This window comes from Gemmatimonadota bacterium, assembly GCA_026387915.1.
Taxonomy (GTDB): Bacteria; Gemmatimonadota; Gemmatimonadetes; order Gemmatimonadales; family Gemmatimonadaceae; genus Fen-1231.
Map to the genome: position 1 here is coordinate 173,014 of JAPLKS010000022.1, position 57,671 is coordinate 230,684.

The 57,671-nt window shown below is 63.1% G+C and carries 39 protein-coding genes (2 of these 39 only partly in view); 6 read left to right on the forward strand and 33 right to left on the reverse strand.

Annotated features, from left to right (window positions below; translation table 11 throughout):
* The 9 genes from NTZ43_14680 to NTZ43_14720 form a co-directional block, all read right to left on the reverse strand.
* Positions 1-563, reverse strand: partial view of a hypothetical protein gene (locus NTZ43_14680; protein ID MCX5768462.1) — the 5' portion only. 13 nt of this gene lie to the left of the window's left edge; the window shows 563 of its 576 coding nt (coding positions 1-563); its start codon is at positions 561-563; its stop codon lies beyond the left edge, outside the window.
* Entirely contained in the window at positions 560-1,663 is a 1,104-nt protein-coding gene (locus tag NTZ43_14685) for an alpha/beta hydrolase family protein (protein MCX5768463.1), read from the reverse strand. The genes NTZ43_14680 and NTZ43_14685 overlap by 4 nt, the downstream gene beginning before the upstream one ends.
* A complete protein-coding gene (locus NTZ43_14690; protein ID MCX5768464.1) occupies positions 1,663-2,127 on the reverse strand; it encodes a RidA family protein in 465 nt (154 codons plus the stop codon). Before NTZ43_14690 ends, NTZ43_14685 begins: the two co-directional genes overlap by 1 nt.
* A gap of 55 nt (positions 2,128-2,182) precedes the next feature.
* Complete coding sequence (locus NTZ43_14695; GenBank protein MCX5768465.1) at positions 2,183-4,546, reverse strand: penicillin acylase family protein; 2,364 nt, start codon at positions 4,544-4,546, stop codon at positions 2,183-2,185.
* A 51-nt stretch (positions 4,547-4,597) separates the two neighbouring features.
* The gene (gene lepB / locus NTZ43_14700) at positions 4,598-5,392 is read right to left on the reverse strand and encodes a signal peptidase I (GenBank protein ID MCX5768466.1); all 795 of its coding nucleotides are present in this window, start codon (positions 5,390-5,392) and stop codon (positions 4,598-4,600) included.
* Positions 5,393-5,563: 171 nt separating this feature from the next.
* Positions 5,564-5,935, reverse strand: a complete 372-nt coding sequence (locus tag NTZ43_14705; protein ID MCX5768467.1) for an SWIB/MDM2 domain-containing protein — start codon at positions 5,933-5,935, stop codon at positions 5,564-5,566.
* 231 nt (positions 5,936-6,166) lie between these two features.
* Positions 6,167-7,072, reverse strand: a complete 906-nt coding sequence (locus NTZ43_14710) for a deoxyribonuclease IV (protein ID MCX5768468.1) — start codon at positions 7,070-7,072, stop codon at positions 6,167-6,169.
* Between the two features lie 69 nt (positions 7,073-7,141).
* On the reverse strand, positions 7,142-7,819 hold the full coding sequence (locus tag NTZ43_14715) for a response regulator (protein ID MCX5768469.1): 678 nt from the start codon (positions 7,817-7,819) through the stop codon (positions 7,142-7,144).
* Positions 7,820-7,869: 50 nt separating this feature from the next.
* A complete protein-coding gene (locus NTZ43_14720) occupies positions 7,870-8,685 on the reverse strand; it encodes a hypothetical protein (protein ID MCX5768470.1) in 816 nt (271 codons plus the stop codon).
* Positions 8,686-8,801: 116 nt separating this feature from the next.
* On the opposite strand from NTZ43_14720, the gene pruA reads away from it, so the two are divergent.
* Both pruA and NTZ43_14730 read left to right on the forward strand, forming a co-directional pair.
* A complete protein-coding gene (gene pruA / locus NTZ43_14725) occupies positions 8,802-10,439 on the forward strand; it encodes an L-glutamate gamma-semialdehyde dehydrogenase (protein MCX5768471.1) in 1,638 nt (545 codons plus the stop codon).
* A gap of 102 nt (positions 10,440-10,541) precedes the next feature.
* A complete protein-coding gene (locus tag NTZ43_14730; protein ID MCX5768472.1) occupies positions 10,542-11,456 on the forward strand; it encodes a PhzF family phenazine biosynthesis protein in 915 nt (304 codons plus the stop codon).
* 56 nt (positions 11,457-11,512) lie between these two features.
* On the opposite strand, the gene NTZ43_14735 is transcribed toward NTZ43_14730, so the two are convergent.
* Both NTZ43_14735 and NTZ43_14740 read right to left on the reverse strand, forming a co-directional pair.
* Positions 11,513-12,814, reverse strand: coding sequence for a GGDEF domain-containing protein (locus NTZ43_14735; GenBank protein ID MCX5768473.1), 1,302 nt, complete (start codon positions 12,812-12,814; stop codon positions 11,513-11,515).
* Between the two features lie 107 nt (positions 12,815-12,921).
* The gene (locus tag NTZ43_14740) at positions 12,922-15,414 is read right to left on the reverse strand and encodes a BamA/TamA family outer membrane protein (protein MCX5768474.1); all 2,493 of its coding nucleotides are present in this window, start codon (positions 15,412-15,414) and stop codon (positions 12,922-12,924) included.
* Positions 15,415-15,635: 221 nt separating this feature from the next.
* Between NTZ43_14740 and NTZ43_14745 the strand changes: the two genes are divergently transcribed.
* Positions 15,636-17,078, forward strand: a complete 1,443-nt coding sequence (locus tag NTZ43_14745) for a pyridoxal-dependent decarboxylase (protein ID MCX5768475.1) — start codon at positions 15,636-15,638, stop codon at positions 17,076-17,078.
* Positions 17,079-17,084: 6 nt separating this feature from the next.
* Here NTZ43_14745 and NTZ43_14750 read toward each other — a convergent pair whose 3' ends face one another.
* From NTZ43_14750 to NTZ43_14775, 6 genes are all read right to left on the reverse strand, one after another.
* Positions 17,085-18,425, reverse strand: a complete 1,341-nt coding sequence (locus NTZ43_14750; GenBank protein ID MCX5768476.1) for a hypothetical protein — start codon at positions 18,423-18,425, stop codon at positions 17,085-17,087.
* A gap of 23 nt (positions 18,426-18,448) precedes the next feature.
* Positions 18,449-18,964 carry a CHRD domain-containing protein gene (locus NTZ43_14755; protein ID MCX5768477.1) on the reverse strand — a complete coding sequence of 172 codons (516 nt, stop codon included), beginning with the start codon at positions 18,962-18,964 and terminating at the stop codon, positions 18,449-18,451.
* A gap of 130 nt (positions 18,965-19,094) precedes the next feature.
* A complete protein-coding gene (locus NTZ43_14760; protein ID MCX5768478.1) occupies positions 19,095-21,398 on the reverse strand; it encodes a M28 family peptidase in 2,304 nt (767 codons plus the stop codon).
* 72 nt (positions 21,399-21,470) lie between these two features.
* A complete protein-coding gene (locus NTZ43_14765) occupies positions 21,471-22,496 on the reverse strand; it encodes an alpha/beta hydrolase (GenBank protein MCX5768479.1) in 1,026 nt (341 codons plus the stop codon).
* Positions 22,497-22,544: 48 nt separating this feature from the next.
* Positions 22,545-24,101, reverse strand: coding sequence for a D-alanyl-D-alanine carboxypeptidase/D-alanyl-D-alanine-endopeptidase (dacB, locus tag NTZ43_14770; protein MCX5768480.1), 1,557 nt, complete (start codon positions 24,099-24,101; stop codon positions 22,545-22,547).
* Positions 24,102-24,154: 53 nt separating this feature from the next.
* Positions 24,155-26,605 carry a serine hydrolase gene (locus tag NTZ43_14775; GenBank protein MCX5768481.1) on the reverse strand — a complete coding sequence of 817 codons (2,451 nt, stop codon included), beginning with the start codon at positions 26,603-26,605 and terminating at the stop codon, positions 24,155-24,157.
* 354 nt (positions 26,606-26,959) lie between these two features.
* On the opposite strand from NTZ43_14775, the gene NTZ43_14780 reads away from it, so the two are divergent.
* From NTZ43_14780 to NTZ43_14790, 3 genes are all read left to right on the forward strand, one after another.
* Positions 26,960-29,971 (forward strand): SusC/RagA family TonB-linked outer membrane protein, encoded by a 3,012-nt coding sequence (locus NTZ43_14780; protein ID MCX5768482.1) that lies wholly within the window; start codon positions 26,960-26,962, stop codon positions 29,969-29,971.
* Between the two features lie 55 nt (positions 29,972-30,026).
* A complete protein-coding gene (locus tag NTZ43_14785) occupies positions 30,027-31,352 on the forward strand; it encodes a RagB/SusD family nutrient uptake outer membrane protein (GenBank protein MCX5768483.1) in 1,326 nt (441 codons plus the stop codon).
* A gap of 113 nt (positions 31,353-31,465) precedes the next feature.
* A complete protein-coding gene (locus tag NTZ43_14790; protein MCX5768484.1) occupies positions 31,466-32,788 on the forward strand; it encodes an amino acid permease in 1,323 nt (440 codons plus the stop codon).
* A gap of 67 nt (positions 32,789-32,855) precedes the next feature.
* On the opposite strand, the gene NTZ43_14795 is transcribed toward NTZ43_14790, so the two are convergent.
* The 16 genes from NTZ43_14795 to NTZ43_14870 form a co-directional block, all read right to left on the reverse strand.
* A complete protein-coding gene (locus NTZ43_14795; GenBank protein ID MCX5768485.1) occupies positions 32,856-34,478 on the reverse strand; it encodes an amidohydrolase family protein in 1,623 nt (540 codons plus the stop codon).
* A gap of 95 nt (positions 34,479-34,573) precedes the next feature.
* Positions 34,574-37,891, reverse strand: a complete 3,318-nt coding sequence (locus NTZ43_14800; protein MCX5768486.1) for an amidohydrolase family protein — start codon at positions 37,889-37,891, stop codon at positions 34,574-34,576.
* Between the two features lie 63 nt (positions 37,892-37,954).
* Positions 37,955-39,280, reverse strand: a complete 1,326-nt coding sequence (locus NTZ43_14805) for an amidohydrolase family protein (protein MCX5768487.1) — start codon at positions 39,278-39,280, stop codon at positions 37,955-37,957.
* A 50-nt stretch (positions 39,281-39,330) separates the two neighbouring features.
* The gene (locus NTZ43_14810; protein MCX5768488.1) at positions 39,331-40,503 is read right to left on the reverse strand and encodes an alpha/beta hydrolase-fold protein; all 1,173 of its coding nucleotides are present in this window, start codon (positions 40,501-40,503) and stop codon (positions 39,331-39,333) included.
* 134 nt (positions 40,504-40,637) lie between these two features.
* Positions 40,638-42,647 (reverse strand): S9 family peptidase, encoded by a 2,010-nt coding sequence (locus NTZ43_14815; protein ID MCX5768489.1) that lies wholly within the window; start codon positions 42,645-42,647, stop codon positions 40,638-40,640.
* A gap of 80 nt (positions 42,648-42,727) precedes the next feature.
* Positions 42,728-44,113, reverse strand: a complete 1,386-nt coding sequence (locus NTZ43_14820) for a serine hydrolase (protein ID MCX5768490.1) — start codon at positions 44,111-44,113, stop codon at positions 42,728-42,730.
* Between the two features lie 84 nt (positions 44,114-44,197).
* On the reverse strand, positions 44,198-45,547 hold the full coding sequence (locus NTZ43_14825; GenBank protein MCX5768491.1) for a hypothetical protein: 1,350 nt from the start codon (positions 45,545-45,547) through the stop codon (positions 44,198-44,200).
* Positions 45,548-45,558: 11 nt separating this feature from the next.
* Positions 45,559-48,588: a SusC/RagA family TonB-linked outer membrane protein gene (locus tag NTZ43_14830; protein ID MCX5768492.1), complete on the reverse strand. Its 3,030-nt coding sequence runs from the start codon at positions 48,586-48,588 to the stop codon at positions 45,559-45,561.
* 356 nt (positions 48,589-48,944) lie between these two features.
* On the reverse strand, positions 48,945-52,136 hold the full coding sequence (locus NTZ43_14835; GenBank protein MCX5768493.1) for an efflux RND transporter permease subunit: 3,192 nt from the start codon (positions 52,134-52,136) through the stop codon (positions 48,945-48,947).
* Positions 52,137-52,145: 9 nt separating this feature from the next.
* Positions 52,146-53,285 carry an efflux RND transporter periplasmic adaptor subunit gene (locus NTZ43_14840; protein MCX5768494.1) on the reverse strand — a complete coding sequence of 380 codons (1,140 nt, stop codon included), beginning with the start codon at positions 53,283-53,285 and terminating at the stop codon, positions 52,146-52,148.
* 44 nt (positions 53,286-53,329) lie between these two features.
* Complete coding sequence (locus tag NTZ43_14845; protein ID MCX5768495.1) at positions 53,330-54,829, reverse strand: TolC family protein; 1,500 nt, start codon at positions 54,827-54,829, stop codon at positions 53,330-53,332.
* Positions 54,830-54,879: 50 nt separating this feature from the next.
* On the reverse strand, positions 54,880-55,503 hold the full coding sequence (locus NTZ43_14850) for a helix-turn-helix domain containing protein (protein ID MCX5768496.1): 624 nt from the start codon (positions 55,501-55,503) through the stop codon (positions 54,880-54,882).
* Between the two features lie 218 nt (positions 55,504-55,721).
* Complete coding sequence (locus tag NTZ43_14855) at positions 55,722-56,234, reverse strand: hypothetical protein (GenBank protein MCX5768497.1); 513 nt, start codon at positions 56,232-56,234, stop codon at positions 55,722-55,724.
* A 23-nt stretch (positions 56,235-56,257) separates the two neighbouring features.
* The gene (locus NTZ43_14860; protein MCX5768498.1) at positions 56,258-56,680 is read right to left on the reverse strand and encodes a cbb3-type cytochrome c oxidase subunit I; all 423 of its coding nucleotides are present in this window, start codon (positions 56,678-56,680) and stop codon (positions 56,258-56,260) included.
* Between the two features lie 15 nt (positions 56,681-56,695).
* Positions 56,696-57,367 carry a hypothetical protein gene (locus NTZ43_14865; GenBank protein MCX5768499.1) on the reverse strand — a complete coding sequence of 224 codons (672 nt, stop codon included), beginning with the start codon at positions 57,365-57,367 and terminating at the stop codon, positions 56,696-56,698.
* Positions 57,364-57,671, reverse strand: the end of a protein-coding gene (locus NTZ43_14870; GenBank protein ID MCX5768500.1) for a cytochrome b N-terminal domain-containing protein. It continues 1,267 nt past the right edge of the window; only the last 308 of its 1,575 coding nucleotides appear in the window; its start codon lies beyond the right edge, outside the window — the gene reads right to left on this strand; it ends in the stop codon at positions 57,364-57,366. Before NTZ43_14870 ends, NTZ43_14865 begins: the two co-directional genes overlap by 4 nt.

Consider the following 57,671-nt stretch of genomic DNA (forward strand, 5'->3'; position numbering starts at 1 on the left):
TCTGGGGGCACGTCGGCAGGCGCCTCGAACGCCGCCGATGCCCGATGCACGGCGGCAACGGTGCTCGCGCGATGCTCGCCCGCGAGTAACAACCGCCGCACGATGGTCACGACCACCGCGAGCACCACCGTAAACAGGACAATCCCGAGCAATCGCCAGAACAAAATGCGCGTCGCTGTGGGCAGCCAATCCGACCACTCCGCCATTTCCGATCCGAGTGGCTCAAGGCCAAAGGCGGTGAGGGCGAGGCTCGTCACGATTTCTGATCCCGCCTCAAGCACGGCAAAAAGGGGCGCGTGCACCGCCCAACGCTTGACCGTGAAATTGCCGAGGTGAAGCGTGAGCATCAAAAACAGAAAAGTCATGCCGGCAAGGAAGGTGCCGCCCACCCAGAGCCAGCTGTCTGGCGTCCCGTGCGTGAGCACAAAGGACCGCCAGCTACGGAGCAGAATACCGGTGATGAGCGCCATCTGCGGCAGCGACACGGACAGCCGTCGCAACGCCGGCGGCTCCTCGAGCGACCATTTGACGCTTTGCCGCGGAAAGAATGGACGGCTCGTCACTTCGCGATGTGCTCCGCCACCCACGAGAGGCTTTGTGCCAGGTGATCGCGCCAGTAGGGCCAACTGTGTGCCCCGGGCCATTCGTGATACTCCAATGGCACGCCGCGCGCCGCGAGTGCATCACGGAACGCCCGCGACTGTTCGACGAGCGCATCATCCGTCCCACAATCGGCGAACAACGCTGGCAGTGGCGTGCCCGCCGCGCGCAACCGATCGAGCATATGGACCGGATCGCGCGCAAACCACGCGGTGCTGTCCGCGCCAAAGATGAGTCGCGCGCGTTCGCCACGCGGGCCGCGGCGGAGCTCGTCGATGGTCGCGCGCACCGAGTCGGTGTGCGGCAACACTTTCACAAACGCGTCTGGCGCGCGTTCGAGCGGCCAGAGCACGCCCGAGTGCGATGCGGCGGCACGAAACAACGTGGGGTATTGCAGGGCAAGCGCCACCGCGCCGTAGCCACCCATTGAGAGACCACCTAAGGCGCGATGCGCACGGTCCGCGCGAGTCCGATACCTGCCGTCCACGTGGCGCACGACGTCAAACGCGATGTAGTCGTCGTAATGCGGCCACGCCACGCAGTCGTGGTCGGGATTCATCCCCTCGGGGAGCATCTTCTTGCACGTCGCGAGGTCGATGAGCGTGTTGTACGTCGTGTAGTACGAGTCATCGGCGTCGGGCATAGCGATGATCATCTCTGGCATGCCCGCGGCCACCAGCGAGTCCATGACGGTGGCGAGCGCGACTTTCTCCACCCAGTTCCGCTCATTCCCGCCGGCCCCGTGCAGGTAGTACGCCACGGGGTATCGCCGCGTTTTGTTCTTTCCGTACGACGGCGGCAGGTACACCACGAGCGCTTTGCGAGCGCCGAGCGCTTGTGCCCAAAGCGTGTCGGTGCGCACGGTGCCGGCGGCGGTTCCACGAGCGGCGGAGCGGCGCGCGGATGAGCGAGGCGTCGCCGTGCGCGGCGGAGCGACGCTCGGAGCGACGCTCGGAGCGACGCTCGGACGCGACTGCGCACTCGCGCGGTGTGGCGCGATCGTCAGCAGCAGCGCCACCACGAACAGGCGGCGCGCCACACGACCTGACGCCAACACACTCACTATTTCACCACCGCAATGCATTCGATTTCCACCCGTGCATTCAAGGCGAGGCCGCTCGTGCCAAACGCGCTCCGCGCCGGAAACTTGCCGTCCTTGAAGAACGTGCGATACACCTCGTTCATCGCGTCCCACTCTTTCATGTCCGCCATGAACACGGTGCACTTGGCCACATGCTCCATGTCACTGCCGGATTTTTCGAGGACGTCCTTGATGTTCAGCATTACCTGCTTGGTCTCTGCGGCAATCCCGCCCGGCACGATCGCGCTGCCCTTGGCATCGGCGGCGGTGCCCACCTGCCCCGCGAGATACAGTGTGTTCCCTACACGCGTCGCCGGCGAGAACGGGCGCGTCGTTGGGCCGTACGGTTGCAGAAACTGCACACTGTTCTGCGCGGCGGCCGCCAGCGGCAATGCCATCACGAGCACCAGCCCACGGGTCCATTGCATCAGTCGCAGATTTTTCATTCGGCACTCCGAAAAAGGTGTTCGCTCCCGCACGCCACGCCTGCCGTACGGAATGTTACTTGGGTTCGAGCCGGAGCAGATGCACCGTGGCCGCTTCGACTTTCGCTCGAGAGTAGTTGAGCGGGAAATACTCGCCGCGTCCCCACAGCGCGAGCAGGTCACCGTAATGCGGGCTTCCCGGCTGTCCGCTCTGGCCGGGGGTACTCGTCGCCCACGAGTTATCCCAGTTGGCCAGATCGATAATCTCGCGAAAACTCGCGCCGGCAGACTGCGCCCATCCGCTACCACCGGTCGCGTTCACCGTCTGTCCATCACCGCCACGACGCACGCTGGGCAGATCAAAGCTCGGCACAAACGGGTGCGGGAACTTGGCCTGATGCAGATCGCCCCATTTCCAGGCGCTCTGATCGGCCCCGAGTTGCTGCGTGAGCGTGGCCACCGCCGCATCGAGCGCGGCAATCACTAACGTGTCGCGCGCCGAACTGCTTTGCGTACCGAGCCGCCCGTCGCCGCCGCGCACCAGATCGGTGAGCGTCTCCGCGTCAAATATCCGCCCCACGCCAATGGCGAGCTCGCTCGGCAACAACACGTTGAGGAGCCGACGCCGCACTTCCATCGTCCACGCCTCGAAAATCGCCGGCGCGGCCTGATCGGCCCGCATCACAAAATCCCACGTGCGGAGCGTCGCCACATCTGCGCGATCACCGAATCCCTTTTTGTCGGCAATCCCGAGCAACACCGGTACCAGTTCCGCCGCAGGCGTCGAATACTCGTCGTGCTGCAGACGCTTGAAGTCCTCGGCGGTGAATTTCTTGCCGCTGTCGAGCATCGCCCGCACGCGATTGGCGCGGTAGGGGGCGGCCCACTCGTAGTTAAGCGGCTTGGTGTAGCCAGGCGGCAAAATGTTGTTATTCGCAGTGACAATGATCCCGCTGTCGGGATCGAACTTCTGGGGTAGTTCCTTGACGTCGAGAAAGCCCTGCCATTCGTAGCGCCCATCGCCCGGCACGGGGAGGAGCCCGCTCCAACTACGAATCGGCATCAACCCGCTCGCAATCCAGCCGATATGACCGGCTGTGTCCGCGTAAATGAGATTCTCCGTCGGCAACCGCCACCGGCGTGCGGCGTCCACGAACGCGGGCCAGTTCTGCGCGCGGTTCAGCGAGAGCGAGGCCATATAGCCAGCCGTCCCAGGCTCCGTTCCCACAAACTTCAGCGCGAACGCACGCTTGCGCGCCGTGTCCTCAGCCACAATCGGCCCGTGCTCGGTGAACTCCAGCGTCACCGCGCGCGGTGCGGCGCCTTTCACGCGAATCGTGTCGGCAATCGCGCGCACCGGCACCCAGCCGCCGTGATTGAAGTAGCAGCGCGCGCCCGCTGGCGCACTGCTCGCCGCCGCGGTCTGCGCGCACGGACGCACCGACTCCACATACACATCCTGCTGGTCCATCCCCACAATCGTAAAGCCGAACGCGATCGCCTCGTTATGCCCCGCGGCCACTCCCGGCACACCCGGCTCGCCGGCGCCAATCACATTCCAGCCAGGCCCCACGAGGTGCGTGAGATACCGCAACGACGGATTCTGGATGGTGCGATGCGGATCGTTGGCGAGGAGCGGCTTGCCGCTCGCCGTCTTTTTGCCGCTTACGACCCAGTTATTGGAACCGACGATTTTCGGGTAGGTAATGCCGCCCTGCGCGTCGGCAAAATCCGAGAAGATCGCTGGATCGATTCCCGTATAGTCGAGCCCGCGCACTGGATCGTGCTTGCGCGCCGGCTCGGCCGGGAAGAGCTGATCCACCCGTTCGGCACCCAGCGCGGCCACGAGCCGCGCACGCATGAGCTCGGTGAGGGCGTTGCTGGTCATGGAGAGCGCGGCCATCCGCTGCAACGGCACGTCCCGCGTCCACGGCTCCGGCTTGATGCCGAGTAAGTCGAACTCAATCGGCGGGCGCTCGCGCACCTCGGCGATGCGCGCATTCACCCCCAGCGTGAAGGCGTCCAGGATGGCCCGTGCGTCGCTCGCATAGCTGTTGTACTCGGCGTTCCAGTCGCCGCGATAGGTGAGGAGGCGGGCAATGCGATCACGGCCCACCGCGTCAGCGCCGAGCACCTCGGCCAGCCGGCCTTCACCCATCCGCCGCCACATTTCCATCTGGAACAGACGGTCTTGGGCCACGACGTAGCCCTGCGCAAAGAACAAGTCGTGTTGCGTCTTGGCGTAGATGTGCGGCACGCCAAAACCGTCACGGCGCACTTCCACCGCACTGTCGAGCCCGGTGAGGGTCACGGTGCCGTCGAGGCGCGCCAGTCGCGACGCAGCGCGCTCAGCCAAGGCCTGAGCGGCCGCCCCTGACTGCGCCTGCGCGCTCGCGCCAAGAAAGGCCACCACTACTGCCAGCATGCGAAAGGCGCGCACGTTCATACTCCCGTCGGTTGGTGCGTCAGTGGGCTCGAAAGCCCGAGCGCACTACTTGATCCAGTGGCCAAGGCGCGACCAGCGGATGTCAGTCAAGAATGACATCGCCCGATCACTTTCGTTGCCCGGCACGTACGAGTAGTACACGAACAACGGCCGGCCACGCAGGTTGCGCCGCGGCACAAAACCCCAGTAGCGACTGTCTTTGGAGTCGTAGCGATTGTCGCCCATCATCCAGTAATAACCGGCGGGCACGATGAACGGCCCCCAATGGTCGAGTTCCGGTTGCGTGGGGGCGGCGCCAAAGCGCGACGCGGTGAGACCAATTTTTTTCTGCCAGTCGAACAGCGCCGAGACGTAGTGCGGGTCGCCCTTGGTCTGCTCGGGCGACGCGTACCCCTGCCGCTGTGCGATGCCGTTGACGTACACCACACCCTCGCGCCCATAGAGCGTGTCGCCCGGCATCCCGATGAGACGCTTCACCAGCGTCGGCGTGGGATCCTCACCCCGCTCAGCTTCGTCGCCCTGATAGGGCGACTCGAATACCACCACGTCGCCGCGGCTCGGTTCGGCGTAGCCCGGCAGGTTGATCGAGGTAAATGGCACGTGCGGTCCAAACACGGCCTTGTTCACAAAGAGCCAGTCGGCAATGAGGAGCGACGGAATCATGCTCCCCGACGGAATGCGGTACGCCTCAATGAAGAAGGTCCGCAACACCAGGAAAATCGCGACGGTGCCGGCGAGCGACTTGAACGATTCCCAGAATCGGCGGAGGCTGAACCCAGCACCGCCGCCGCGCGCGGCAGCAACGCTGTTCTTGGGCTTGGCGGGTTTGTTAGCGGCCACGTGTGCGAATGGAAAAAGGACGACGACAGGAGAGTGTCTTGGGAATCTGAGGAGCGCGCGCCCTGCGGCAAGTGTGTACGAGGGAGACAGCCGAGGGGGGCTCACGTGGAATCGACGCGGGGGGCGCTCCCCGAATGGAAAGCGCCCCCCGTCGAACCGGCCGGAGCCGTACTACTTGACGTGCTTGCCGATTCCCTTGGCGAGATCGAACATCGTGATCTGCGCCTTGTTGCCGAACACGGCCTTCATCTTGTCGTCCAGGTTGATGTTACGACGGTTCTTCTTGTCCTGGAGGCCGTTCTTCTTGATGTACACCCACAGCTGCTTGACGATCTCAGTGCGCGGGATCGGCTTGGCACCGACCACGGCGCCGAGCGCAGCGCTCAGGGTCAGCGGCTTCATGAACGCGGCGTTCGGCTTGCGCTTCGCAGCCTTCTTCACCGGCTTCTTCGCGACCTTCTTGACCGTCTTCTTCGCAGCCTTTTTCTTGGCAGCCATCGAAAATCTCCTCGAGAGGATGGGGTGAACGAACATGTTGTGCATTTCGCGCACACATGCCCGACACGTCGAAAGTAAACAGACTCCCCCAATGCGCAATAGGGAGTTTCCCTCGAAGAATCGGCGGCCGCCATTGGGAAACGCCTGACACGCGCCGGCGACGCGCCGAATTCTCCCTCGAAAACCGTCGGCCGCGCGTCAGCTTTTCATTCGGCGATTGGCCGCCGCGCGCCGCCGCGTGCCGCCGCCGCAACCGATTTCCCCTATGAAAACGGCTTAGCCCGCGACAAACGCGGCAAGCAATTCCATCATCCGCACATCGGCCGGATCGGCCGTGGCGTCGTCGTCCGCCGTCTCGTCGCGGTCGTTCGGCGTTTCGAGAATCAGCGGAATTCCCTCGGCGCGCGAATCCGCCAACAGCCAGCGAAATGGCTCCGCCCCAATGGCGCCGGCGCCAATCAGGGCGTGCCGATCCTTGTTGCTCCCAAACGGATGTTGCGAATCGTTCAGGTGAAAAAACGCCGGGCGCTCCCCGATCCGCTGCTCAAACGCGTCGAGCGTCGCGCGCTGCGCCTCGGCGCTCGAGGTGAGATCGTGTCCGCTCGCAAACAGGTGACAGGTATCGAGACCGTACCCCGTGCGGTGGCGGAGCGCGGCCGGCACGCGCGCGAGCATCCGAGCAATCTCCTCGGCGCTCCGACCCATCGTGCGCCCAGCGCCGGCCGTGTTCTCAATGAGCACGCGCGTCCCGCCTGCCGTCTCCGGCACGGCCGCCAGCGCGTGCGCGATGGCGTCGCCCACGCGGTCGCACGCCTCGCCGGGGTCGCCGTCCCCCGAGGAACCGGGGTGAAAACAACAGCCCATCACACCGAGCGCCGTTGAGCGCTCGAGTTCCTTGGCGAGCCCGTTCGCCGCGCGCGCCGCCTTTTCCGGCTCGTTCGATGCCGTGTTGAGCACATAGGCCGAGTGCACCATCACGTGGCGTGGCTCAATGCCTGCTTCCGCGAGCGCCGCCGCGAAGGCCGCCGCCTTGGGTGGCTTGATCGTGACCTTGTCGCCGTAGTAGGTAGGCGGGGCGGTAAAGAGCTGCAGCGCGCGCATGTTGGCGGCGGCGGCGCGGCGGACCGCCATCACAAATCCGCCGGCGTCGCTCGTGTGTGCGCCGATGTATCGAGTGCTCATGCGATGGCCAAGGGAAAAGAGGGCCAACGTTCAGCAGGCGAGAACGCCGGTCGCCCGGCGCCCGCAACCCTACTTGGAGTTGGGATTGATGTCGATCATCCGCGACTGCCCGAGGTATTCGACACTGCGCGGATTGTCGAGCTCGCGCAGTTTCTTGACCACGTCGCCAATGCGCTTGGCCTGCTGGACGATGGTACCGAGCATCTCGTCCATCTCGTGTGGCTCCACCATCTTGGCCTCAATCAGAGAGGCGTGCGAGAGCAGCGCGGCAAGGGGGTTGTTGATTTCGTGCTGGAGCGCCAGCGATGTCTCGCCAATCCCCGCGAGGTAGCGCGCCTTGCGCAGCTCCTGCTCGGCGGCGCGACTCGCCCGCGACACCTCAATCCGCCGCTCGGCAATGCGTAGCCGCGCTTTGAGGTTGTCCGGCGTCACCGGCTTGGACATATAGTCATCGGCACCCGCGTCGAGGACGCTGGTGAGATCTTCGCTGCGGTCGCGCGCCGTCACTACCAGAATGAAGGTGTCATCCGACCACATCGACTCCCGAATGTGACGGCAGACCTGCAGTCCGTCCATTTTGGGCATTTCCCAGTCGAGAATGATCAGCGGCGCCGGCGCCACCGCGTAGAACTCCCACGCTTCCACGCCGTCGGCAGCGGCCATGACCACATGATGCCCGCACTGCTCCACCACCCGCGAGAGCAGCAGGCGCATGGTCGGATCGTCGTCAGCAATGATTACGTTCACGGGTCAGAAATAAAGGTTGGCGTGAGGCATCAGTTAGACCGGTGTCACCGTCAGCGGAGCGTTCCGGTTCTTACGACTGTTACGCCGGCTCCACCTCCGCGCGGCGTCTCAAACCACGACACCGCTACGCGGCGTCCGTGTAAAGCCACCAACGGCATCGACGCCACCACAGTTCCGGATGACACCGCCGTGCGCTGCTCAAAAATGTGACCCGTCGTCTGTGATGTGGCGAGCCATACCTGTGGCTCCGACGCATTAGGATCAGTGTACGCAACAACCACGGTGTCACCATACGAGGCGACCGACGCCGATGAGCGGCGTTCGCCGTACACAATCGGGACCGGCTCGTGAAACAACTTGCCGCGGTCCATCGAGTGCGTGTAAAAGATCCCCGGCCCTTCGCGCGCCTGCAGAAAGTACACGACGGCCACATACCCGTTGATCGCGTCGATCGTAATGGAGGGTGGATCGCGCCGGCACCCCGCGTGCGACCGGTCGAGCGAGTCCGCCACCACGGGCCGTTCCCACGAGAGGCCGCCCGTCACCGAACGCGACACCACGAGCCGCGCCGAACTGTCGGGCTGTGGAGCCCACCACGCCGCATATGCCGTGTCGCTCGGGGAGAGGGCGGTGACCATCGTGCCGCGGCATGCCGCGCCCACCTCACCCTCGCTAGGCACCATAGGAGGCACCCAGCCAGCGACCATCGCCGGCCCACTGCCAATGAGGACCAGCCGCGACTGCGGCGCGGCCACGGCACGCACTCGCGACTCCGCGGCGTCCCACTGCACAGCCTCCGGCACGCACCCCATAACTGCGAGGGAGCAGCCGAGCAGGGCCGACGCAAGCGCTTGAGACCGGTTCATACCTCTGAGAATAGCGCCCCGCCCCCCGCAGATACAGCACGAATGACAGGCCACGGCGTATATCTTTATGACAGCGGAAGTCCGCCGTATCCCTGCCCGCCCACTTCGAGCGAACCATGACGTCCTATCCCACCAGCAACGTCCGCCGTCTCCCGCCCATTTCGAACGAGCCCATCAAGAGCTACGCTCCGGGTTCTCCAGAACGTGCCGAACTCAAGGCGCGCCTCGCCGCCATGGAGCAGGAATGCCCCGACATCCCGCTCGTAATCGGCGGCCGCGAAATCCGCACGGGCGACGTCGTCAAGGCTACTTCCCCGCATAAGCACCGCCACGTGACCGCCACGTGGCACCGTGCTCGCCCGGAAGACGTCCACGCCGCCATCAAGGCCGCGCACGACGCCCGTCGCGAGTGGGCCTCCTGGCGCTGGGAAGACCGCGCCGGTGTGCTCCTGAAGGCCGCTGACATCCTCGCCGGCCCCAAGCGCGCCACGCTCAACGCCGCAACGATGCTCGGCCAGTCCAAGACCGCGTTCCAGACGGAAATCGATGCCGCCTGCGAGACGATCGACTTCTGGCGCTTCAACGTCCGCTTTGCCGCGCAGATCCTCGCCGAACAACCGGCGTCGAGCCCGGGGGTCTGGAACCAGACCGACTACCGCGGCCTCGAAGGGTTCGTGTACGCCATCTCGCCCTTCAACTTCACGGCGATCGGCGCCAATCTCCCCACAGCACCAGCGCTGATGGGATGCACCACCATCTGGAAGCCGGCCGGCACCGCGATTCTTTCCGCGTGGCACACGCTGCAGATCCTGCACGAAGCCGGCCTCCCGCCGGGCGTCATCAACTTCGTGCCGGGCAATGCCGCGACGATCACCGACATTCTCCTCGCCGATCGCAACTTTGGCGGCGTGCACTTCACGGGCAGCACGGCGGTGTTTAACTCGATGTGGAAGACCATCGGCCAGAACATCGACACGTATAAGTCGTATCCGCGCATCGTTGGAGAGACCGGCGGAAAGGACTTCATTGTGGCGCACCCGTCGGCCGACGCGGCCGCGATCGCCGTGGCGATCGTGCGCGGTGGCTTTGAATACCAGGGGCAGAAGTGCTCCGCCGCGAGCCGCGCCTACATCCCGAAGTCGCTCTGGAACGAAGTGCGCGACCGCACGCTCGCGATGATCGCCGACATCCGCATGGGCGACCCGAGCGACTTCCGCAACTTCATGGGCGCGGTGATCGACAAAAAGGCGTTCGAGCGCATTGGCGGCTACCTCGCCGACGCCAAACAGAATGCCAAGGTGTTGGCAGGTGGCAATACGAATGGCGCCGACGGCTGGTTCGTGGAGCCCACGCTCATTCAGACCGAGAACCCGGCCTATCGTTTGCTCTGCGAGGAAATCTTTGGCCCGGTCGTCACCGTGTATGTGTACGACGACGCCAAATGGATTGAGACGCTGCAGACGGTGGATCAGACCTCGCCGTACGCACTCACCGGCGCCGTCTTTGCGCGCGACAAAAACGCCGTGGCCGATGCGCATCGCGAACTGCATCACGCCGCCGGCAACTTCTACATCAATGACAAACCGACCGGTGCAGTGGTGGGCCAACAGCCGTTCGGTGGTGCCCGCGCGTCCGGCACCAACGACAAGGCCGGGTCCAAGCTCAACCTCACGCGCTGGACGAGCGCGCGCACGGTGAAGGAAACCTTCGCACCGCCGACCGAGTATCGCTATCCGTTTATGTCGGCCGAGTAAGGTCGGCGTCTCGTGTTCAGTCGTTTACGGTAAACGGATAACGGTTTACGGCTAACCGTAAACGCCTGGAAACCACTTTAGTTCACGCAGCAATTGAGGCATATGTCCGAGTTCGAGTACGTCACCCTAGATGTCTTCACCGATCGCAAGTTTGGCGGCAATCAACTTGCCGTCTTCCCCGACGCCCGCGGTATCCCCGAAGAGTTGTTGCTCACCATTACGCGCGAGTTCAACTATTCGGAAACGACGTTCTGCTATCCGCCCGTGAATCCCGCGCACGCCGCCAACGTGCGCATTTTCACACCGGGCGCTGAAGTGCCGTTCGCGGGACATCCCACGGTTGGCACGGCGATCGCGCTCGTGGCGGGCGGCAAGTTCGGATCGCCGACGGGTGAGTCGCGCATTGTGCTCGAAGAAAAAGTTGGACCGATTCCCGTCACGGTGCGCATCGGCAGTGACGGCAGTGCATTCGCCCAGTTCGCCGTTGCCAAGTTGCCAGAGGTGGGGCCGCCGGCACCGTCGCGTTCGATGCTCGCGAAAATTCTTTCGATCAACACTGAAGACGTCCTCAGCGCGCGCTATGCGCCGGAGCCTGTGAGCTGCGGACTCCCGTTCTTGATTGTCGGTGTCACGGGGCTCGACGCGCTCGAGCGTGCGCGTGTGCGCGTCGAGAAATGGGAAACCACCCTGCAGTCCGCGTGGGCACCGGATCTCTTCGTGTTCGCCAAGGATCCGTCGGGCGGCGACACACACTATCGCGCGCGCTGCTTTGTCCCGAGTTGCAGCGTCCCGGAAGATCCGGCAACGGGTTCGGCAAACGCCTGCTTTGCCGGCTATCTCGCCATGCGCGAGCGCGCCAAGGACGGCGCGTTTCGGTGGACCGTCGACCAGGGCGTCGAAATGGGGCGCGCCAGTCGCATTGAGATTGAAGCCGACAAAGTGGCGGGAAGCGTCGCGGCCATTCGCGTCGGTGGCTCGGCGGTACACGTCATGCGCGGCACGCTTCACCTCGACTGAGCCACGTCGACTGAACGTCGGCGGCCAACAGGCCGCCGGCCCGCGCACACGACCGATTATACCGTTGGAAACTCGTTCACGGCTGTGCGTTCCATCGAGCGACGGCCAGCGGCCGTCCCATCGAACGTGCGCATGCCGGGGTGCCACACCTCGGTGCGATGACGTCCATTCCGCTTGGCCACATAGAGCGCTTCGTCCGCGCGCGCAATGAGCGTCTTCGCCACCTGATCGCTGCGCGCCGCTTCCGACGCAATGCCAATACTGACCGTGATCTTGCGATTCGGCCCAAGGCTCGCAAAGGGTCGCGTCTCAAAGGCGTGATGGATGCGGTCGGCGAGAATCGTGGCCCCTTCCAGTTCCGTATCGGGCGCGAGAATCTCAAACTCCTCACCGCCAATGCGCGCCACGACGTCACCGAGTCGCGCGGTGTCGCGGAGCAATGCGCCCATCTCGCGGAGCACTTCGTCGCCGGTGAGATGGCCAAACTCGTCGTTCACAAGCTTAAAGTGGTCCACGTCAATCGCCAGCACCGCCATCGGATGCGTGCCGCGCACGGCGCGCGATACTTCGCGCGTGGTCAGTTGCTCAAAGCCGCGACGATTGAAGCAGCCCGTCACCGGATCGGTGAGCACGATCGTCTCGAGATGGGTGCGCATCTTATTGTAGGCGCGCCCCACCACGGTGATCGCGTCGGGCATATGATCGAGTTTTTCGTCGTAGCCTTCGCTGAAATCACCATCCTGCACGCGTTCGAACACGTGAATAATCCGAGCGAGGCGCTTCGTCATCTGCCCCTGCAGGCGCGCGAACAACAGCGCGCCCGTCATGAACAGCACAAGATTCCAGAGATGCTCGGCCGGTACCTCTAACCCACCCATCTCCGCCGCCGTCAGCACCACCATCGTGTAGGCCATGCCTATCACGATGAGGTTGTACACCGTCGCTCTGGATCCAAAGTAGAGCTGCGTGAGCTGGACCGTAAATATCGAGAGGATCAGGCCGCGGGCATATTCTGTGGGCGGCGTAATCACGAGCAGGATGCCGAACAGCAGCACCATATCGGCAAGCACCGCCATCGCCACGGCTCGTCTTCCCGCGGTACCGCGCCGGCGAATCACGGCGCAGAACACTTCGTTGGCAATGAGGTAGGTGCCGATCATCGCCAAGCCAATGAGCAAGGCGGGGTGCACACCAAGCCGGCCCGCGACCACCGAGTTGGACGCAATAACTCCCGCCCACTTCAGCGCCGTCGTGCCGAGGCCAACCACCAACACGAAGGTGCGCCGAAACTTCCCCTGCCAGAGGAGAATTTCGGCGCTCGATAACTGGGTTTCAATTGCCGAGAGATCGCTGCTCACATCTCACGTGCGGAAGGGGGGGCATCGTTACTAATGGTAAGGACGCTGATTCCCCCTCGGAGGCAACCCGTTCGCCGCTCCAATCCCCCACGACGCCCCAACAACCGTTAGAACTTGGCCTCGAGGTACACGTCGAACCGCCATTGCTTGGCTGGATACAGGCCGCGGGCGAGGTCCATACGGATGAGACCGTCGAGCATCGAAATACCGGCGCCGGCGCCTGACATTGGACGCCCGGGCTTCGAAAAATCCTTGCGATCCCCCGCCCAGCCGATGTCCCCGAACACCACCGGCCGCACGCCAACGTTCCCGAGTCCAAGCTCCGCGCGCGCCATCCAGAACGCGTCGCCACTCGCGGTGAGCGCCGTCTGTCCGCGCACCGTCTGGAGCCCGCCCAAATAGAATTTCCGCTGCACGGGCACCGAGCCGGTCGTGTAGCCAGCCGCGCCATTGAGCGAAAAGCCCAGCACTCCCAGACTGTGACTCACGGTCAGGTCGGCCAGACCGCGCACGTATTGATAGTCGCCGCCCGCCGCCTCGAGCCGCAGGTCGGAGAGCGAGCGCCACCCGTTCGGATCAAGTCCAGCGCTCGCCACCAACCGCGCCGCACCACCGTACACCGTCGCTTTCTGCGCCGCCGGGTTCGCCAGGAAGCGGTCATCGTTGGCGCCGCCAAAGAGCGACCACCGCGTGTTCACGTCGGCCTTCCATTGCTGCTCGCCAAAGAGCCGCCACTCAAGGCGCCCAAACGGCTGCGATTCTCCATGAATCTCCGCACCCCAGTTCCTATAGTAGGCACCTTCGTCACGCGCGTAGAGCACATTGGCGAGCGACGCGCCAAAACTCAGCGGCGTGCCGTAGTCGTTCATCGCGCCGAGTCTGCGGTAGACCGTGGCCCCAATGGTCGCGCGGCCATTGCTGCGCGTCATCCCCAGTTCGCCATTGAAGGCGCGATCCGCCACCGAGCCGCGCACGCGCAGCGCAGCGGCATAGCCGCTCCCGAACTCCATCGTCGCGCCGATCCCCGTGCCAAACCCTTCCACGCGATTGTACCGCGTGTACGCGAGCCCATACTCGAGCCGCGGCATCTGTGGCGCCCATCCGCTTTGCAGCCCCATCGTCAGCGCTTTCACCAATTGGTCACGATCGGCACTGCCAAACACGACGTCGCCTGGATCGTAGATCGACGGCGGCAAATCCGGCGAGTTCGCGAGTTTGACGGCGTCGCACGGCGTGCGCGTAAAGACGGGCACCGCTCCTTCACCACGGCGCGCTTCGCTTGTATAGAAGCCGTTCGCCTTGCATTCGCGTTCGTGCTTCTCCTGCAACTCCTTCACACGCACCTTGCGCGCGATCTTCATGAGCGAGTCGGTCACCACCTGCGAAGACTTGGCGGCCTCGAGACTGTCGCGCAACACACGGAGTCGCGACGGCGTAATCGGCGGAACGGTGATCGGCGCGTCGAGCGCGTTGACGCCGGCGTAGCGGATTTTTTCTTCAAGCGTAATCGGGATCCGCATAAAGCCGGCCTGCGCCATCCCTTCCATGGCGTTGGCGCGCGGCAGCCAAAAGCGCTGATTGTAGAGGCCGTACTCGATGGTGATCGCCGAGACTTCTACTTTCATCGGCGACATAATCGCCTTCACCAGCGCGGGGGGACCGTCGTTGTTGCGGTTGCGGTCGCGCGGCGGTGGCCCTCCGGGCCCTCCGCGTCCGTTGCCTCGTCCTTCGCCCCGCGCAACGCGACCCGTGGCCAGCGTGTCCGCGCCCGCGCTGTCGGCCTTCGCCAACTTCGCCTGCTCGTCCACCATTCCCCACACATCCAGCGGCACACTCAAGCGATACACCGCGCGCACAAGATGCGCCGTGCCTTCATCGAACCAAAAACTGCCCACGCTCACATTCCATTTGGGCTGTCGCGCCACAATACGAATCTCGCGCAACGTGAGCGTCTTACCATCCGGCAAATTCATAAACACCGAATCGCCGGTCTCGTAGAAGTAGTAGGCCTCGGCCCCTTCCTTGAGCGGATTCACGAACTCGCGCTCATCCACTTCATCGCGACTCACCTGACTACCGCCAATCCATAACTCTTCTTTACCCGGATAGTACGGCAGCGAGGACGTGCCGGTCATTTCCGTGTCACTGCTGTCGGAGAATCCTTTCGCCATCGGCACCACACTGCGACTCCCCTTCACATCCACAATCGCCCCCGCGGTGCGATCCCACTGCACACGCGTCGCTTCTTCGTGGCGCATCGCCAAGCGGTCGCGGCCAAACGCCTTGAACCCTAGCCCCACCGAGATGCGCTGATAGGTGGTGGCGTCGTAACTGCGTAGCAGACTGTCCTGGAGCAGTCGCGCCGACCGTGCACGCAAAATCAGCGTACGCGCCGCTTCATCGCGGTACGCCGTGCGCCGTAACTCGGCGGTGACCACCGCACGCCGCACCGGACGCTTTCGATCACCGCGCGATTCCTCCATCGCGGCGGCCGTCTCGGCGCGCGCGCGCTTTGCCGCGTTCGCGAGCGCGGTATCCTGCCCCACGCGAACCCCGACGGAGACCTGAAGAGCAAGAATAAGCGGTGTAAAAGCCAGCATCGGGCAATCTCCAAAATTCAGGCGGAGTGGCGTCTGCTTCTGATACGCTTGGGACGGGCATTCGGTTTCTGAAATACGCGTCGAATACCCGCCAAGGGGACGAAGGGCGGCCTACGGGCCACCGGCGGTGGTCTCCGCTCTCATCGGCCGAGGTCGCCGCATGGACCGTCACACCGCCACAGCCATTGCGCCACCCAGTAGCCGTTCGTTCGATTTCTCCTATGACCACCCCTGCTGATTTCGGCGACGTCGGCGCGCCAGAGTTCCGCGAGCGCGCCCACGAACTCGTGGAATGGATTGCCCGCTACCTCGATGCCCCCGAGCGATATCCCGTGCTCCCGCCGCTGGTGCCGGGCGCCACGCGTAACCGCCTCAGTCCGTCCCCTCCCAAGGAGGCGGAGCCGCTCGCGCGTATCCTCGCTGACTTCGAAACGCAGGTTCTCCCGGGCCTCACCCACTGGAATCACCCTGGGTTTCTGGCCTACTTCGCCAACACAGCTTCGGCGCCCGGCGTCCTCGCCGAGTTCCTCATAGCTGCGCTGAATGTGAATGGCATGCTCTGGCGCACCGGTCCGGCCGCCACCGAACTCGAACAGCTGACGACCGACTGGCTCCGCCAACTCCTCGGCTTGAGCGAGGGATGGTTCGGCATGATCAACGACCTCGCCAGCACCAGTACGCTGTACGCCCTCGCCGCGGCGCGTGAAGTAGACGCCGAGCTCGACGTGCGCCGCAAAGGACTCGCTGGCCGCGACCTGCCGGTGATGCGCATCTACTGCTCCGAACACGCCCACTCCAGCGTGGACAAAGCCGCCATGACGCTCGGCATTGGCTTTGAAAATGTGGTGCGCGTGAAAGCGGACGCCGAGTTTCGCATGCGCCCCGACGCGCTGCGTGAAGCCATTGCTGCGGACCGTGCGCGCGGCATGAAGCCCATCGCTGTTGTCGCCACCGTTGGCACCACGAGCATCACGAGCGTCGACCCGGTGCCGGCGATCGCCGATATTTGCGCCGCCGAAAAACTCTGGCTGCATGTGGATGGCGCCTATGCCGGCGTCGCTGGCGCCGTGCCCGAACTGCGCCATCATCTCGACGGCGTCGACCGTGCCGACTCGTTTGTGGTGAACCCGCACAAATGGCTCTTCACGCCCATGGATTGCTCAGTGTTCTTCACTCGGCGCCCCGAGGTCCTCAAGCGCGCCTTCTCACTCGTCGCGGCGTATCTCGAAACCGCTGAGCAGGACGTCGTGGTCAACTACATGGACTACGGCTTTCAACTCGGCCGCCGTTTTCGCGCGCTCAAGCTGTGGATGGTGCTCCGCGCCTTTGGTGCCGACGGCATTGCCGCGCGCATTCGGCATCACTGCGAACTCGCCACGATGTTCGCCGGCTGGGTACGCGCGGAGTCCGAGTGGGAGATTGCAGCGCCGCATCCGTTCTCCACGGTCTGTTTTCGTCATGTGCCGGCAGGATTGTCGCTCGCCGAGGTGAATGCGCACAACGCGCGCATTTTGGATCGCGTGAATGAGAGCGGCGACATCTTCATGTCGCACACGATGCTCGGACCCACCTATGTGTTGCGCGTGGCGATCGGGAATTTGCGCACCGGCGAATCGCACTTGGCGCGCGCGTGGGAATTGCTGCGCGGCGGCGCGGCGGTGTAGCGCCCGTCAGTGCGCGTGTCGCGACACGCTCGGGCGCAGCTGCAGGTACACCGCCACGCCAGTCGGCGTGCGCGTTCCGTAGGTTGCGAGAAGCGACGCCGGAACAAAGTTCAACGACGCACGGGCGCCGAGCGATGCATCGAGGCGAGCCGCAGAGGCCACGCGATGGATCGCGCCGAGGGTGATGGCGCGAACATCATACAGCGTGGTGAGATCGCCGCCCTGAAAGCCAAGCTCTTCGCCGTTCTTCTCTACGCGCTCGAGGCGCGCGAAGACGGCACTGCGACGCCCGATCTCAAGGTTTGACTCCGCGAGCAGGCTGCTGGAGAGGTGGTGCGGCGACGCACCCGGTCCGCCGTGAATCAACTCGTGACTCGCGGCCCCATGGTGATGCAGATTCACTCCCCACACGAGGCTACTCGAGAGCCGACCGCCCGCGGGTCCGCGCGACTCGGTAAGCACCGACGCCCCCCACCGATGCATGCGCGTGTCCGGCTCGAGCCGATCGTGCGAGTTGAGGAAGGCCCACCACGCTGACGCGACGACGCGCGCGGTGGGAGCCCAGCTCAGTCGACCCGCGTAGGAGTCGAGCTTGGCATCGCGATAATCAACGATCAGATGATGTTCGTCCGGCTCGCGCGGATTGAACACAGAACCTTCAAGCCGCAGCGTGCTGGTGTTCACCCCAACGGTGACCACCCCAAAGCTCTGATGCGCCGCATCCTGCCAGTGATGACCAATCGGCGCAAAGGGATCGTTTTCCGCTGACGGGCGATGCATGAACGACACCGGCCCCACCGCGGGCTCACCAACCGCGCCGACGTACAGCGAGAGTGTCGGACCGTCGCCGACCGCGCGTTCGTAACTCGCGGCCAACTCTGTGAGCGCATTATGGGGATGCTGGCGATCAAACAGAACCGAGTGCCGGTAGGTGCCGCCCGTCTGCAGGAGTTCGGAATAACCGCTCCCGCCAAGTATGAACGGCTCCACACTCGTCATGGCATGCAGGCGCAGCATACCGCCGCTAACGGGGCGCATCGCCATCAGCATTTCCCAGTCGGCTACACCCCACTGATGGGCACCGCGCTTTGTGCCCTGTGCGTCGTAGAAGCCGAATGCCGCGCCCTGCAGCGAGAGCATCCACGCGCCACGCATGATGGTCAGCGCACGCACTGGTGATGAGTCCGGAAGCCAGGACGTCCCCGAACCGCGACGGGCATCTGGAATGCCTGGCGCGGTGGGCACGGGCATGTCCGCCATCTGGTGTTGCGCCCGCAGCCACCCCGGTGCACCCGTGAGGGAGGCTGCGAGCGAGAGCACGCGAACGCCGTGCTGAATACGGGTCATCAGCAGCACGGCGCGGGACCGGATTACTGCTTGAGAATCTGGCCGCGGATTTCGCCGCCGGGGTTCTGCGTGGTGTGAATGTTCGCATACGCCAGGCCGGCGAACAGCAGCTTCCGCAACGAATCCCCACTCATGGTGGCCGTGATCTGCGTGCCCGCGTTCAACACCGTCGAGCCATGCCCGGTACCGCTCGTGGCGCCAAAGCTGAACGACGCGCCGGACAGTGTGTTGAAGTTGATCGTCGTGCCCGAACTGGCCGTGGTCGTCGCCGGTCCGTGGATGTGCCCGTTATTCACGTTCGACGTCAGGCCCGTGAACGTCAGATCATAGGTAAAGGCGTAGTTCGACGTATCGAGCGTGGCGGTAAAGGTGCCGGTGCCGGTGGTCGCATTGGCCGGCACTTCACTGGCGCCATTCAAGGTGGCCTTGAACGTCACGAGCTTGGACACGGGGGCGGGGGCGGTCGCGTCGTCCTTCTTGCAAGCCACGGCGATAATTACGGCGACAGCAGCGATGATCGTGAGGGCGCGAATCTGCATGGGTTGGCTCTGGTGAGGGGGGACAGGGCGAAAATGCACAACGGGTTTATGGTTGACCGGTAAACTATACCGTAACCCCTTACCCTGTCACCCCCCTGTTTGATCCTTTCCAGACGCGGCCGCGACCGCCCTACCGCAGCCGCACCCGCCGGTAGACCACCGTCACGTCTCCAGACTGAATCGGCACCACATCCGCCGGACGCGGCGCGATCGGCATCGCCGCGATCGTCGGTAGGCCCGGCGTGCGGGCCGTCATTTCGAGCGACGGCTGTGCGTCGCGCGGAACCTCAAATGAAAGCACCAGCCCTGAGTCCGACGGCGCGGTGTACATCAGCGTCCATTGTGCCGACGTCCGCCGATACCGCGTGGTGGAAATGTCGCGCCCGTCCACCGATGCCTTCGACACCCGAGCATCCAACAACCGCAAGCCAACCGTCAGCGTGCCAGGCGCCGTCGTCACGCGCACCACCAAGTGACGACCGTCTGCCGTCACGGAATCGGTGATCACTTTCGCCTCGGGCCCGCGAAGCTCCACACGCGGCACCGCACGCGCGGCAAACTTGACCCGCCCATCCATCGACGGCACCAACCAAGCGGGCGCGGCGGAATCGCCCTTCGTTCCGCTGAACATGCGGCGTTCGGCGCCAAGCACCTGCGACGCCCACGACGAGGCGGACGACACATCGGCAGCGGCCCCGAGCCACGCACCCGAGCTATCGGCATTCACCGCATACGTCAGATCGGCCACCGTCGCCTCATCCACACTCGGCCGCACCGTGATCATCCCGACCACGCTCATCGCGAGCGACGCGCCGAGTACCGTCCCCACGAAGGCACCTCGCGTATCGCCAGCCATCTGTTCGAGCATGGGCGTCAGCAACATCGCGAGCAGCGCCACCAACACGCCGAGCGCAATGGCTCCGGCACCACTCAGCGGCAGGGTGAAACCGCCCACTGAGTAGATGAGCGGCACGAGCAACGACGTGGCCACAATGACGCCCATCCACTGCGCGGCGATCGCGCCGCGCCGTGCGAGCACGGCGGCCGCAACAACGGCCAGAGGCCACGCCAATAGAAAACTCGCACCGGGAATCTTCCACGAGACGCCCACCGCGAGCACGGTCCAGATGAGCAGAGCACCCGCGTGCACGGCAGCCGCACTGGCCCAGCGGCGCGCAATGCCCCACGCCGCGGCCGTCACGGCGAACGCCAATAGCGCGCACGCCACCGCGTACACACCACTCCACATCGGTGCGCCACCCCAACCCATCGCCGTATGCAGTCGCACGAGCGCTGTGCTCGCCGCATGTGCGGTGGCCGCGCTCCCAACAACGGCGAGCACGGTCGCCACTGCGCCGATCGTCACGTGCAGTGCCCATCGCGGTTCGCGGCGGCGTCCCTGCACCAGCACCAGCACCACGAGCACCGCGGCCGCGAGACCAATCGGCAGCGACCAACGTTCGGGATACGCGATGATGCCAAGGAACGGAAAATCAAAAAACACCGCGTCGCCCGTCACAGGCCTCGGGAGCGGACCCGCGGCAAAGGCGCGCGTGAGAGCGAGCATTTGGCTGCCATGATGTTGCACACTGCGCGCATCGAGATGCGCGAGATCATCGTGCAACGTGTGGTAGCGCGTCACGCCGCCAATGAAGGCAAAGTTCAGCGCCGGCTGCGCGAGTATCGAAAACTCCGAGAGATCGGTGTCGTTGGGCAGCGAGCGATAAATCGTCACCGTCAACGAGCTGGCGGTAACATCTGGCACCGTACGCAACACGCGCACGGCGTCGAGATTCCCCGTGCCGGTCTCAAACATCATCGATCGTCCAAAATCGCCGCGCGCTTCAAAGTTGAGCATCATCGCCACGTCGTGCGCCCACGGATGCTCACGCACAAATGCGGCGGCGCCGAGCAAACCCATCTCCTCGCCGTCGGTGAACAGCGCAATCACATCGTGCTCGGGAGGCGTTCCGTTTTTCAACGCGCGGAGTGTCTCCAGCAACGCCGCAGAGCCAGCGGCATCATCGCCGGCGGCTGGGGCTGCGCCCACACCATCGTAATGTGCCGCAATCATCAACGCGGGCCCGCCGGGCGTACGCCCCTTCATGCGCGCCAGCACATTCGTCACGCGTCCCGCTACCTGATAGCGCGTCCCAACGCCCGTCGTCGTCTGCAGCTGCGGCTCGAGTCCGAGCGCCGTGAGTTCCGCCATCACGTACTCGCGCACGCGCACGTTGTCCGCGCTGCCTGTTGGGTGCGGACGCTCGCTGATTACGCGCACGTGCCGGAGCGCGCGCTCCGCGGAGAACTCGGCGGCTGGCGCCGATGCGGGCACGACCGCCGGCGGCGTCGCGGTGCGAATCACAAGTGCCGAGCAGAGCGCCGTGAGCGCTGCGGTGGTGGCGAGCGCTGGGCCGCGCGAGAACAGCTTCATAAGAAGAGCCTGACCTGTGGCGAGAATACAGAGCAGCGCGGTGCCAGAGGGACAGCCGCGGTACGTCGCACCTTATTCTGAGCTACGATGACCCGTGGCGCGCACACTATCCACCACGCTACGCGTGGCACGAATCACCAGTTCCGGCTTGAGAAACTGGAGATAGTGCGAGGCATCCGGAACCAGAATGTGCTCACTGCGCGAGGACCACGAGGCTTCTTCGTTGTGCATCGCCTTCCACGCCTCCTTGAAGGCTTTGGCCCCATCGTCGTTGAGCTTCATCATCGTTCGCTCGGCGGGCGAGAGCGGCAACATCGCGGTGAGTACCACCAGCGGGCGGGCGCCGAGCTTGCGGAATGTGCCCGCTTCGACAAGCGTTGGCGCGAGCGCGTCAGCTTCCTTGAGGGCGCCGATGATCGAATTGTTGATATATGCGCCCTGTGCATGGACGCCCGCCATGTCTTGGTGCGGCATTGCCGGCGTGCTCCGCGTTAGGAAACGCAGGAGGCCGGTCCAGCTGAGCGCGGCGCCCACCTTCAGCGGATTCATGGCCAGCATGTCGGCCGACGCGGGCGCAATCACCTTGAACCGTTCGAGTTGATCGGGGTGTGACGCATCCACCATCACCACGCCGGCCACCTGATCGCCGAAATACTTTACGTATGTCATGATGTATGGGCCGCCGAGCGAATGGCCCACCATCACAAACGGAGCGTGCTCGCCCGCTTTTTCGAGCGTCGCATGCAAATCGTCCGCGACGCCTTTGGCCGAGGTTACCGCCGGCCCCGGATCGCTCCACATGATGCCAGCACGACTATAGGCACAGGTGCGCGTGGTGCGCGCGATGGAATCGTGCACGGCCGTCCAGCTCAAGGAGCCGCCGACATCGAGACCGGAGACGAGCACCACCGTTGGCGATCCTTCGCCGCGGCAGTCAATCTGAATTCGGCGGCCACCGATGTCGACGAGTTTCCCCGCCACCGGAAAATCCTTCGCCGCGCTGGATCGTGACACGCGCTCCCAGATGGAGCCCGTCAACAACACGATCGCAATGAGGGAGCCAAAGCCAAGGGCGATGCGGCGGATCCAGCGTTTCATAGAAAAGTCAGCGTGACGAGTGAGAAGGAATGCGATTGGAAAACAGCATCACGGAATGAACTCCCAACCCAGTGCCGCGATTTCACCAAGCGTCTGCCCGGCGAACGGCGCGGGATCTCCCTTGGCGATGGCGAGATTGTTCACATACACCGCGAAGGCAATCTTACGGCCGCTCTTGGAAGTAAAATAGCCGGCGAGTCCTTTGCCGTGAATGAGCTGGCGGCGGTGCAACGGATCGTACGATCCATAGGTTCCGGTTTTGGCATACACCTTGCCAGCTGCCGGTGACTTGGTCTGAATGTCGACGAGCGTGCCGTCCTTGCCCAGAATCGGAAGCGCGCGCTGGAATGCCTCGGCCCATGGGCGTGTGGCGCAGTACTCGAGATACCGCGTCATAAACGCCGCCGAGAAGTACGCGTTGCCGCCGGCACCGTCGCCCTGCACGGCACCGTCAATATCGAGGTGCCCTTGTTCGAGAAAGGCACGTTCGAGATCGAACCCTGTTTTCGTCGTATCGCTCGGCGCTTTGATCGCTGCCACTACATACGGCATCATGCTCGCGTGAAGATTCTGGCTCATCTTGAGAATGACCTTTGCTTCTTCCGTGAACGGCGCGGACACGTGCTCGGCTACCACCGTGCTGTCCGCGTACTTCGTAGCCAGCGCCTTGAGATCTACGTGACGCTTGGTCACGCGAGCCGGGGCGCGCACGCCGGCCTCGCGCAGTATCGCCGCAAAGGTCAACTCCCCAAAACGACTCGGCGTCGGCACCGCCCAGCGCATGTTCTCTGGCGCAGCCGCGCGCGGCACGCGTCCGGTGACGGTGATCGTGCGGGCATCGCGGTTGGTGCTGTCTTCCACGGCTTTGATGACTGGCGCTGTTCCAGAATCGCCCGTCGTCAGCCGACTCGTCACGGTGAGATACGCGGTGCGCGGCGACACCGTGACGCGAGCCGCATCACCGACTTTCGCGCCGGGAGCCACCACAATGTCAATCACATTGTCGTTCACCACGAGCGGTGAAATCGTGACGCCCGTGCCGAGCTCCTTCTCGCCCTCGGCAAAGAGCGAAGCGTCCACGATCACCTGCCCCGTGACCGCGTGAATGCCTTTCGCCGCGATCTGTTTGGCGAGCCCGCGTAGCGCGGCAAGTGGATCGGCCTCGAGCGGCAAGCCACCATACGAATGATCATGATCGGTAAAAGCGAGCGTGCCATCGGCATTCAGGCGCCCAGAAAGATTCGGATCACCCGATGCGACCAAAATGAGATCGCCTTGTACGGTACCCTTCACCACTGGGCCCGTGCGGTACACCCGCGTGTGAAAGCGATGATCGGCTCCGAGTAGCTCGAGCGCCGTACCGGTGGTGAGGAGCTTGGTCGTGGAACCGGGCACCATCAATCGGTCGCGATTCACTGAGTACACAGTGCGCTTGGCTTCGAGATCGTAGAACTCTATTCCCCACGACGCGTGTGTGAATACGGCGCGGTCCATCACTTGCTGAATCCGCTGTTCGAGCGTCAGCTGCTGCGCGGCCAGAGGCAACGCCAGAGAGGCCGAACAGAGGAGTGCGACGGCGGCGGTACGAAGAGCGGATGGACGCATACAGAGACCTCTGGGTGGGGACGACTGAGTGACGCGCGGCAACAGGCCGGCGTTTATTTCTTGGCGCTGAGCAGTTGCTCAAACGTCTGATTGCCAATGCCGTAACTGCGCCAGTCCTTGTAGTCGAAGTGCCACCATTCCGCTTCGTACACATTGAACCCCTGCGCTTCGAGCGCATGCCGCAGCAGGTCGCGATGCCACCGCTGCATGGCGTTGCCACCCGGATACAGCGGGTAGGAACGGTCAGTCGTTTCGTCGTAGCCGCCGGGCATGTTGATCGGCGCGCCGGTTTTCAGATCGTACAACGTGAGGTCCACCGCGCAGCCACGGTTGTGTCGCGACCCTTGCTGCGGATCGGCCACAAACACGTGCTTGTCTGCTGGCGTGCCGTCCCAGAACATTTTCGTCACATACCACGGACGGTAACTATCGTGAATCAGGAGCCCATACCCGAGCTTCCGGAGCGCCGCCGATGCGCGCGCCACGCCTTCGGCGGCCGGGCGCTGCATAAAGGCGTGCGCCGACGAATAGAATGGCGTCCCCATAAAGTTGTTCGACGTCGCATAGCGGATGTCGTACTTGATGGTGCGGTCGAGCGTCTGCAGTTCCACTAAGTCCGTGGCCCGCGCCGGCGTTGGCTCACGCGGCGGTGACGCCAGGAGCGCCTCTCGGCGCAGTTCCGCTGCGGGACGCACGGGCGGCGTGCGAGAGTTAATCGCGTCGTTGTCGCCTGGCAGTGTGCGACGCTTGAATGGCACGGTGCCCGCGATGGCCACCGTGGCTCGGCCGTTTGCGTCGCGTGTGAACTTTACATCCGCTCCGTCGTACAGGCCCGACTTGGGAAACTTGTAGACGTCGCGAGATTCGCGCGTGAGCGGATAGTCAAAGAACCATTCGATCTGCGCGCGGAGCTGTCCGTCGCGTTCACGGATGTACAGAATATTGTGATCCCAGCCGTACTCGCCCACGAGGCTGGCGAACTCTGCCGCCATCTTGGCCGGACGCGGCGTCACCATTGCGACGACGTCGGACCCAGGCGTTGCCTGTCGCGTGAGCGTGTCGGTGCCGATGACGAGGCGTCGGTCCGCAAGCACGTGCACGCGCGTGCCATAGTCGAGGCGATCGTCCACCATGAGTTCGAGTGCGCGGCCTGTGCCATTCGCTGACGCACGCAATGCGGCAAGTCGAAGTTCGCCGCGCTGACCGCCACCCACCGGCGTATGGAACAGCTGCCCTTCGGATTCTTCCAGATCAATCGCCGTACGCGCATTCGCGTAGCGCCCGATCAGTGACAGCGCCTGCCCTGGCGCCAGCGCCGCGGTTGTGTCGGCGTCCACAATCGGACGGCCAGCACGCTGTTCCAACATCAGGTGCATCGCCTGCGCTCCAATGCGATCCGTGACGGTGTTCACGCCGTCGAGCGTCGCGGTGACGACCACACCGATCGAATCATCCGGCAAGGCCAGCAGCGTGGTAGCAAATCCATAGATGGCGCCGCCGTGACCGACGGTGCGATGGCCATCGAGTTTGCCGAGCGCAAAGCCAATACCAAACCGACTGGTGGCGCCCGGTGCCGCGAACTGCGGCGTCCACATGGTGTCGAGTGTAGCGCGGCTCACAATGCGCGTACCTTCTGGCGTTGCGCCGCCATTAAATAGAATGGAGAGAAAGCGACTGAGTTCGAGCACCGTGGTGTACATACTGCCGGCGGGCCCGATGCCAAGCTGAAAGGTGGGCGCTTCGGTGCGGCGACCGTCGACCGTCCACATATACGCGCGGGCCAGTCGCGCCTTGATCGCCGGCAATGGTTCAAAGGCGCTCTGCGTGAGCCCCATCGGCTCCAACAGCGCTTGCTTGAGGTACGGGTAAAACGACTGCTTCTCTTGGCGTTCCAGCACATAGCCGAGTACCGCGATCCCCGCATTGGAATAGGCCGCGTACGTGAGCGGTTTCCTGAGGAGCGTCGTGCTATTCAAGCTGGCGACGGTTTGCGCGAGCGTCACGCCGGTATCATCGAAGTAATGACCGACCGGTGACTCACGCGTGAGCCCAGAGCGATGCGCCGTGAGCGAGCGAATCGTGATACTGCCGCCAAACGGATTCAGCGGATGAAAATCCGGGAGGTACTGTTGTATCGGCGTATCGAGGTTGAGGCGCCGCTGCTCCACGAGTCGCAGAATCGCGATGTCCGTGAACAGTTTAGACACCGATCCCACGCGGTACACCGTGTTGGCGGTGGCCGCTGTGCCGGCGAGCGAGTCGGCCCAGCCAAAGCCTCGCGCCCAGAGCACGCGGTTGCCCGAGACGAGCGCCACGGAAATCGCCGGGATTCCCTTCTGCGCGCGTTCGTGCTCGACGAACCGCGTCAGCGATGCGGTGACGGCGGCGATGCGCGCCTCGGCGGCGACGGAGTCAGGGGCCTGTGCGGTGGCGGCGCGGGGGATTGAGATCGCCAGGCTCACCACGGCACCCGTACACGCAAGCACAGCGCGAGCAACGCGCACACGGTGAATCGAAAGGGGAAACTGGACAAGACTTTTCAAAGAACCTCCAGCGCTCGACGTTCGGGAATGGAACTAACCCACGCAGCGGTGTGCGTGCTCTTGCGCCCACCCAAAATCTTCTGGACACTTTTGTATACAAATCTGTGAACAAACAGAGATGTCGCGCAAGTGATCGCTCGACTTCTCTCCCCCCCTGAGGCGCTAACGCGACGCTCCGTCGCGCAAAGTGCACGCATCGCTGTAGTCTACCAGTGAGGCAGCATGGTCTTCCGAAACAGCGTGGTTTCGTCGGCGGGCATCTCCGCTCGCGCGTGGGTGTTATTGATGCGAGGGAGGCTTTCCCGCGTCACCGTCGTGTTGTCTACGATACTCGTCGTCAGCGGTGGGTTCGCACGAACGGCGCACGCGCAGGCCGGCGTGATCAGCGGCACCGTCGTCGCGGAGCGTTCGCAACTTCCGATCGCCGGCGCACAGATCGCCGTCGAGGGAGAGGTCGGCAAGGGTGCCGTCTCCGACGGGTCGGGCCGCTTCCGCATTAGCGGCCTCTCGGGCGCGTCGGTTTCGCTGAACGCCAAAATGCTCGGCTACCGGCCACTCACCCTCACGGTGCGAGTCGGTGCGACCGACGCGCGATTCGTGCTCGCGGAACGGCCGATTGAACTCAATCAAGTGGTGGTCACCGGCACAGTCGGGGGCGAGCAAAAGCGCGCGCTCGGCACGGCGGTCGCTACCATCAGCGCGAGCGAAGTGCAGGCGAATGCGCCGGTCACATCGGTTGACGCATTACTCAGCGGTCGCACGCCTGGCGTCGTCGTACTCCCAGGCACCGGCATGATCGGCGCCGGGTCCAATATCCGCATCCGCGGACTCGGGACCTTCTCGCTCTCTAGTCAGCCGCTCGTGTATGTGGACGGCATTCGTGTGAATAACCAGACGGGAACCGGAAATGCCATTCAGGGCTTCGGTTCCGGCGTCGTCTCGCGCCTCAACGATTTTAGTGCCGACGAGATCGAAAGTATCGAAGTGCTCAAAGGCCCCGCGGCCGCAACACTGTACGGCACTGAAGCCGCGCGCGGCGTGATCAACATCATCACCAAGAAGGGCGCCACCGGAACCACGAAGTACACCCTCGACACACAGCTGGGGAGCAACTGGTTCCAGAATGCTGCGGGGCGAATTCCCACGAACTATTGCATTCAAACGTCGCCCACGGCGTGCGGCACCAGCGGGACCGGAACCATCTTGGGGCTCAACGTGGTCAATCAGGAGAACGCGCGGGGCACCCCGATCTTCCGCACCGGCAACATGCGAGACATGTCGGGCAGCGTGAGTGGTGGCAACGGACTCTTCCGCTTTTTTGCCTCCGGCGAGATCAGCAATAACGAAGGGGCCGAGACAAACAACGCGCGTCGGCAAAGTAGCTTCCGCACCAACCTGAACATCACGCCGAGCGAAAAAGTCGATATTGCCACAAACTTCGGCTATATCAACAGCCGCACGACGCTGAGTTGCGAAGCCGGTTGCGGCGGGGCTATGTGGGCGTCGGTGTTCTCGAACCCCGCCAACCTCGCCCAGTTCTGCCCCGCCGGTGATGTAGGATGCACCTGGGTCCGTGGGTTCCAGAGTGCGCCGCCCGAAGCGGACCGAGCCATGCAGGATTGGCAAGACTTGAACCGCCTCACGGCCAGCGTCACGTTCGACTACAAGCCGTTTACGTGGATGTCGCACCGGTTCAAGATCGGCACCGACTACAATCTAGAAAACAACGTCGAATACCTGCCGTATCTCACGAATGACACGCTGCGCTACTTCTGGGGTACCTACGCGAACGGCTATCGCTTCCATAACCAGCACGAAGCGGTCTACAACACGTACGACTATACGGGGAGCGCCAGCTTCAATATCAATCCCACCACGACGTCGAAGACGTCGGTCGGCACGCAGTACTACACCCGCAACGATCAATTCATCTCTGGAGAAGGCGATTTCTTCCCGGCCCCTGGGCTTCAGACGATTTCGTCTGCTGGCCAAAAGCTGAACCTGTCCGACGGCTGGTCGGCCAACAACACCCTCGGCTTCTATGCGCAGGAAGCACTCGCGTGGAGCGATCGTCTGTTCGTCACGGTAGCCATGCGTGTCGATAACAACAGTTCGTTCGGAAGCCAAGTGCATTGGGTCACGTATCCCAAGGCGAGCGTTTCCTACGTCGCGAGCGATGATCCGTTTATTCGGACCAAATTGCCGTCGTGGATCAACAGTCTGCGCGTGCGTGGTGCGTTTGGTGCGTCGGGGCAACAACCGGCGTTACTGACCGCCTTGCAGACGTTGCGCCCCGTCGCAGGCCCCAATGGGGAAGGTATCCTGACGGCAAACTCTATCGGTAACGCGAATCTGAAGCCGGAGCGCGTGGTCGGCACGGAAGTCGGATTCGAGGTTGCGCTGCTGCAGGATCGGTTCGGTGTGGATTTTACCTACTTCCACGACGACTCGCGCGATGCGATCCTCTCGCGCCAAGTGGCCCCGAGCTCTGGATTCAGCGCCACGAATCAATTCTTCAACGCCGGCGAAATCATCAAGCAGGGCGTCGAACTCGGACTCAAGGGACAGATCATCGACAAAGGCAATTACGGATGGGATGTCAACTTTACCATCGGCACGAATTCTTCCAAGATTCAACGCCTCAACGGCACCGACACGACGATCGATCTTGGATCGGCATCGCACCGCGTCGGGTACGCACCCTTCGATTGGTTCTCGTACAAAATCTTGAGCGCCACCTACGACGCCGCGTCAAAGAAGGCGATCAATCCGATGTGTGACAACGGCAAGGGGCAGCCCATTTCCTGCTATGCCGCCAGCGGAGCTATCCAGGCACCAAAAGTGTACCTCGGACATTCTATTCCCGCCGTCGAGGGAGCGCTCACCAACACGGTGCGCTACGGCAGTTTCCGCGTGTACGCGATGTTCAACTACTCACAGAACTACAAACGCCTCGACAACAACCTCCGTGCACGCTGCCAGATCTTCCACACGTGCCTCGAGAATTTACTGCCAGAGACCGTCAATCCTGCCGTGCTCGCGCAAATGCAGAACAACGGTACGCTGCGTGAGTTTGTTATCAGTGACGCAAGCTTCGTCAAGTTCCGCGAGCTCTCGGTGTCGTACGACGTACCGGAGCGCTTGGCCGCCCGATTCGGCACCAAGCAGATGGCTCTCACCGTCTCCGGTCGCAACCTTGGTACTTGGACGAAATACTCGGGACTCGACCCGGAAACAGAGTTTGTCGCGGGTTCTCCCGTCAATACCGATCAGTCCACGCTACCGCAACTCACGTCGTTCGTCTTCCGGATCCATCTGAGCTATTGACCCGCGCGTTCGCGTCAGGGAACGACGCCTCACTTCTATTAGAAGGAAGTCTACGATGAGATTCACCCACACCGTATTTCGTGCCGGGCACGCAGTCGTGCGATGTGCGCTGCGCCGAACGGCAATCACCGCCATCATGGCGGTCTATGTGACGGGCGCCCTGATGGCCGCCTGCAGTACCGCAAGCCTTCTCGACGTCGTCGCACCGGCGAACGTTCCGGTGAGCCGCCTCAACGAGCCGGGGAACGCCGTGCTGATGGTGCACAGTGCCATTGGCGATTTTGAGTGCGCGTTCGGTGCCGCCGTGTCCGTGGAGGCCATCATCAGCGACGAGTTGGCCGACGCACAGCTGGGAGCCGCCGCGTGGCCGTACGATCGGCGCGATTTCAATACGCAAACCAACGGCGCCTACGGCACCGGTAGTTGCACGGACAATCAGACACCGGGTATTTACGCGCCGCTCTCCACCGCACGTTGGAGCGCCGATCACGCCGTCACGAACCTCACGAGTTGGACCGACGCGCAGGTCCCGAACCGCACGGCGCTCTTGGCGCAGGCCAATCTGTACGCGGGCTTTTCCTACGCGACCCTAGGAATGGCGATGTGCTCGGCCGCGTTCGATCTCGGACCTGAAGTGCAGCAAACGGGGATGTTCGCGCTCGCCGAAGCACGTTTCACGGCGGCGATCACCGCCGCTCAAGCCAGCTCGAATACGAGCATTCTACGGGCAGCGTATGTCGGTCGTGCACGTGTGCGTCTTTTCCTAGGGAACAAGACTGGCGCAGCGGCAGATGCCGCGCTCGTCCCCGTTGGGTTCGCGCTCAACTCGAGCAACGATGCGTCGGATAACCGACTGTACAATCGCATCTATGCTATCACCCAACAGTTTGGCACGTACACCATCGAGGCGAACTCACGCAACCTCGTCACCGATCGTGGGGAAGTTGATCCGCGTTCGGCAGCCAAACTTGTCAGCACGCGGCCAGCTGATGCCAAGTCGCCTATCTGGGTGCCGCTGAAGTTCGCGGCAGGCGACGCTGCTCCCATGCCGGTCGCACGGTATGAGGAGGCGCAGCTGATCCTCGCCGAGGCACAGGGTGGGGCGTCTGCCGTCAGCATCATCAACGCACTACGCACCGCCGCGGGCCTACTGAGTTATACCGGCGCAACAGACGCCGCGTCCATTCAGAACCTCATCATCGATGAACGGCGCCGGGCGCTGTTTACCGAAGGGTTCCGCAACTACGATATGCAGCGCTTTAACGTCGCGCTCAATCCTGCCGCCGGAACCGCCTATCCCATCAAGGGCGGTACCTACGGCACCACACGCTGCCTCCCGCTCCCAGATGTCGAGCGGTTTAACAACCCGAATATCAAATAGCTGAGTAGGCCGAACGAGAACGGCTCCCGCGGTAGATCCCGCGGGAGCCGTTCTACTATCTGCCCGCTCCTCTTTCTCGTATCTTCGCTTTTCACACTACAGCCAGAGCCTGCATGCCCTCACTCGCCCGCACACTGAACCTCCGTGACCTCATCCTCCTGGTGATAGGCACGGTCATCGGTTCGGGGATCTTCCTCGTGCCGGGCCCGGTCCTGCGGGCCAGCGGGGGGTCGCTCGGCGTCGCCCTCGCCGTCTGGACCGTCGCCGGCATCCTCTCCCTGCTCGGCGCCCTCACCTACGGTGAGCTTGGGGCCATGAACCCCGAGGCCGGCGGGCTCTACATCTATATCCGTGACGCCTTCGGCCCACTCGCCGCCTTTCTGTACGGCTGGACGGCCTTCTTCGTGATCAGCGCCGGCTCCATGGCCACCCTCGCCGTCGCCTTTACGGCGTACCTCGGCCAGTTTGTGGAGCTCTCGCCCGTCGCCGGCAAGATCACGGCGCTCCTTATGATTGTTGTGCTGATGCTCGTGAACGTGCGCGGCACGCGCCAAGGCGCCGACGTACAAAATGTCAGCACGCTCATCAAAGTCGTTGCCATCGCCATCATGAGCGTCCTGCTCCTCGTGCTTGGCAATGGCCCCGCCTCCACTACCCCGATGTGGCCGGCGACCGTGGACACCTCGCTCCTGCGTGGCATTGGCCTGGCGATGGTCTCCGTGCTCTGGGCCTACGAAGGGTGGCAGTACGCCACCTTCAGCGCCGGCGAAACCATCAACCCGCAACGCACCTTCCCGCGCGGCATTGTCATTGGGACGGCGCTACTCATCGGCATCTACCTGCTCGTCAACTTTGCCTACGTCGCCGCACTCGGTACCGATGGCGCTGCGCACAGTGACCGCATTGCGGCCGAAGCGGTAGGCGCCGTCTTTGGACCGGTGGCCGCCAAAGCCATTGCGGCCATCATCTTGGTCTCCATGTTCAGCGCCGCCAACGGCATCGCCCTCACGGCGCCGCGCATGTTTTACGCGATGGCCAATGACGGCATCTTCTTCTCGCGTATGGCCAACGTTCACCCGCGCTTCGGGACGCCGGCGTTCGCCATCGTTGCCTTCTGCAGTTGGGCGATGGTGCTCGCCGCCAGCGGCTCCTTTGAGCAGCTGCTCACCTACGTGGTGTTCGTAGGATGGATTTTCTACGCGCTCGGCGCGCTCGCCATCTTCGCCTACCGACGCAACGCACCAGGCGCCGTGCGCCCGTTCCGCACGCCGGGCTATCCTCTGACGCCAATTCTCTTTGTGCTCTCCGCCGTCGCGATCGTGGGCAACACGGTGATCGCGGAACCGGGGCGCGCCGCAGTTGGCCTCGGCATGGTCGCGCTCGGTGTGCCGGCATTCATGCTCTGGCGCGCGAAGGCGAAAAGGGCCGCGCGCTAACACCGCGCAGGCGTTAAACAAAAAAGGGACGGTCACCGCACATGCGCGGTGACCGTCGCTTTTCTTATTACTGACGCGCCGCGAGGAACCGACCCGGCGCCGCACCGGTCATGGCGCCATTCCGCATCACTGCCACGCCCCCCACGAGTACATGCACCACGCCCGTCGCCATGCGCGATGGTGCGCTCCACGTCGAGCGATCAATAATCGTCTTGGCGTCAAAAATTGTGAGGTCGGCAGCCAGTCCTTCCTGCACGCGCCCACGGTCATGCAGGCCGACGAAATCCGCAGGGAACGACGTCATCTTGCGCACCGCATCCTCAAGGGTGAGCACATGCTGCTCCCGCACATATCGGCCAAGCACGCGCGGGAAAGTCCCCGCGGAACGCGGATGGCCGCGCGTCCCCTCCGTGGAGTCCACATAGGCGCCATCGCTCGCCACCATGTTCCACGGCTGCACGAGCAGGCCGCGCACATCCACTTCGCGCACCGCGCCGAGCGTAATGCCCACGGCGTGCTTCGGCGTGAGAATGAGGTCAGCCACGAGATCAAACGGATCAACCTTGCGCGCCTTGGCCAGTTCCGAGAGGTACTGCCCCACAAGGGCCGGCTCATCGTCGCTCGTCGTGATGCGCATCTGCGAATAGCCGGTGGCCTTGAGCCAAGCAAAGCCGCCATTCACGCCGTTCTCGCTCGCCACTTTCAGCAACGCACGCTGCGCGCGGTCTTTGAGTGCAGCGCGTACATCAAAGCCGGGACGCTTGGCCATATCATCCGGCACCACCACGAGATCTTCAACATGCGCCGTCGCCGCACCATCGTACGGATACTGGTCAGTCACCGCATTCACGCCGCGCCCGCGCGCAGCGTTCACGAGTCCGATCACTTTCTCAAGTAGCCCGGCGTTCTCGAGCCCGACCACTTTTTCGTGCGCAATCTTGGGCGAAATACCAGCGCGCTCGCCAATCTCAATCGTCTCACGATCCGATTCAATCAGATGATGTCCCGGATCGCGCACGTGCGAATCATAAATGCCGCGGAACGGCGCCACTTCCTTGGCGAGTTCCACCACTTCGTCCGTCGTGGCATACATACCAGGGTCGTACATGAGGCCGGTGCTCAATCCTACGGCGCCGAGTTCCATGCCTTCGCGCACCATCGCTTTCATTTTCGCGAGTTCGTCGGCGGTGGGAGCGCGCTGAGCGTGCCCCATCACCGCTTCGCGCACGCCGTTGTGGCCAATGTACATCGCCACATTGGTACCGGACCCATGCTGCCGAAGCGAATCGAGGATCATGCGCATATGGAACGGCGCGAAGTAGCCATCCGGGCCGCCCACGATCGTCGTCACTCCCATGCGCACCACACCCTCGTTGAGGCGATTGGGCGTCTTGAACGATTCTTCCAAACTGTGGGAGTGCACGTCCACAAAGCCCGGTGCCACAACCAATCCGGTCGCGTCAATACGCGTGGTCGCGGTGGCGCCCTTGAGCGCGCCCGCTGGCGCGATGCGCGCAATCCAACCGCCGCGCACGCCAATGTCGCCGGCGTACGCAGGCTTGCCGCTGCCGTCCACAATGCGGCCTCCGGAAATCACCACATCGTATCGCTCCGCGGAACGTGCAACGGTGGCAGACTGCGCAGCGACTAGGAACGGAACCAGTGTGAGTACTGCAGCGAAACGACGCATAAGAATGTGACCAGAGGGTGAGAGAACAGAGGGAAAGGCCTCGGGGCGAGCGCCCGTGTTTCAGCGCTCGCCCCGTTCTTCAGTACTGGCCCTGCCTACCGAATGACCGACTTGTTGCTGGGCTCGTACATCTCCTTCACATACCAATAGTTGTCGCCGTACGCGCGTGCGCGCGGCCAAATTTCGTCGAGCGAGTTAGCGTCGTACAGTGTACCACCCTTCATCACATACCGGATATTCGCAGTATTGCGAATATTCTCGAGTGGATTCGCATTCAGAATCATCAGGTCGGCAAGCTTTCCGACAGTCACCGACCCAATGTCGTTTTCCATGCCGAGGAACATCGCGCCATGCATCGACGCAATCTCGAGTGCGGTCATGTTCCCGTTCGCCTTCGCCGCCATCCACACATCCCAATGCGACCCTAGGCCAGGCTGCTGCCCGTGTGAACCCACCGCTGAGTAGCCACCGGCGGCAATCACGTCGGCCACCTGTTGCGACATGATGTCCTTGGAGTAATCCGTCTCGGGGCGCATCACAAAGCGCCGCGTATGCGGAATGAGCTGGCGCCAGGGAATCCATTTGCCCTGCTTGGGATCCTGCCACACCGAACTCTCCTGCCACCAGTATTCCTCGTTCCACGCGCCGTAGCCACTCACGAGCGGCGTGTGCGAATAGAAGTACTTGGCCAGTCCAAGGAAGGTCGTGATGTCGGCGTAGAGCGGCGACTGCACGGTCACATGCTCACCACCGTTGTGTCCGTCCATCACCATACCAAGCTTGTGATTCCAGTCTTCACTTCCTTCGGCCGTCACGCGCAAACCAAGTTCGCGCGCCGCATCCACGGCCCACTGCCGTTGCTGACGCGTGGGCTGCAGGTACTGCTTCAGCAGGACAGCGCCCCATGTCATGCGGCGACGCAGATCCTTCACCGCGAGGTCGCGCGAGGTTATGTCGTTCGTCATCCCGCGGTCACCTTCGGTGAGCGCTTCGGCCACACTGAACACGCGCGGCCCCACCATTTCACCGGCTTCCACCAACTCCGCGCTCGGGAACGCGGCGAGTGAGTTCGTCGAAGGATCGCTCGTGGTGGTCACCCCGTACGCCAGATAGATGGCCGACTCAAAATCATTCTTCGGCATCATCCCCATATGCTCGCGATGGTGATGCGCGTGCATGTCTACCCAGCCCGGGATGATCGTCTTGCCGGAGACATTCACGACTTTGTCTACACCCGTCGTGCTACAGGTACCGACGCAGGTGATGCGTCCCGCTTTCACCACGATCGTGCCGCTGTTGATCACCTTCGCGTGATCGAGCGTGACAATCCGTGCGCCCGTCAGCGCAATGGAACCCGCCGGGATCGCGCGCGGCGTAGTGAGCTTCACCGTGATCGTATCTGTGTGCTTGCGGGCAACATCGTACGCAAAGAACCGGTTCGCACTGGCAAAGTCGACGGTGGTCGCGTTCCGCCAGTGCGGCAACAACCCACCTTCCGTGCTCACCGGCGTCGCCGAGAACGAACCGCCTCCCTTCGCGATCATCGGCACCTGATCGCCGGCGCCACCAACCGGCATCGGCGCGACATACACGTTCGCGCCCTGCATAAACGAAATCCATCGACCGTCCGGCGAGAGCGCGGCATCGTCAGCATCCTTCACATTGGCGTGCACCTTGCGGTCCGTGCCGTCCAGCCGCATCGACGATACTTCCACGCCGACGGGAGGACGACCACTACCGTCGGGCGGGCCAAAGACCTTGGAAGCCGACCAGTACACCCGCCCGTCAGGCGCAACCGTCGGCCGGATCTCAGCGAAGCCCATCGGCCCGGCCGCCAGCTGTGCGATATCGGTTTCATCGCCGCCCGTGGACGGCATCCGCACGATGTCGAAGTAGCCATCTCGGCTCAGGGAAGACGCACGGGCCGACGCGCCACTGCCGCGCGCTACCACAATCTGACTGCCATCGGGCGTCCACGCGGGATTCAGATATTCACCTAGTTCCTTTGTGAGGCGCTGCGGTGCTCCGCCCGTCGCCGCCACGCGCCAGAGCGCGCCGCGATTGTTCGCATCAACACTCGTGAACGCAATCGTACGCCCATCTGGCGACCACGTGGGTTGAAACTCAAAGGGTTCGAAAGTGGCCGACGTCAAGCGACGCGGTGTTCCGGCCGGCAGCGACTGCAGCCAAATGCGCCCAAGTGCCTGGAACGCCAGCGTCTTACCGTCGGGTGCGGCCGACGCCCATCGAATAAAGCGCGTATCGAAGGCCGCGTCACTAATGCGATTCTTCGTCGCCACCTGCTCCGAAATGGTGCGGTGCACGCGCGCCGAGAACGGAATCGTCGCAATGGCGCCGGTGGCCACGTCGAGCCGGCGGATCTTACCGCCCTGGTGAATAACAATGGTTTTTCCGTCCGCGGCCCAGCGATACATGGGATACGAACCATTCAACGGAATGCTCTCTTCCGAGAGATCCATCTCCACCGGATCCATGATCAACTTTTCGGTGCCGAGCCGTAGGTCACGCAGCCAGAGCGCGCTGCGCGGACCAAACTTCTTGCCTTTGTATTCCAGCGTGCCATTCGGCACCTTGCGCACGAACGCCAGCCACCGTCCATCTGGGCTGGGCTCTGCCGCGTATGCTCCACCGCTGGTCGCGCGGTCCTGCTGCTGCGACTCGCCGGACGTAATAGGCCGCACATTCCCAGTGGCCATTTCGTAACGATGGATCTGCACCGTGCCCTTCAGGACGTCCTCTTGTCCCCAGAAACCGGTCGGATGTGCCGTGTACACGTCGTAGTACAGATAACGGCCGTCCGCAGTGATCGCCGTACGAAACGGCATCTTCCCCACCTCACCCTTCACGAGCGTGACGCCGGTGCCTCCATCCTTGTGAAACATCACGAGGTTGCGTGTGCCAAAACCGGTCATGCGCGCGACGATGATGTACTGGTTGTCGGCGGTCCACTGCGGAAAAGCGAATCGCACCGCAGCTTCGAGCGCCACCGGCCGTGGGTTGGCGCCATCAATGTCCATCACCCACAGACTAAACTGGCCTTTTCGGTCCGAAATAAAGGCAATCGACTTTCCGTCCGGCGAGATGCGCGGGTGGAAGTTCGACGCCACGCCACTGTTCTGCGTGAGGCATTCGGCCGTGCCGCCACCGGCCGGCATACGATACACCTGACTGGCCAGATCAAACACAATCCACTTGCCGTCAGACGAAACGTCGACCGACGTCCACGTCCCCTCGGTCGTCGTAAAGTCGATCTCGCGGGTCTTGCCGCGCGCTTTCGTCGCATCCCACGCCGTATCAGCTGGCGCTGGCGCCTGCGCCTTCGCAGCGGTGGGCGCCATGCTCCAGGTGAGCAGCGCCATAGAGGCGAGAAAACCAGTTGAGCGAATACGCATGAACGTGCTCTCGGGAAAGAGTTCGGGAACTACCGCACATCGCCTACCGTCGAACGAATCGTCCTACTGATGCCCCGCGGCGCGGCGCGCACGCGCGAGCAGTTCGCGCCGTGCGGCTGCGTCATACACACGACCATTCGCCACCACCACGGCAATCTTTCGCGTGTTTGCAATATCCAACCGCGGATCCGCATCGAGCACCACAAAATCGGCCACCATGCCTCGCGCCACGGCGCCGAGCGAGTCAGCCGCGAAATAGCGCGCCGGCTCGCTGGTCGCTGAACGCAACGCCTCCAGCGGCGTCAACCCAGCTTTTACCAGCCACTCGAGTTCGTCGTGCAGCGACCAGCCGGGCATACTCGCACGGACCGGCGCGTCGGACCCAGCCAAGATCGGCACGCCCGCATGCTGCAGTGCAGCCACGAGTGCCACGCGCTTGGCAAATAGCCGATGCGTACCGGCCAGTTCAGCGGCCGTCGGCTTGGGAGGCAACTCGGCCGCCATCTCCCAGAACTTGCGCAAGGAATCGCTCGCGTAGGCCACAAGCGAATCACTCGGCAACGGCGCGCCAGCGCGCAGTTCATTTAACTCAGACATCGCAATAAGCGTCGGTGTGACCCACACGGTATGACGCGCGAGGGCCGCATACATCGGCGCGAGCGGCTCGTGCGAGCAACCGCCCATCAAAAATTTGGCAATGAAGTGCGCGCCCGCCACCACGGCCGAATCGTCACCCGCGCAACTGTTGGGAAACCCATACAGATGCTCCAGGCTACGAACGCCGGAGTCCGCCGCCTGTAGCGGCGTGACCGGCACGTTGACATGCGCTACCACCGCGAGCCCACGAGTTTTGGCTTGCCGGAGCGCCGCAAAGAAGGCATCTGGCGGAAGCCCATTGTGAATCTTTACAAAATCCACTCCGAGCCGAGCCAGCGAATCCACGCCGCGCACAGCATCGTCGACGTTCCGCACGGTCAAGTGAGGAATCGGAACATTCATCCCTTCGAGGTATGGGCCCGACATCACAATCCGGGGCCCATCGAGCTCGCCGCGACCAATGGAGCGCTGCCAGCCGCGCAACTCGGCTAAGTCATCAGCCACGTCGCGCACGCCTGTGACGCCGTGCGCCACGTACAGCCCCAGGAGCCCGCGACCACCGGGTGCAGTGAGATGCACGTGCATATCCCACAATCCTGGAATAACGAACTTCCCACGCCCATCTACCACACGGGCACCGGCCGGTGGCGTGACGGACGATGCCGTAGCCACCTGTGTAATGCGGTGGCCGTCGGCAACAATGGTCATATCGCGCTTCGCAGTTCCACTCGCCGGATCAATGAGCGTGACGTGCGTGACGGCGACGATTTGCAGGGCTAGGCGAATGAGCATTGGGGCGGTTGAGTAGAAGACGCAAATACCAAAAGCGGAGTAGCGCGCTGCTATTTCTTCAACTTCTTCAACATTTCTGTGGCGTGCGCGTGGGCGGGCTTGAGGGCGAGCGCTTTCTCGAACGCCGCTGTCGCCTGCTTCGAGTCCGGCTTGGCCATCAGCGCATCGCCATAGCTCGACCAGGCATTGGCACTGGTCGGGTACTGTTCCGTGCCCAGGCGCAGTAGCGCGATGGCCTTGGTCGTGTCGCGCGACATCTCAATGTGCCCAAGCATGTCCAGCATCATTTCGGGCGGGTGCACCGGATAACCCATCTGCGCCGACACCCGAGCGAAATGCGCGGTGAGATACGAGGGATCCTCGAGCGCACGAAAGATGTCGGGCTTGTACGCGCCAAAAATGAACCGCATCGCGTCGTATTCCGTGATCAACGGCACGGAGCCATGATCATCCCCGCCATAATATTTGAATCCGTACCGCAGCCCGGATGTGTTCAACGTGTTCACGGTGCTATTGAACTGTGCAATCGATGCAAAGTGCACGTTCACCGTCGTGTCGCCCGCTTGTAAGGAGTTGGCCTGACCAACGAACAGCGTGCGGCCATCAAAGCCCGGCTTGGATACCATTGCCTGCGTCCGCCTGAGCAGGACGCGGTTGTCCCACCAGAGGCTCGGGTCAATGGCCACATACGCGTTAAACGTCGTGGGCATCGAGAACAGGGCGTCAATCACCGTGATGCCGCCTAAGGAATGCCCAACGAACAGGCGATAGGGAGCCGTGCGATACGCGCTCTCGATACGCGGAATCAACTCGCCCTTAATAAACTGGAGGAAGTTCGGACCTCCACCGGAGGTTTTCAGCGCGACCTGTACCTTACCATCGTTGTCCAGTTCCGTGTGCGTCGGCGTCAAATCGCGCATGCGGTCCGTATTCGGAATGGCAACAACAATCATCTCGGGCATCGCGAGCACGCCATTCGTCGCGGAGCTCAAAAACTGCAGCACGCCCGTGATCGAATGAAAGTGCGCATCACCGTCGAGCACGTACAGCACGGGATACCGCTGCGGCAGGTACGTGGTGTCGCTGTACGACGGCGGCAGGTACACGAGATACGGGCGCTGTTCCTTGAGCGTCCCAGAATAGATCGAGTCGATCTTGCCAATGTTGATCGTGCCAGCAGCAGGCGCCGACTGGGCCCCCGCGGCGAACGAGAGCGATAGCACCAGCGCGCATACCGTAACGAACCGCATAACACCCCGAACGGAGATAGGTGGACGGGGCGCGGCGCGACAGATGGGCGCGCGCACCGCATGGCGTTCGTCGGCGCGCCCTTACAGGCGCGCCGACGAACAGACGATCACGGCACGTAGTCTTTCTTGGGCGCGGGATCAATGCCGAGCACATGCTTCGCAAAGAACTCGTATTCACGCTTCAGTTTGTCAAGCGTATGCCGCGGCTCCTGCAGGCCGTGCGGCTCGCGGGGGAAGAACACGAGATCCACGGGGACATTGTTCTTCTTGAGTCCCATGTACAGTTCCTGCGCTTGCCCAATCGGGACGCGCGTATCGGCTTGTCCGTGCAGAATGATCGTCGGCGTTTTGGCCTGCTTGATGTGCACCATCGCCGAGGCGCGTCGATAGGCGCCTTCGTCGTTCCAGGGCTCACCGCCGAAATAATCCTCGAGCACGGTCTGCAGGTCGTTCGTTGAATACATCGAGTACAGATCGGTCAGGCCGGCGCCAACCGAGATCGCCTTGAACCGATTCGTCTGCGTCAACGTCCACGCGCTCATGAAGCCACCATAGCTCCATCCCGTCTGCGCCAGCTTGGTGGAGTCGGCAATGCCACGCTTCACGAGATAGTCGAGCCCGGTCTGAATGTCCTGATAGTCGCCGTTGCCCCAATCGCGGAAGTTGGCGCCGAGGTACTTCTCACCGTAGCCACTCGAGCCGCGCGGATTGGGGAGGAATGCGACCCAACCGTTGCTCGCGTACAGTTGTGCAGGATTATACCAGTTGGCGGCAAACGATTCGTCCCACACGCCTGAGGGGCCACCGTGAATGATTGCCACGGTCGGATATTTTTTGCCGGGCTGATAGCCCACCGGATACACCACCACCCCTTCGGCCTCCATACCGTCCTTGCTCTTCCAGCGCATCACTTCGCCGGCGCCCATGCGCACGGCGGCCAGCTCCGGATGCAGCTTGGTGACCGCGGTCTGCGCCCACGCACCGCCGAGCGATGCCACATACACTTCGTCTGGCGTGTCGATTGCCGTGCGCGGAAATGCGATGGTGCGTCCGTCTGCGGAGAGCGAGGGCTGTCCAGCTCCGAACATGCCAGCGGATCCCTTGAGGTCAGACAGCTGCTTCACCGCGCCGCCAGCCACAGGCACCTGATACAATTCCGTGCGCGTCCGCGTGCTGGCCCAGAAATAGAGCGAGGCGCCGTCCGGCGACCACCGCGACTGCCCTGGCTCATACAAAAAGTCGCTAATCACCGAGCGGGGCGTTCCGCCGCTCGCCGACACCACTACCAACTTGGACTGCGTGATCGTCGCGTTCTTGAGCGGCTTCGTACTAAAGGCAATCCACTTGCTGTCCGGCGACCACGACGGATTCATATCGGGACCCGCGCTCTCCACGAGCTTGCGCGCAGTGCCAGCGGCGACATCCACCACCATCACGTCCGTAAAGCGGCTGTCGTCGGCGCGCGTCGTGGGCATGGTGGTATACGCGATGCGCGAGCCGTCCGGCGACCACGCCATCTGAATGATCTGATAATCGCCCTTCACAATCTCTCGGCTCGTGCGGGCAGTCACGTCATACACAGAAAGCCGCGCCGGCACAAAGTTGTGATCCACCTCAATGGCGTCGTCTTTCTCTTTCACTTTCCGGTCTTCGTCGGCGGTGGCGTCACGAGTCGCCACATAGGCAATGCGCTTGCTGTCGCTCGCCCATTCAATGTCTTGCACGCCTGTTTTGCTGTCGGTGAGCTTTTCCGCTTCGCCACCATTGGGCGAAATCCGATACAGCTGCGGCTTCCCGTCGCGCGCTGAAATGAACGCAATCCACTTGCCGTCCGGCGACCACGCGGGGTGATCATCAGATGCCTTGTTATTCGTCAGCCGCACGGGCTCGCCCCCCTGCGCCGACACCACCCAAATATCAGCGTTCTTACTGCTCTCCTTGAGGTCTGACGTCGTCACCACGTACGCCACCCACTTACCGTCAGGCGAGATGCGCACATTCGAAAGCTGTCGCATAGCGACCGCTTGCTCGGCAGTAATCCCTTGCTGCGCTGCGAGGCGAGCCGCCAGCGGCGTGCTCAGGACGATCGCGAGAGTGACAATCCGTTGCCATTTCATTGGGGCAGTTCCTCAATTGCGTGGAGAAGCAAACACACGCCGGACGGAGCGTCCGGGCCCCGTCCGGCGTGTGCCTGTGACTACTTCTTGGTGAGAACCGAATAGCCGTAGGCTTGGTCGATTTTCATCTTGGTGACCTTACCACCGTCGCGCACGAACGTCACGAGCTGGTCATCGTGCTCCCACAAGTCGCCCGTGCGGTACGAGAGCTCAAGCGGCTTGGGCAGCCCCTCGGCGGCAAGCTGCAGCTTGCCACTCACTACCGTGATCGTCATCTTCGACGGCCGGCCACGTCCCGGCCCATTGTACTCGCCGGCAAACGCCGCCAGATCACCGGTGTACGTCGCCGACACCGTCTTGACGGGCGCGAGCACCACATTCGCCAGCGACTTCGCGACCTCGGCCGGCGCGACCGGACCAGCGGAGTTGATCAACACCACAATGATGGCGTCGTCATCGGGGTAGTACGTGGACTGCGACAAGAACCCATTGATGCCGCCGCCATGTTCGATCACGCGACGCCCGTCGAACTTGTGAATGGCAAGCCCCTTGGCATACCGAATCGTGGTGCCGTCGTTGAGCTTACTCGGCGTGGTGATATCGTGATATGCAGCGGCGGAGAGCACCTTGCCGCCATGCAAGGCGCGGTTCCACGCAGCAATGTCTCCCGCCGACGAGCAAATCGAACCGGCCGAGAACGGATACACATGCGCGAGTGGGCTCTTGTTCTCGAGTCCCTTGGCGCCCATGTCGTAGCCATGCGCCTTCCGCGGGATGATGGCGGACTCGCTGCAGTAACGCGAATCCGGCATCCCCGCTTTCTCAAAGAGGTGCTTCTTGATGTAGTCGGCGTACGTCTCGCCCGAGGTTTTCTCAATGATCAGCCCGGCAAGAAAGTATGCCGAGTTGGTATAGAGCTGGAGTTCGCCCGGATTGAAGTCGAATGGCTCCGCCTGGAACATCGCGATGAGCGTATCCCGTGGAAGGTTCCGCGAGGCGATGGTGCCGAACTTCGGTAGACTGGTGTAGTCCTTCATCCCCGACGTGTGGTCGAGCAACTGCCCCACCGTGATGGTGTGCCCCTGCGTCGGGTAATCAGGGAGATACTTCAAGATGTTATCGGAAAGTGAGAGCTTCCCAGCATCGCGCAACTGCAGAATGGCGGCAGCAGTAAACTGCTTGGTCACCGAGCCGATCTCGTACACCGCGCGCGCCGGCGTCGGCGTGTTGAGTTCGAGGTCGGCAGAGCCGTAGCCCTTGAGCGCCAGCGTGTCGCGCCCTTTGATCACGGCAATCGACATCCCCGCCGCCTTTCCACCCTTCAAGTATGAGGCTACCACCGAATCGATAGCCGACACCATCTGCGCGCGACTCTTCTGCTGTGCCGCAAGCGGCGTCGCGAGCGAACCAACCAGCAGCACCGCCGCAAACGTCGCGGCGAACGACCTGAATCTGATGTGACGCATGGAAACTCCGTGCAAGTGGGCGAAAAGACGGCGAACCAGAGCAATCGCTCCAGTTCGCCGTCTTTTGTGTAACGCGAGTGAGCCTTAGGCCCCGCGGTTAATGCATCCCTTGAAGCTGGGGTTGTTCTTCTCAGTCATCGGAACCGGCATGTTCTGGTCGGTGCCGCGCGTCAGACCGTTCTTCTGATACGCGCCAGTCGGCCACACCGTCTCCGGACCGCGGCCGTACTGCCGCACCAGGCGCCGCAGGTCGCCCATACGGTGCGCCGTGGCAAACATTGCAAAGGCGCGCTCACGGAACATGAGATCGACGCGTCCAGCCGCCGAGCCCGGATCAGCCGGAGCGGCCATGCCGTACGGCACACGAGCCTCGGTCAGCTTCGACAGCCACAGCGCGGTGTTGCTCGCGTTGAGGGCCGCTTCGGCTTCGATGAGGCGCGCTTCCACACCACTCGATACCACCACGGCGTGGTCCAGCGAGTTGTACTTCGCAAAGAAGTACATCGGCGTTACGAGGTCGAAATCCGACGGCGCGCCGCTGCCTTCAACCGGAAGGCGCGGGTCTTTCGCCGTAGCGAAGTCCAGCCCGTTGATGCCTTCCTTGTTCGACACGAGGAACGCATGCGTGTTGTAGCCATACGTAAAGTCGATGCTCTTCTGACGCTCGGTCGCGGTGCCGTGCTTCACGTAGTAGACAAACGACGTGGGCACTGCGGCCACCGTTGCCGCGGCCGCGGCATACTGTCCCATATCCAGCTGCGCACGCGCCTTAGTGACCGCGGCCAGGTTCTTCACCTGAGCATCGGAACCGGCCAGCGCCAGTGCCGCATCAGCCGTCGACGCTGCGAGCGTCATCGCCTGCACGGTTGTGAGCGGCGGACCATACGTGAGCGTCGGCGTCGTGGTGCTGATCGGCGCGCCGGAGCAGTAGTCCTCGCCCATGAGCACGATCAACATCGCTTCCAGCGCCTTCATCTCGCCACCACGCGGATCGGTGGGGGCGATTGCCTTGAACACGCCGGCAGCGCGCACCGCGGCTTCGCGTGCGCTGTGCAACCCGATGTATGTGGCCTCACTGAGCGTGTTCGATTCGAGCAGACTCCGCAGGTCAAACTGACGGATTTCCGGCGGCGTACCACCGAAATCGAACTCATCCGTCATATAGCCGGTCGTCAGCACCTGACCATAGCCGCCTTCGCCTGTCGAAGAACCATCGAGGGCAACCGTAAAGTCGCCAATGGCGCCGGCATAGAGCGCACTCGCGCCCTGCAAGCTGGTGGAAAGACCAGCGGGTTCAATCTGGTCCGGGTGCTCCGCCTTGAGGAGCGTCTCGGTAGAACACGCGACGACCGCGATGGGAAGCATCGCCGCCGCAATCCAGCGCACGATCTGCGCGCGCTGCGGCAACCGTGCCGTTTGTTTTGTCGTGATCACGTTCGCCTCCCTTAGTAGTTGAGGTTGATGCGGAGCGCAAACATCCGCGGCTGGCCGACCAGCGCCATGTTGTAGTTCGAGGCATCCGTACCGGCCACCACGCCTTCTGGATCCCACGAGGTGAAGTCCGTCCACAAGCCAAGGTTACGGCCCGTGAGCGAGACGCTCGCGCCACGCGCCTTGAGCTTCGCAGCCCATTCCGGCGAGAGGTCGTACACCACCGACACTTCGCGCAGACGGAAGAAGTCCGCCTTTTCACCGTACGCGCCAAAGGCGCGCGGGCCGGCCACGGCCTTCGCCTGCTCGTACAAGTCGTACCCCTTCACGTTGAGCGCCGCGCAGTTCGACATAAAAGCGCACATGAACATCGTGTTGATGTTGTGCGATACGAAGCCGCCGCGGAAGTCCAACAAGCCGCTGATGCGCAGGCGGTTGTGCAGCAACCCAATGGTGCTGTTCAACGACAGATTCTTTTCCGGCACGGTGGAGCCAATGAACACCGCCGTATCCGTCACAACTACTTCGTTCTGTTCGATGGTGCCGTTGTTATTGGCGTCCTTGTAGCTCACAAGCTTCGGCCACCACAGTCCAAACAACGGATAGCCCGGCCGGTTCTGATAACCGAAACCGGTGAGCGGCGGAATGCCGTCGGCCAACGATTCCAGTTTGTTCTTGTTCGTGGAGAACTCAAGCCCCACGTCCCACTGGAAGTTGCCGCGGTCAATCACACGACCCTGCGCCGACAGTTCAAAGCCCTTGTTGGTCACGACGCCGACATTCTCGATGCGCGACGCACCGGCGCCGAGCGAGCCCGGCAACGGACGGTTCACGAGCGCGTCGGTGGTCTTCTTGTCGTAGTACGTGGCGTGCAACGACACGCGATTCTCAATGGCGCTCAGGTCAAAGCCCATTTCCGTTTCGGACGAACGCTCTGGCTTGATCTTCGTGTTACCCAATGCGCCGAAGCTCACGGCCGGCACATCACCCTTGCCATACAGCGACGTCGTGGCCGGGTTCAGGTACGTAATCGCGGCCGTGAAGCCCGGCTGCTGCCCCGACTGCCCATAGGCGGCACGGAAACGCAGCTGGTTAATCCACTTGGCGTCGGCGTTTTCCATCGCCACCCAGCTGACCGTCGCCTTGGGGTAGAGGATCGCGCCAAAGTCACCACCGAACGACGAGTTCTGGTCGCGACGCAGCGCGCCGGTCACAAAGAGCTTGTCCTTCCAGCCGACCGTCTCTTCCATATACACACCGAACGAAGCGGTCTCGATCGTGCGCTCGGACGACGTCTTGTTGGCGCCGGCATCAATCGTCGTGCCACCCGGCGGCAATACGCGCGACGAGTTCAAGGTGCCCGCGCGGCGATCCTTGTTCCACTGCACGCCGAGCGCCGTCTTGGACGTCAAGTTCGCGTTGATATTCCAGCTCGACGCGGCATTGAGATCCACCGACTGGCGCAGGCTGTTCCAGCGATCAATCGTGCGGAGCCCTTCACGATCGTTCCCCGAGAACGCGCTACCCTGTCCGTTCGCGTTGTTCACAATATTGTCGTAGGCCAGCCAGTCCATGCCCGCCGTCGCCTTCGTCGACAGCCAGGTGAACGGGCGGTACGTGATGGTGGCCGAATTCAAGAACTCATTCGTGGCACGCGAGGTCTCCTTGGCCAGTCCGTCCTTCGGCGGCGCAAAGCCCCACGCATCGGGAGCCGCGGGATTCGGCGAGCCAAAGATCGCGGCGCCAATCACGCCCGAGAGGTTGTCACCGGTCTGCGGCATCAGCAGCCAGCCATTCACGTAGCCGAGGTTCACGCTCAACTCGGCGTGCGGCGAGAGCTGCGCGCCAAGGTTGACGCGGATGTTCGCTTTCTTCTGCTGGTTCGGGTAGAGCTGGTTCACTGGAATCGAGCTCACGCCGCGTTCCTTCAACAGCGCCGCAACCTGCGAGTCCGGCATCTTCAGCACGCCGCGTTCATCGCTGATGTCCGCGCTCACAAAGTAGCGCGAGAGCTCCGTACCGCCGCTCACCTGGAAGCCTTCCGCCTGACGGTGTCCCGTGGAGAACGGCGTGGTCGAAGGCTGGTTGAGATAGTCCGCGGTGTAGGTCTGCGTGACCGTGCACATACCCGAAGCGGCCATCCACTGCAAGCACATCGTCGGCGCGCCACTGGGTGTTTTGCCGGCGTTGAAGTACGTCATCGGATACTTGTTCGGATCCTTGCTCATGCCGGTCTCGCTGAACACGCTCCACTTCGCCGGCCCAGCACGACCCTTCTTGGTGGTGACCACGATCACGCCGTTGGCTGCCTGCGTGCCGTAGAGCGTGGCCGCGGACGGTCCCTTCACCACTTCAATGGACTCGATTTCTTCTGGATTCAAGTTGTTCATCATGCTCGGCGAGCCGCCGCCGATATAGCCGCCCAAGTCGGGCGACGAGTTATCCATGCGCACGCCGTCCACGATGATCAGCGGCTCGTTCGAGAGCGACGCCGAGCTGATGCCGCGGATACGAACGCGCGAACCACTGCCCACGGTGCCGCTGTTCGAGAGCATCGACACGCCGGCGAGGCGCCCGTTGAGCACGTCTTCCATCGACGTGATCGGGAGCTCCTTCACCAGCGCCGCCGCATCAACCTTGGCAATGGAGTTGCCGAGCTCACGCGTGAGCTGCTGGCCGGTGGCCGTCGAGACAACCGCTTCCAGCTGGAAGGGCGCCTTGGTCAGGACGACATCAAGCGTCGTCGCTTGGCCGCTCCGCGTCGTGCTTTCCAGACGCGACGACTGATACCCGATGCGAATCACGCGGATCTGGTGCGACCCAGTTGGTACGCCAGTGACCGTGAACCGGCCGTCGGCCGCTGTGATCGCGCCGACGTTCGTGCCCTCGACGAGCACTTGCGCGCCGTCAATGGGAGCGCCGCCGTCTTTGTCCGTGATGCGACCCGTGATGCGACCCGTCGCTACCTGCGCCTGAAGCGAGAGCGCTCCAAGTACAGTCAGCAAGACGGCCCGGCATCCCTTGCGGCCGAGATTCCAGAGCATGACAACTCCTGTGGTGGTGGGGATGAAGCCGTACGTAGGCCGCGCCAACTCTCGCCGGAACATCGGCGTCGGCCGTGTTACACAATACTGGAAACTTTTGGAATACAATATTGTGTACAATATGCGCGCTGAGCGCAAGAAGGACAGATCGCCCTTCCCCCTCTTATATAGAAGGGGCTGCCCGTACCTAGACACCAAGCCGACTGACCCTCGGCGTGGGAGCCCCGGAGCTAGCGGCCCTCCGCCCTTTTTGCCGATGGACGATTGGTCCACAATCCGGCCATTTGTAACGGAAAAAGGGGGACGGCCACCGGCCGCCCCCCTCCACTTCGCCCTGTCGTCCTAAGTTTGTCCAGTTAATGCGACTTCCGCGCCTCTTTGGGAACCATGTACTCCCCAGTTGGAGGCCGTACCGGAATATCAAATAGCCCCGCCAGCGCCAGGCGCCAGTCGTCGAGAATCTCATAAACCGTCGGAATCACCACGAGCGTCAGCACGGTGGAGGTCATCACCCCGCCAATAATCGCCCGCCCGAGAGGCGATCGGAAATCCGCTCCCTCGCCGCTCCCAATCGCCACGGGGATCATGCCGGCAATGAGCGCCAGCGTGGTCATCATGATCGGACGCAACCGCACCCGCCCGGCCTCAATGATCGCCTCCCGCCGCGGTTTGCCGTTCTCCTGCCCCCACTTCGCAAAGTCAATCAAAAGAATCGCGTTCTTCGCCACGATGCCCATCAAAAGAATCACACCGATCATGCTCATGATGTTGAGCGTGTCGTGCGTGATCAGCAGCGCGAGCACCACGCCAATCAGTGACAGGGGCAGCGACACCATAATCGCGATGGGCTCAAGGAACGACCCGAACTGCATCACGAGAATCAAATACATCAGCAACACGGCCACGCCGAGTGCTCCAAGAATCTTGCCAAACACTTCGGCTTGATCCTTTACCTCGCCGCCGTCCGTGCGCCGGTAACCCGGCGGCATGGTGAACTTGGCGAGTGCCTTATCGATATCGGTTTTCACTTCGCCCAGTGACCGGCCCTGCGTGTTGGCCTGGACGACTACCACGTTGTCGCGATCGAGGTGACTGATCAGGGCGGGGCCGAGTCCCTGCGTGACCGTTGCGATCTGCCCGAGCGGCATCACCGTCGAGCGGCCTCCCCCTTGGCCACCAACCACAATCGGCAACTGCTCCACGTCCGCAATGCGGGTCCGTGCTTCGGGCGAGAGCCGTACGCGCACCTTTCGGTTTTCTCCGGCCGGGTCCACCCAGTCGCCGGCGTCCACTCCGGCGAACGCGGGGCGCATCGACTGTGCGACCTGCCCCACCGTCACACCGAGTGAGCCAGCGAGCGCGCGGTTCAACTTCACTTCGAGTTCAGGCTTCTGGCCCTTGGTCGAAAGATCAATGTCCACAGCGCCTGGAACTTTCTGTACGAGGCGCATCACGGAGTCGGCGAGCGTTCCCAGCACGCGAGCATCGGGGCCACGCAACTCAAGCTGAATCTGCTTGCGCGACCCGCCCATGCCGCCCGTGAACACCGACACCGTTGCGCCGCCAATCTGTTTGACTTCACGACGCAAAATCTCACCAAAATCCGTCTGACTCACGTGACGCTCAGACTTGTGCTTCATACGGACGTACACGCTGCCAATGTCCGGCGAGCCGAGCGCGGTGCCAGGCTGCATGCCCGCGCTGCTGCCACCGACGGTGGCAAACGAGTACTGCACGAGGTCGCCATGACTACGCGCCAGTCGCGCCGCTTCTTCGGTCTTGAGTCGCGTGTAATCGAGATTCGAACCGGGAGGCGTCTGCACCTGGAGCGTGAGTTCGCTGCGGTCGGAGTTCGGCACAAAACCAAAGCCGCCGAACTTGGCCTGCAGGAAGATCGCCAGCACGAACGATGCCGTCGCGAGCCCCACCATGCTCCACTTGTGGTCGAGCGCCCACCCGATGACGCGCGTGTACTTATCCGCCATCCGGTCGAACCAGCGATTGAACTTCTCGAGCTGACGGCTAATCCAATTGCCGCGCTCATGCGCTTCCGTCTGCGGATCCGGCCAGTACGCCGAGAGCATCGGGTCGAGTGAGAAGCTCACAAACAACGACACAGCCACCGCCATCGCAATCGTGAGCGCGAGTGGCTTGAACCATTGCCCGGCCGTCCCATACATGAAGCCAATGGGGACGAACACGGCAATAATCGAGAAGGTTGTCGCGGCTACGGCGAGTCCGATTTCGTCAGTTCCCTCGTGCGAGGCACGGAAATGGTCTTTTCCCATTTCGATATGGCGCACGATGTTCTCGCGCACCACAATCGCGTCGTCAATCAATATGCCGATCGCCAACGACAGGCCGAGGAGCGACATCGTGTTGAGGGTAAAGCCTCCCGCATACACGGCGATGAAGCTCGCCAACACGCTCACCGGCAGCGCGAGCCCGGTAATCACCGTCGAACGCCAGGAGTTCAGGAACAGAAACACCACGAGTACGGTGAGCGCGGCGCCTTCGAGCAACGTCTCCTCAACATTGCGCACGGACATATCCACGTGCTCACCGGCATTCTGAATCACATCGAGCCGCACGCCGGCGGGGAGCGTCGCCCGCAACGCATTCACCTTGGCGAGCACCTTGGCCGAAACCTGCGACGTGCTATACCCCTTTGACTTCTTGACCATAATGCCAACGGCATCACGGGCCGTGGGCTGGCTCGCGTCGCCGTACTGCGCGGACGAGGACGCTTCCTGCGTGCCGTCCTTGGCCGTCGCGATCTCGCCAAGGCGGATCGTGCGTCCCCCGCGCTGATCAATCACAATGTTGTTGAAATCTTCGGGCGTCTCGAGCTTGCCGCGCAAGCGAATGGAACGTTCGTCGAGCGCGCCATTCACCTTGCCCACCGGCACGGCGAGATTCTGCGCCTGCAATGCGCCCACCACCTGCGCCACACTCAGTCCCGCCGCCTGCATCGCCTGCGGCTTGAGCTCGACCGTCAGCTCGCGGAGCACACCGCCCACCACAATGGCCTCAGCGACGCCGCTAATACCGCGGAGTTCTTTCGTGATGCCGGGGTCGGCCAGACGCGTGAGCTTCGGTGCATCGATCGCCGTTGAGTTGAGCGACAACTGCACAATCGGCATATCGCCTGGATCAAAGCGCGAAAGCACGGGCTCCTTCATTTCGGCCGGGAGCTCCGAACGAATCGCGCTGATTTTGTCGCGAATATCCTGCGACGCCTGCTGAATGTCCTTTTCAAACACAAACAGCACCGTCACGTTCGCAAAGCCATCCTGCGCCGCACCCTGAATACGATCTACGCCGGAAATACCGCTGATCGCCTCTTCCACGCGGTCGAGGACTTCGCGCTCCACGACATCGGGCGATGCCCCGGGATACGGAATCGCCACATTGATAATCGGCTGCGCCACATCCGGAAACTCATCCGTCTGCAGCTGCGAAAGCGAAAACAGCCCGAACACCACCAACGCCACCATCGAGACGACGGTGACGATTGGCCGCTTGATTGCAAAATCAGAAATGAACACGGAGGCTCCTCAGCTCTTCGGCGCGATGGGCTTGTCGGCCGGAACGGCCACCTTCACGGGAGTGCCCGACGTAATGCCCTGCGCGGCGCCAATGAGTAATGTGTCGCCGGCAGCAACGCCGCTCGTCAACTCCATCCGCTCGGTGGTCTCGTCACGCACGCCGATCGTCACGCTCACGCGCTCCGTCTTCCCGCCCTTCAGTCGCACCACAAACGGCGTGATGCCGCGCTGATCCACGGCGGTGAGCGGCGCGGTGAGACCATTGCGCGTTACGCTCGCCACGCGGCCTGTGGCATAGAGTCCAGCCACGAGTCCCTGCGCCGCATTCGGAATACGGACATACACACGCACCTGTCGCGTCTGCGGGTCAGCACTCGGATAAATATTGGTAATCGCTCCGGTGTACGACTTGCCGGGGTATCCGGTAATCGAAAAAATCACCGGCGCGCCCATGCGCACCTGCGCCAACTGATCGGCAGGTACCGCACCCTCAAGGCGCATCGTGCTCGGATCCACCACCGTGAACAACGGCGCGCCGGGCGCAACGACGTCACCGGGATTCACCTGCTTCTCGCTCACGACGCCATCATACGGACTCTTCACAACCGTGTTATCAAGATTGCGCTGCGCACTCGCGAGCCGAGCCTTGGCATCTTCTAACTGTGCCTGCGCGCCGAGGTTGCCGCGACGCGCGCCTTCCAGCGCGTTCTCGGCAATCGCCCCAGCCGCAAGCAACTTCTCTGCGCGCGACAAATCCCGCACCGCGTTATCGGCCGCCATCGTCGCCTGCGTCACGCCGCTACGCGCGCTGAGCCATGCTTCGCGCACCGCGCTTTCGTCAATACGCGCTAGGGCCGTGCCCTTGCTCACGCGTTGACCTGGCTCAATCAGCACCGCCACCACTGGCCCGCCGATCTCGGCGCGAATGCTCGCCGTTTTTTCGGCAGCTAAGGTGCCGCTGATCGTCGGTCCGCTATTGAGCGTCGCATTGCCGACCACCACCACATTCTCACTGCCGATGGTGACGGAGGATACGGTTTGTGGCATATCGGCATCGGCCGACTTTTTGCCGCAGGCCGCCATGGTCACGACGCCGACCGCGAACAGTATTGCCATCATCGCGCCGGGAGCGCGTGCGCTACGAAACATCGGGAAAATCCTCGTCTGAGAGCTGGTCACTGTGATATCCACGTTTAGCGGCCGGCCGCGGGACGCTGCGATGCAGCGCCCGTGCCGAGCGGAAGGTCTTTGAGGAAGGCGACGCGTAGCCGCGCCACTTCGAGATCGCGTGCCGCGGTGACGCGGTTGACGCGGGCCTGCTCGTACTGCGTGCGCGACTGCAACAGCTCTACCTGTGTGGAGATCCCTTCACGAAAGCGCACTTCGGCAATCGAATACGCCTTGGCGGCCTGTTCATCGGTGCCGACACTCGCGGCATAACTCGCCTCGGCTTGCGCGAGTTGGTTGACGGCCGTGCGCGCATCGAGCGCAGCCAACTCACGCACCTGCTCGAGTGACTGCCGCGCCTCGATCACATTGGCTTCGGCAATCATCCGGTCGCCCGTCAGCTTGCCGCCAAGGAACACCGGAAAGGAGAGTCCAACACTCGCGGTCCAGTTGGGATACAGTTCCGAGAGCGAGCCCGGCAGAAATCCCGAAGGATACGCAAAGCGCTGATAACTCGAGCTGAGTTGCACCGAGGGCAGGCGATTCATCTGTGCGGCGCGGAAAGCGAATTGCTGCGCGTCCACATTCGCCTCGGCCTGGCGCACACTCGCGCGACGGCCAACCGTGGTGTCTGGCACGAGTCCGCCCTGCCGGCCCGGAATGTCGATCGGCTGCGAGAGCGCGGCCGACGCCACGGGAATGTTGCCTTCGTCGCGAATCGGGGTGGTGAGGGCGAGCGGCTGATTGAGCGGCACGCCGAGCAGTTGGCGCAAGCGCATCAACGCCACGTCGCGATTGCCGCGCGCGGCAATCAACGCCGGACGCTGGTTGTCGCGTGCCACGCGCGCGCGGAGTAAATCGAACTCGGCGGCGCTTCCCACTTGGCGTGAGACGGTGGTCTGCTGCAACGTACGTTCGGCCTGCGCGAGCGTGCTGTCGGCAATGAGCGAGAGTTGTTCACCGGCTACGGCGTCGAAGTACGCTTGGGCAACGTCGAGTGCGAGCTGCGCGCGCGCAGCGTCGAGGTTGATATCGGCTGCCGTGCGCGCCGCCTCTGCGCCTTTTTCGCTTGCCAGCAATCGGCCAGCGGTAAAGACGTTCTGCGAGAGCGAGAGTCCCAGCGTCATCGTGTTCGGCGAGGCAAAGATCTTGGAAATGTTACCGATGCTGCTGGTGGAGCTGCTCGAGCTAGTCGTGCTGGTGGTTGTCGAACTGGTCGTGGAGGAACTGCTGCCACTCGAGAGCGCCGCGAACTGGCTCTCGAAGGTACGCTGGTAGTTGGCGATGCCATTCACCTGCGGCAGAAACTGCGACTTGGCCTGCAGCTGCTGTCCATGCGCACGCTGCACACCCGCTTCGGCCGTGCGCACGGAATGGCTCACCTTGGCCGCGAGCGTGAGCGCGTCGGCGAGGGAGATGGTGGTAGGAGCCGGTGCCTGCTGCGCCGCGCCGATGGTCGGTGCAGCGAGAAGCAGGAGTCCGGCTAGGAGCGTCGCTCGAGAGGCGTATATATAGGAAGCAAACATGCGCGGAGTGGTCAGTCGGAGGGGCGACAACAAACAGGGGAATTGATGCACTAGGACACTCGGCGCTTGGCCGTGCGTGGCCGGCGAGCAGCGACGGGCTGAAAACCCAACGACTGCAAGCAGAGGCGTGCATAGGTGGCCGGTGCACCAGATGCAGGCTGCGGAAAGCTGTGCGGATCAATGTCGCGATGGAGCGCATCGTGAAAGATGGCGCTCATCAGCATGGCCTTCGCGGCGGGAATGCTTTTGGTGTCGGAGATATAGCCGAGCGCGCCAAGTTTCTCGAAGTAGCTCTGTACGGCGGCGTGAATGGCGGCGGCGCCGTGCGTCATGCAGCGCGGCATCTCCGGGTTCTCTTCAAACTCGGCCATCGCCTTACGGATGGTGGCGCGGGTGCCGTGCAGTGCCTTGCGCATGCCGGTCGCGAAGGCGGTGAGCTCGGCGAGCGGATCCTCCGGTGCATCCGGCAGCGCATTCGCGCCACGACTGAACATCTCGTGCGAGCGAAGGGCCTCAAGGAGGAGTGCGGTCTTGGAGCCGAACTGGCGGAACAACGTCACTTCGTTGACGCCTGCTTCTTCGGCAATCCGGCGGGTGGTCGTGCCGCGAAAACCGTGTTCGGCATAGAGCCGAACGGCGGCGGCGAGGACGTGGTCGCGGGTGGGTGTCGTCATCAGGGGCTGGGGCGCGGGAGCGAGCGGATGCAAGTGGGTACTTGCATATAACGCAAGCGCATCCACGGAAGTTTCCGGTGGATGCGCGCCGTTACACGCCGAATGCTCCACGGCGGCCGCAGAGGCCACCGTCGAGGGGTGGCCGCCGGCCAGCTGTCCTAAGAATGTCTAGCTTTGTCCTTCATGAGCAGCGCCGCGCCGCCCGTTCCGGGAACCGCCTAGGCCGTTCCGTGCCGGCCAGAAGCAAAAAACAACGGCCATAATCCGCTCCGGCGCTTCATCAGCCAGAATGCGGCCAGTAGGGTGGAGCACAGATTGGCCGACACAATCGACCACCAGGGTAACGAAGAACGGATCGGCTCAGTCAGGAACCCGACCACGAAAATCGTCAGCACCAGTCCAGCCACCATCACCGCCAGCACGGCCCGCGCATGACGCGGATGCCGTTCGGCGTGCGTCACGAGCTGCATCACGGTCAATCCGATCAGCAGCGACACCACAAAGTGCAGCGCGTTGTACTGCAGAATGGCCGTGGTGTCGAGCGCGATCGGGTATTGCAGCACGGACGGATCACGGAGTCCCTGAAAGACCGCTTTGCCGAGTAAGTCCACGGTAAAGAACGACCCACGGGTCGCCAGCAGATCGAACCCCATGTAGAACGCCGCCACCGACAGGTACGCAATGAGTCCAATGACCAGTCCTTCGCGGCGTGCTGAGTTGGATGATGCCATGTCAATCTCCAATGAGGGGCGCGTCAGGGCAGCGTCGAGCGAATGCGCGGCAACAACATCACAAAAACCAGCAGCACGCCGGTGGCCTGCATCACACCAGCGGCCATCAACGCAAATCGTATGGCGAATGTAGCATCGGGGGCGGCCATCAGCTCCAGCGCGGCCCGCAGCGCCGTACCGCCCGTCACGCACCAGTACGCCCACTCCGCGAGCGCGGGCTTATACCGAACGTCGTCCTTGGCGGCGCGTGGAAACATCCAGAGCGCCACGCCGCCAATCACCATCATGACGAACCCCACGAGGAGCACGTGGGTGTGGGCACTCATGCCGCGCGGCGGCAACGGGATGCCGAACTCCCGCGCGGAAAGCATCCACAACCCAATCGCGACCCCACACGCGAGAAACACAATGGCGGTCTTCAGATACCGGCGAACGATCGACGACACGTCGAAGCCTCTTCGCTAATTGTGAGGCGCGGCAGACGGCGGTGAACTACGTGCCGGTAGCCCACGCGTGACCTGCAGCGATCGCCGTTCAGGATCAAAGGTGATCACCTGCACCCCACGATCCGCAAAGGTCAGCGTGGTGTCAATCACCAGTTGTGCCGGAACGGCGGCACCGGCTCGGCGCGCGCGCTCCGTTGCCTCACGCTGCGCGCGCCCAGCGTACATGCCCGTGTCGGCGTCCGAAGCGGCGGCCGGCGCGAATGCTGCCGCGTCATCGTCCGTCTGTTCGCGACGCGTAAAACTGACGCGTATTCGGCGGGTGCCAGGCGCCACATCCACATCGCGGAGCAAATACATCGGCCGATCATTGCGGAGTCCGGCTCCGTGCACCACAGATTCGTTCACGAGTTGGCTATCGACGGACACGCGCAGCAAGTAGGTCGCTGCGTGTCCCTCGCACTCCACGCGCTGCCGCATGTGCGCGGGACGTGCCGCGAGTTCGGCCTCTGAGAGCGTGCGGCATGTTTCAATGCGTTCCGGGCGCGCGCTCCACGAAAGGCGGAGTCGCGCCGCATGGCCGGAGTGATAGGACCACGGCACGGCCGAGGCATACGCGAGGAGCGCGAGGGCGACCGCGCTCACGACGACGGCGCGCGCGAGTTGCACTGGCGATTGACGCGGCGTCACTGGGCGGCCTCCGTGATGGGCGCCGCAGCAGCGACCGGCTCGCACTCGGCCTGCAACTGCACGTCGTGTTCACGGTCTGGGCTGGGCAACGCCGCCACGCTCTGCGCAAAGTCGTCGAACGCCGAGAGTGTGCCCGCGAGATCGCCGGCCGCAAGCGTTGCGACACACACCCGCGCCGTATCAACACGTGGCTGCAACTCGGCTTCGCGTTGCGCATAGAACCGCTCGCCGAGCCACTTGGGGCCTTCGCGACCCACGCAGTCGCGCGGCGGACAGCCGCACACGATCACGCCGCGCGCGCCTT

What these genes read in the sequence shown, in the direction of transcription:
- NTZ43_14690 (MCX5768464.1), bottom strand. Translation starts at nt 2,127, where the DNA reads ATGAAAAATCTGCGACTGATGCAATGGACCCGTGGGCTGGTGCTCGTG.
- NTZ43_14705 (MCX5768467.1), bottom strand. Translation starts at nt 5,935, where the DNA reads ATGCACAACATGTTCGTTCACCCCATCCTCTCGAGGAGATTTTCGATG.
- NTZ43_14710 (MCX5768468.1), bottom strand. Translation starts at nt 7,072, where the DNA reads ATGAGCACTCGATACATCGGCGCACACACGAGCGACGCCGGCGGATTT.
- NTZ43_14720 (MCX5768470.1), bottom strand. Translation starts at nt 8,685, where the DNA reads ATGAACCGGTCTCAAGCGCTTGCGTCGGCCCTGCTCGGCTGCTCCCTC.
- pruA (MCX5768471.1), top strand. Translation starts at nt 8,802, where the DNA reads ATGACGTCCTATCCCACCAGCAACGTCCGCCGTCTCCCGCCCATTTCG.
- NTZ43_14730 (MCX5768472.1), top strand. Translation starts at nt 10,542, where the DNA reads ATGTCCGAGTTCGAGTACGTCACCCTAGATGTCTTCACCGATCGCAAG.
- NTZ43_14740 (MCX5768474.1), bottom strand. Translation starts at nt 15,414, where the DNA reads ATGCTGGCTTTTACACCGCTTATTCTTGCTCTTCAGGTCTCCGTCGGG.
- NTZ43_14745 (MCX5768475.1), top strand. Translation starts at nt 15,636, where the DNA reads ATGACCACCCCTGCTGATTTCGGCGACGTCGGCGCGCCAGAGTTCCGC.
- NTZ43_14750 (MCX5768476.1), bottom strand. Translation starts at nt 18,425, where the DNA reads ATGACCCGTATTCAGCACGGCGTTCGCGTGCTCTCGCTCGCAGCCTCC.
- NTZ43_14755 (MCX5768477.1), bottom strand. Translation starts at nt 18,964, where the DNA reads ATGCAGATTCGCGCCCTCACGATCATCGCTGCTGTCGCCGTAATTATC.
- NTZ43_14760 (MCX5768478.1), bottom strand. Translation starts at nt 21,398, where the DNA reads ATGAAGCTGTTCTCGCGCGGCCCAGCGCTCGCCACCACCGCAGCGCTC.
- NTZ43_14765 (MCX5768479.1), bottom strand. Translation starts at nt 22,496, where the DNA reads ATGAAACGCTGGATCCGCCGCATCGCCCTTGGCTTTGGCTCCCTCATT.
- dacB (MCX5768480.1), bottom strand. Translation starts at nt 24,101, where the DNA reads ATGCGTCCATCCGCTCTTCGTACCGCCGCCGTCGCACTCCTCTGTTCG.
- NTZ43_14785 (MCX5768483.1), top strand. Translation starts at nt 30,027, where the DNA reads ATGAGATTCACCCACACCGTATTTCGTGCCGGGCACGCAGTCGTGCGA.
- NTZ43_14790 (MCX5768484.1), top strand. Translation starts at nt 31,466, where the DNA reads ATGCCCTCACTCGCCCGCACACTGAACCTCCGTGACCTCATCCTCCTG.
- NTZ43_14795 (MCX5768485.1), bottom strand. Translation starts at nt 34,478, where the DNA reads ATGCGTCGTTTCGCTGCAGTACTCACACTGGTTCCGTTCCTAGTCGCT.
- NTZ43_14800 (MCX5768486.1), bottom strand. Translation starts at nt 37,891, where the DNA reads ATGCGTATTCGCTCAACTGGTTTTCTCGCCTCTATGGCGCTGCTCACC.
- NTZ43_14805 (MCX5768487.1), bottom strand. Translation starts at nt 39,280, where the DNA reads ATGCTCATTCGCCTAGCCCTGCAAATCGTCGCCGTCACGCACGTCACG.
- NTZ43_14815 (MCX5768489.1), bottom strand. Translation starts at nt 42,647, where the DNA reads ATGAAATGGCAACGGATTGTCACTCTCGCGATCGTCCTGAGCACGCCG.
- NTZ43_14820 (MCX5768490.1), bottom strand. Translation starts at nt 44,113, where the DNA reads ATGCGTCACATCAGATTCAGGTCGTTCGCCGCGACGTTTGCGGCGGTG.
- NTZ43_14830 (MCX5768492.1), bottom strand. Translation starts at nt 48,588, where the DNA reads ATGCTCTGGAATCTCGGCCGCAAGGGATGCCGGGCCGTCTTGCTGACT.
- NTZ43_14840 (MCX5768494.1), bottom strand. Translation starts at nt 53,285, where the DNA reads ATGTTTCGTAGCGCACGCGCTCCCGGCGCGATGATGGCAATACTGTTC.
- NTZ43_14845 (MCX5768495.1), bottom strand. Translation starts at nt 54,829, where the DNA reads ATGTTTGCTTCCTATATATACGCCTCTCGAGCGACGCTCCTAGCCGGA.
- NTZ43_14850 (MCX5768496.1), bottom strand. Translation starts at nt 55,503, where the DNA reads ATGACGACACCCACCCGCGACCACGTCCTCGCCGCCGCCGTTCGGCTC.
- NTZ43_14855 (MCX5768497.1), bottom strand. Translation starts at nt 56,234, where the DNA reads ATGGCATCATCCAACTCAGCACGCCGCGAAGGACTGGTCATTGGACTC.